Origin of the sequence: Bacteroides gallinarum DSM 18171 = JCM 13658, assembly GCF_000374365.1 — a bacterium.
GTDB lineage: Bacteria > Bacteroidota > Bacteroidia > Bacteroidales > Bacteroidaceae > Bacteroides > Bacteroides gallinarum.
In genome coordinates, this window is record NZ_KB894118.1 from 1 (window position 1) to 57,671 (window position 57,671).

The 57,671-nt window shown below is 48.8% G+C and carries 50 protein-coding genes and 2 tRNA genes (1 of these 52 running past the window's edge); 33 read left to right on the forward strand and 19 right to left on the reverse strand.

Annotated elements, in window-relative coordinates; genetic code table 11:
• Positions 1-390: 390 nt before the first annotated feature.
• Together C233_RS0103745 and C233_RS0103750 are read right to left on the reverse strand one after the other, a co-directional pair.
• Entirely contained in the window at positions 391-1,161 is a 771-nt protein-coding gene (locus C233_RS0103745) for an ABC transporter ATP-binding protein (protein ID WP_018666080.1), read from the reverse strand.
• Positions 1,162-1,193: 32 nt separating this feature from the next.
• Positions 1,194-1,937, reverse strand: a complete 744-nt coding sequence (locus C233_RS0103750; RefSeq protein WP_009122825.1) for an MlaE family ABC transporter permease — start codon at positions 1,935-1,937, stop codon at positions 1,194-1,196.
• Positions 1,938-2,150: 213 nt separating this feature from the next.
• On the opposite strand from C233_RS0103750, the gene lptB reads away from it, so the two are divergent.
• From lptB to C233_RS0103775, 5 genes are all read left to right on the forward strand, one after another.
• Positions 2,151-2,909 (forward strand): LPS export ABC transporter ATP-binding protein, encoded by a 759-nt coding sequence (gene lptB / locus C233_RS0103755; RefSeq protein WP_004288278.1) that lies wholly within the window; start codon positions 2,151-2,153, stop codon positions 2,907-2,909.
• Positions 2,910-2,925: 16 nt separating this feature from the next.
• Positions 2,926-4,698 (forward strand): tetratricopeptide repeat-containing sensor histidine kinase, encoded by a 1,773-nt coding sequence (locus C233_RS0103760; RefSeq protein WP_018666082.1) that lies wholly within the window; start codon positions 2,926-2,928, stop codon positions 4,696-4,698.
• An 85-nt stretch (positions 4,699-4,783) separates the two neighbouring features.
• On the forward strand, positions 4,784-5,431 hold the full coding sequence (locus tag C233_RS0103765) for a response regulator (protein ID WP_018666083.1): 648 nt from the start codon (positions 4,784-4,786) through the stop codon (positions 5,429-5,431).
• Positions 5,432-5,516: 85 nt separating this feature from the next.
• Positions 5,517-5,684, forward strand: a complete 168-nt coding sequence (locus tag C233_RS23995) for a hypothetical protein (protein ID WP_018666084.1) — start codon at positions 5,517-5,519, stop codon at positions 5,682-5,684.
• 31 nt (positions 5,685-5,715) lie between these two features.
• A complete protein-coding gene (locus C233_RS0103775) occupies positions 5,716-7,488 on the forward strand; it encodes a fasciclin domain-containing protein (protein WP_018666085.1) in 1,773 nt (590 codons plus the stop codon).
• 89 nt (positions 7,489-7,577) lie between these two features.
• Here C233_RS0103775 and C233_RS0103780 read toward each other — a convergent pair whose 3' ends face one another.
• Positions 7,578-7,826 (reverse strand): RNA recognition motif domain-containing protein, encoded by a 249-nt coding sequence (locus C233_RS0103780; protein ID WP_018666086.1) that lies wholly within the window; start codon positions 7,824-7,826, stop codon positions 7,578-7,580.
• Between the two features lie 455 nt (positions 7,827-8,281).
• On the opposite strand from C233_RS0103780, the gene tig reads away from it, so the two are divergent.
• The 12 genes from tig (at position 8,282) to C233_RS0103840 (ending at position 25,040) form a co-directional block, all read left to right on the forward strand.
• Positions 8,282-9,637 carry a trigger factor gene (tig, locus tag C233_RS0103785; RefSeq protein WP_018666088.1) on the forward strand — a complete coding sequence of 452 codons (1,356 nt, stop codon included), beginning with the start codon at positions 8,282-8,284 and terminating at the stop codon, positions 9,635-9,637.
• Between the two features lie 133 nt (positions 9,638-9,770).
• Complete coding sequence (clpP, locus tag C233_RS0103790; protein ID WP_018666089.1) at positions 9,771-10,433, forward strand: ATP-dependent Clp endopeptidase proteolytic subunit ClpP; 663 nt, start codon at positions 9,771-9,773, stop codon at positions 10,431-10,433.
• 2 nt (positions 10,434-10,435) lie between these two features.
• Positions 10,436-11,677: an ATP-dependent Clp protease ATP-binding subunit ClpX gene (gene clpX / locus C233_RS0103795; protein WP_018666090.1), complete on the forward strand. Its 1,242-nt coding sequence runs from the start codon at positions 10,436-10,438 to the stop codon at positions 11,675-11,677.
• Positions 11,678-11,850: 173 nt separating this feature from the next.
• Positions 11,851-14,031: a DNA helicase RecQ gene (gene recQ, locus C233_RS0103800; protein WP_018666091.1), complete on the forward strand. Its 2,181-nt coding sequence runs from the start codon at positions 11,851-11,853 to the stop codon at positions 14,029-14,031.
• A gap of 105 nt (positions 14,032-14,136) precedes the next feature.
• Entirely contained in the window at positions 14,137-15,612 is a 1,476-nt protein-coding gene (guaB, locus tag C233_RS0103805) for an IMP dehydrogenase (protein ID WP_018666092.1), read from the forward strand.
• Between the two features lie 123 nt (positions 15,613-15,735).
• A complete protein-coding gene (locus C233_RS0103810; protein ID WP_034778313.1) occupies positions 15,736-17,286 on the forward strand; it encodes a peptidylprolyl isomerase in 1,551 nt (516 codons plus the stop codon).
• 56 nt (positions 17,287-17,342) lie between these two features.
• Positions 17,343-18,185, forward strand: coding sequence for a peptidylprolyl isomerase (locus C233_RS0103815; RefSeq protein WP_025069104.1), 843 nt, complete (start codon positions 17,343-17,345; stop codon positions 18,183-18,185).
• Between the two features lie 15 nt (positions 18,186-18,200).
• Positions 18,201-19,568 carry a peptidylprolyl isomerase gene (locus tag C233_RS0103820; protein WP_018666095.1) on the forward strand — a complete coding sequence of 456 codons (1,368 nt, stop codon included), beginning with the start codon at positions 18,201-18,203 and terminating at the stop codon, positions 19,566-19,568.
• On the forward strand, positions 19,553-21,178 hold the full coding sequence (locus C233_RS0103825; RefSeq protein WP_025069103.1) for an OstA-like protein: 1,626 nt from the start codon (positions 19,553-19,555) through the stop codon (positions 21,176-21,178). Before C233_RS0103820 ends, C233_RS0103825 begins: the two co-directional genes overlap by 16 nt.
• Positions 21,179-21,182: 4 nt before the next feature.
• Complete coding sequence (locus C233_RS0103830) at positions 21,183-21,473, forward strand: hypothetical protein (RefSeq protein WP_018666097.1); 291 nt, start codon at positions 21,183-21,185, stop codon at positions 21,471-21,473.
• 44 nt (positions 21,474-21,517) lie between these two features.
• Complete coding sequence (gene mutL, locus C233_RS0103835) at positions 21,518-23,410, forward strand: DNA mismatch repair endonuclease MutL (RefSeq protein ID WP_018666098.1); 1,893 nt, start codon at positions 21,518-21,520, stop codon at positions 23,408-23,410.
• A 439-nt stretch (positions 23,411-23,849) separates the two neighbouring features.
• On the forward strand, positions 23,850-25,040 hold the full coding sequence (locus C233_RS0103840; RefSeq protein ID WP_026314714.1) for an OmpA family protein: 1,191 nt from the start codon (positions 23,850-23,852) through the stop codon (positions 25,038-25,040).
• A 199-nt stretch (positions 25,041-25,239) separates the two neighbouring features.
• On the opposite strand, the gene trpS is transcribed toward C233_RS0103840, so the two are convergent.
• Complete coding sequence (trpS, locus tag C233_RS0103845; RefSeq protein WP_018666100.1) at positions 25,240-26,334, reverse strand: tryptophan--tRNA ligase; 1,095 nt, start codon at positions 26,332-26,334, stop codon at positions 25,240-25,242.
• Between the two features lie 181 nt (positions 26,335-26,515).
• Positions 26,516-27,142: an HU family DNA-binding protein gene (locus tag C233_RS0103850; protein WP_018666101.1), complete on the reverse strand. Its 627-nt coding sequence runs from the start codon at positions 27,140-27,142 to the stop codon at positions 26,516-26,518.
• 425 nt (positions 27,143-27,567) lie between these two features.
• Between C233_RS0103850 and carB the strand changes: the two genes are divergently transcribed.
• The 13 genes from carB to tsf all read left to right on the forward strand — a co-directional run bounded on the left by carB (position 27,568) and on the right by tsf (position 41,502).
• The gene (gene carB, locus C233_RS0103855) at positions 27,568-30,795 is read left to right on the forward strand and encodes a carbamoyl-phosphate synthase (glutamine-hydrolyzing) large subunit (RefSeq protein ID WP_018666102.1); all 3,228 of its coding nucleotides are present in this window, start codon (positions 27,568-27,570) and stop codon (positions 30,793-30,795) included.
• 645 nt (positions 30,796-31,440) lie between these two features.
• On the forward strand, positions 31,441-32,073 hold the full coding sequence (locus C233_RS0103865) for an HAD family hydrolase (RefSeq protein ID WP_018666104.1): 633 nt from the start codon (positions 31,441-31,443) through the stop codon (positions 32,071-32,073).
• Between the two features lie 47 nt (positions 32,074-32,120).
• Complete coding sequence (locus C233_RS0103870) at positions 32,121-32,681, forward strand: sugar O-acetyltransferase (protein ID WP_018666105.1); 561 nt, start codon at positions 32,121-32,123, stop codon at positions 32,679-32,681.
• A 130-nt stretch (positions 32,682-32,811) separates the two neighbouring features.
• Positions 32,812-32,886: transfer RNA gene (locus tag C233_RS0103875), tRNA-Val, on the forward strand.
• A 33-nt stretch (positions 32,887-32,919) separates the two neighbouring features.
• Positions 32,920-32,994: transfer RNA gene (locus C233_RS0103880), tRNA-Val, on the forward strand.
• A 152-nt stretch (positions 32,995-33,146) separates the two neighbouring features.
• Complete coding sequence (gene purB / locus C233_RS0103885) at positions 33,147-34,493, forward strand: adenylosuccinate lyase (protein ID WP_018666106.1); 1,347 nt, start codon at positions 33,147-33,149, stop codon at positions 34,491-34,493.
• Between the two features lie 136 nt (positions 34,494-34,629).
• Entirely contained in the window at positions 34,630-36,111 is a 1,482-nt protein-coding gene (locus C233_RS0103890; RefSeq protein WP_018666107.1) for a pseudouridine synthase, read from the forward strand.
• A 27-nt stretch (positions 36,112-36,138) separates the two neighbouring features.
• Positions 36,139-37,542: an asparagine--tRNA ligase gene (asnS, locus tag C233_RS0103895; protein WP_018666108.1), complete on the forward strand. Its 1,404-nt coding sequence runs from the start codon at positions 36,139-36,141 to the stop codon at positions 37,540-37,542.
• Positions 37,543-37,691: 149 nt separating this feature from the next.
• Positions 37,692-38,183, forward strand: a complete 492-nt coding sequence (locus C233_RS0103900; RefSeq protein ID WP_018666109.1) for a DUF4488 domain-containing protein — start codon at positions 37,692-37,694, stop codon at positions 38,181-38,183.
• Positions 38,184-38,519: 336 nt separating this feature from the next.
• Positions 38,520-38,981: a 50S ribosomal protein L13 gene (gene rplM, locus C233_RS0103905; RefSeq protein ID WP_025068948.1), complete on the forward strand. Its 462-nt coding sequence runs from the start codon at positions 38,520-38,522 to the stop codon at positions 38,979-38,981.
• A gap of 6 nt (positions 38,982-38,987) precedes the next feature.
• Positions 38,988-39,374 (forward strand): 30S ribosomal protein S9, encoded by a 387-nt coding sequence (rpsI, locus tag C233_RS0103910; RefSeq protein ID WP_004288304.1) that lies wholly within the window; start codon positions 38,988-38,990, stop codon positions 39,372-39,374.
• Positions 39,375-39,551: 177 nt separating this feature from the next.
• Positions 39,552-40,388 (forward strand): 30S ribosomal protein S2, encoded by an 837-nt coding sequence (rpsB, locus tag C233_RS0103915; RefSeq protein ID WP_026314715.1) that lies wholly within the window; start codon positions 39,552-39,554, stop codon positions 40,386-40,388.
• 121 nt (positions 40,389-40,509) lie between these two features.
• Positions 40,510-41,502: a translation elongation factor Ts gene (gene tsf, locus C233_RS0103920; protein ID WP_018666112.1), complete on the forward strand. Its 993-nt coding sequence runs from the start codon at positions 40,510-40,512 to the stop codon at positions 41,500-41,502.
• A gap of 61 nt (positions 41,503-41,563) precedes the next feature.
• Here the strand turns inward: tsf and lpxZ are convergent, their stop codons facing one another.
• The 13 genes from lpxZ to C233_RS0103985 all read right to left on the reverse strand — a co-directional run bounded on the left by lpxZ (position 41,564) and on the right by C233_RS0103985 (position 54,419).
• Complete coding sequence (lpxZ, locus tag C233_RS0103925; protein WP_018666113.1) at positions 41,564-42,802, reverse strand: LpxZ family protein; 1,239 nt, start codon at positions 42,800-42,802, stop codon at positions 41,564-41,566.
• Positions 42,799-43,413 carry a DUF4254 domain-containing protein gene (locus tag C233_RS0103930; protein WP_018666114.1) on the reverse strand — a complete coding sequence of 205 codons (615 nt, stop codon included), beginning with the start codon at positions 43,411-43,413 and terminating at the stop codon, positions 42,799-42,801. Before C233_RS0103930 ends, lpxZ begins: the two co-directional genes overlap by 4 nt.
• Before the next feature lie 51 nt (positions 43,414-43,464).
• On the reverse strand, positions 43,465-44,187 hold the full coding sequence (locus tag C233_RS22260) for a hypothetical protein (protein ID WP_018666115.1): 723 nt from the start codon (positions 44,185-44,187) through the stop codon (positions 43,465-43,467).
• A 15-nt stretch (positions 44,188-44,202) separates the two neighbouring features.
• Positions 44,203-45,210 carry a hypothetical protein gene (locus tag C233_RS0103940; RefSeq protein ID WP_039747272.1) on the reverse strand — a complete coding sequence of 336 codons (1,008 nt, stop codon included), beginning with the start codon at positions 45,208-45,210 and terminating at the stop codon, positions 44,203-44,205.
• A 26-nt stretch (positions 45,211-45,236) separates the two neighbouring features.
• On the reverse strand, positions 45,237-47,060 hold the full coding sequence (locus C233_RS22265) for an LTA synthase family protein (protein ID WP_244149052.1): 1,824 nt from the start codon (positions 47,058-47,060) through the stop codon (positions 45,237-45,239).
• Complete coding sequence (locus C233_RS0103950; protein ID WP_025068946.1) at positions 47,054-48,109, reverse strand: glycosyltransferase family 9 protein; 1,056 nt, start codon at positions 48,107-48,109, stop codon at positions 47,054-47,056. Before C233_RS0103950 ends, C233_RS22265 begins: the two co-directional genes overlap by 7 nt.
• A 2-nt stretch (positions 48,110-48,111) precedes the next feature.
• Complete coding sequence (locus C233_RS0103955; protein ID WP_244149053.1) at positions 48,112-49,113, reverse strand: glycosyl transferase family 90; 1,002 nt, start codon at positions 49,111-49,113, stop codon at positions 48,112-48,114.
• Positions 49,114-49,116: 3 nt separating this feature from the next.
• Positions 49,117-50,253 carry a glycosyltransferase family 4 protein gene (locus C233_RS0103960; RefSeq protein WP_018666119.1) on the reverse strand — a complete coding sequence of 379 codons (1,137 nt, stop codon included), beginning with the start codon at positions 50,251-50,253 and terminating at the stop codon, positions 49,117-49,119.
• Positions 50,254-50,259: 6 nt separating this feature from the next.
• The gene (locus tag C233_RS0103965) at positions 50,260-50,997 is read right to left on the reverse strand and encodes a 3-deoxy-manno-octulosonate cytidylyltransferase (RefSeq protein WP_018666120.1); all 738 of its coding nucleotides are present in this window, start codon (positions 50,995-50,997) and stop codon (positions 50,260-50,262) included.
• Position 50,998: 1 nt separating this feature from the next.
• Entirely contained in the window at positions 50,999-51,907 is a 909-nt protein-coding gene (locus tag C233_RS0103970; RefSeq protein WP_018666121.1) for a lysophospholipid acyltransferase family protein, read from the reverse strand.
• Positions 51,904-53,133, reverse strand: coding sequence for a 3-deoxy-D-manno-octulosonic acid transferase (locus C233_RS0103975; protein ID WP_167321132.1), 1,230 nt, complete (start codon positions 53,131-53,133; stop codon positions 51,904-51,906). The genes C233_RS0103970 and C233_RS0103975 overlap by 4 nt, the downstream gene beginning before the upstream one ends.
• Positions 53,134-53,279: 146 nt before the next feature.
• Positions 53,280-53,612 (reverse strand): helix-turn-helix domain-containing protein, encoded by a 333-nt coding sequence (locus C233_RS23200; RefSeq protein ID WP_018666123.1) that lies wholly within the window; start codon positions 53,610-53,612, stop codon positions 53,280-53,282.
• 447 nt (positions 53,613-54,059) lie between these two features.
• Positions 54,060-54,419 carry a translation initiation factor gene (locus C233_RS0103985; protein ID WP_018666124.1) on the reverse strand — a complete coding sequence of 120 codons (360 nt, stop codon included), beginning with the start codon at positions 54,417-54,419 and terminating at the stop codon, positions 54,060-54,062.
• 169 nt (positions 54,420-54,588) lie between these two features.
• Here C233_RS0103985 and C233_RS0103990 point away from each other — a divergent pair, with 169 nt between their 5' ends.
• The 3 genes from C233_RS0103990 (at position 54,589) to ispF (ending at position 56,491) form a co-directional block, all read left to right on the forward strand.
• Positions 54,589-55,245, forward strand: coding sequence for a redox-sensing transcriptional repressor Rex (locus tag C233_RS0103990; RefSeq protein WP_018666125.1), 657 nt, complete (start codon positions 54,589-54,591; stop codon positions 55,243-55,245).
• A complete protein-coding gene (locus C233_RS0103995) occupies positions 55,245-55,862 on the forward strand; it encodes a fumarylacetoacetate hydrolase family protein (RefSeq protein WP_018666126.1) in 618 nt (205 codons plus the stop codon). The genes C233_RS0103990 and C233_RS0103995 overlap by 1 nt, the downstream gene beginning before the upstream one ends.
• A 149-nt stretch (positions 55,863-56,011) precedes the next feature.
• Entirely contained in the window at positions 56,012-56,491 is a 480-nt protein-coding gene (gene ispF / locus C233_RS0104000) for a 2-C-methyl-D-erythritol 2,4-cyclodiphosphate synthase (RefSeq protein ID WP_018666127.1), read from the forward strand.
• A gap of 40 nt (positions 56,492-56,531) precedes the next feature.
• On the opposite strand, the gene C233_RS0104005 is transcribed toward ispF, so the two are convergent.
• Positions 56,532-57,671: the 3' portion of a glycoside hydrolase family 28 protein gene (locus tag C233_RS0104005; protein ID WP_026314718.1), read on the reverse strand. Its footprint extends 219 nt past the window's final position; the window shows 1,140 of its 1,359 coding nt (coding positions 220-1,359); the start codon falls outside the window, past its right edge; its stop codon occupies positions 56,532-56,534.

Consider the following 57,671-nt stretch of genomic DNA (forward strand, 5'->3'; position numbering starts at 1 on the left):
CGTTCAAACGGGAACACTGAGTGAAGCCTGCCAAGCTCACTCTCATTAAAACTTTTGCGGTATTTTTCCAGAACATCAAATTCTGTGAAGCCCAAAGTTGGGTGAATTTCGGAAATATTTTGTATCTTAGCCATATCTTAGTCGGGGAATTTCCCCCGTTTTGGCCTTCAAACCTTATTTGCGGGGGAATACCTAAAGATACAAAAAAGCCAGCTAATTCGCAATATTTTGTGTATGAATTAGTTGGCTGATTTTATATTATTTACTGAATGTCCCTAAAATATATCGTGATGATATACGTCAATTCTATTAACTGGTTTTATGAGGATGAGCGTCCGGTACTACTGTCCCGGACGCTCTTTTATGAATAGAGGGTGTTGTTTCGCTCTTTTAGCCTTCTATGTTCTGTATCTCTACCTCTTTTACTTTGCGGAAAAGGTCGGATGCGAAGATGAAGTTGTTCAGGCGTTCGTTGGTAGAGGTAAAGATGTCGTCCTTGCTGCCTTCCCACTCTTTATGGCCTTCGTAGATGTAGATGATTTTTTCTCCGATACCCATTACGGAGTTCATGTCGTGGGTATTGATGAGTGTAGTCATATTGTATTCGCGGGTAATATCCTGTATCAGTTCATCGATGACGAGAGATGTTTTGGGGTCCAGGCCGGAGTTCGGCTCGTCGCAAAACAGATATTGCGGATTCAGGGCAATGGCGCGTGCAATGGCTACGCGCTTCTGCATACCGCCGCTGATTTCGCCGGGAAACTTGTCTTTGGCTTCACCGAGGTTTACGCGTTCGAGGCAGAACATGGCGCGGCGCGTACGGTCGCGTACAGTGTCCGAGCTGAACATGTTAAGAGGGAACATCACGTTGTCCAGCACTGTCATAGAGTCGAACAGGGCGGCGCTTTGAAATATCATTCCCATTTCACGGCGCAGGGCTTTCTTCTCTTTCTTACCCATTGTGAGGAAGTTGCGGTGGTCGTATAGCAACTCTCCCTTATCGGGTGTCAGCAGGCCTACGATACATTTCATCAGTACGGTCTTTCCCGAACCGCTTTGGCCGATGATAAGGTTGGTCTTTCCATTTTCGAAGGTGGCATTGATATCCGTCAGTACCTCTTTCTCTTCAAACGACTTGCAAAGTCCTTTCAGTTCAATCATTCTTACTTAATTTTGAATTCGGAATCAACTTATTATCCCATTAGTAACTGCGTCAATATGAGGTCGGCAAATAAAATCAGTACGCTGCTGCATACCACCGAATCCGTAGATGCTTTACCCACCTCGATAGAACCGCCTTCTACCGTATAACCGAAGAAAGCCGATACGCTGGCAATGATGAAGGCAAAGAACAGCGACTTGATGATACCGCACCAGATGAACCATTCTACGAACATGTACTGCAAGCCGTATTCCAAATCGACGGCCGACATGATACCGCCGAACCAGCAGGTACAAAACGCACCTATAATTCCTGCGAATATACTGAACGTCACCATTAAAGGAATGGTTGATACCATTGCTGCGATTTTGGGTAATATCAGGTAATTGGCGGAGTTGACTCCCATGATTTCGAGAGCGTCTATCTGTTGGGTAACCCGCATCGTACCCAACTCGGAAGCGATGTTCGACCCCACTTTGCCCGCCAGTATCAGGCACATAATGGAAGATGAAAATTCCAGCAACATGATTTCACGAGTGACGTATCCTACCGTCCAGCGCGGCATGAAGGGGCTTTCTATGTTCAGCTTGATTTGTATGGTAATAACGGCTCCGATAAAGAATGATATCAGCAATACGATGCCGATGGAATTTACACCAAGCTGTTCGATTTCATTGATGTATTGCCGAAAGAACATACGCATACGTTCAGGGCGGGCAAAAACACGTCCCATTAGCATGATGTATCTTCCGACTGTTCTAAGTGCTTTAATCATGACTCGTAAGTATTTGTCTGCAAATGTACACTATTTCGGCTTATTTTTGCTACATTTGCGCCAGTTTCACCACAGATTACGCCGATTGGCACAGAAATTTTTCATAAAATGCAATAAGATTTGTGTACGGGTATCGTAATCTGCAGGAGAAATGATAAACTTGCAGATTGATATTAATCTGTGCAAACCTGTATAACGTGGTGATATAGCCTTATGGAAGAAGAAAGCAAAATGGTGCTCCGGACGGAAGATTTGGTAAAAAAGTACGGTAAACGTACAGTAGTGAGCCATGTTTCTATCAACGTAAAGCAAGGGGAAATCGTTGGATTGCTGGGGCCGAACGGAGCCGGTAAGACTACTTCATTCTATATGACCGTAGGATTGATTACTCCCAATGAGGGACGTATCTTTCTGGATGATTTGGATATTACGAAATATCCCGTGTATAAGCGTGCGCAGACTGGTATCGGTTATTTGGCGCAGGAGGCATCCGTATTCCGCCAGATGAGTGTGGAGGACAATATCGCCGCTGTACTGGAGATGACGGATAAACCTCTGGACTACCAGAAGGATAAGCTGGAGAGCTTGATTGCCGAGTTTCGCTTGCAGAAAGTCCGTAAAAACAAAGGTAATCAGTTGTCCGGTGGCGAGCGTCGCCGTACGGAGATTGCCCGCTGCCTTGCTATCGACCCGAAGTTCATCATGCTCGATGAGCCGTTTGCCGGAGTAGACCCCATTGCGGTGGAGGATATTCAGCAGATTGTGTGGAAACTGAAAGACAGGAATATCGGTATCCTGATTACCGACCACAATGTGCAGGAAACGTTGAGTATTACCGACCGGGCTTATCTTTTGTTTGAAGGGAAAATCTTGTTTCAAGGTACGCCGGAGGAACTTGCGGAGAACAAGATTGTACGTGAAAAGTATTTGAGTAACAGTTTCGTGCTTCGTCGCAAGGACTTTATGGTATAGGTAAAAAGTGAAAAGAGTGCTGTTGTTTATAGGAGCGGTATTTCTTTTTGTTTCGGTTTCAGGACAGAATACTGCGGAAATCAATCGCATCCTTGAAGTTACGGATTCGCTGTATTCGCTCGGTAAGGCAGATTCCGCATTGGTCGTTTGCCGGAAAGCGGCTCCGTTGATTCGGCAGGAAAAGAATCCCGGTGTTATCGTTTCGTTCTATACTTCGCAGGGGGTATATCTGCGGTCGTCCGGTTTGTTGCCGGATGCGGTGAAGTCTTACGATACGGCACTGGAATATGTGAACCGGCTGGATATGTCGTCGGAGGACGACAGGCAGAGTGCTGTAGTATTGTACAATAATCTTTCTACTTTGCATATGGATATGAAGTCGCTCGACAAGTCCGAGGAATATGCGTTACGTGCCGTTTCATTAGCTGATAAATGTACCGATAAGGCTTTTCGTGCACAGATTTACACTGTGGCCTCTTCTGTTTTTATTGTCAGGAAACTTTACGATAAAGCTAAAGAGTATTTAGAGAAAGCGGTTGAGCTGTCGCACGAAGAAGGACTGTTCGATAACGAATTGAGTGCTCTTACTTATTATATGCTGGTTTTGCAGAGAACCGATAGTCCGAAAGGCGAGATAAACAGATATGCCCGAAAAGCGGATTTTATTCTTCCCCAGGTAAGCTCGGTAATGACTTTAATAAATTATTATCAGATTTTATTTGTAATCCGGCGGGATAATAAAGAGTATCGGGAGGTTATTGCCACAGCAGATAAATTGCTAAGCTTAGACGGGATTAAAAACTATCCTTTCCTTTTATACGATATTTATAATAACCTGCATTCGGCATATAAGCATGTACATGATTATGAACGTGCTTATGCAGTTTTGAGTCAGGCGCAGGAACTGAATGATTCCTTGTTCCAGAAGGAAAAGGCAAAACAGTTGGAGGAGCTTTCCGTAAAATATGAAAGCAAGGAGAAAGAACTTGAAATACAGAAACTGAATGAGGAAAAACGCTGGGAGCGGCAACGTTTATACATCGTTATGGGTTGTTCGGGATTCGTATTGGTGATTTCGGGTTTATTTTTTGCTTATTCCGTACAGCGGCAGAGGTTGCGTGCGGAACGTCAAAAAAGGGAAATGGAAGCCCAACGGCATGAGTTCGAGCAGTTACAGCGTGCTACGGAACAGAAAATGACCCGTAACTATCTGGATAAACTGGAGAATGAGCATGCACGCCTGGCAAAAGAATTGCACGACGGTGTTTGTAACGACTTGTTCTCTATGGAGGTAAGTGCGGGTTCGGAGCCGATTGGGCAGACGAAAAACTGGATTGCAAATTTGCGGAAGATAAGGGAAAATGTCAGGCTCGTTTCTCATGAACTGCTTCCGCCGGTATTTCAGGAAGCTACAATCAACGAGGTTATATCCAACTACCTGGAGAACCTTTCCACACCGGAATGTCCGATACATTTTGAAACATTTCCCGAGGATGTGGAATGGACGGGATTACCGGAGGCAATGTCGCTGGATATCTATCGAATTATTCAGGAAGCGGTAAGTAATTCGTTGAAGCATGCCCGGGCTACCCGGATTTCAGTCGTTATGGAATGGAAACTTCCCTATCTGGAAATCAGGGTATCCGATAACGGAAGCGGCACTGCAATAGACAGACCGGGGATAGGGATGCAAACGATGAAGGAACGGGTAGCTGTCTTGAAGGGTACTTTCACGATAGAATCCACCTCATCGGGAACTGCGGTTATTGTGCTCATTCCTGTCTTTTGAAGTAAAAACTACGGTTTCCCGTAGGGTATATGTCGGCTTGTATGTCTAATTTTGTCAATGATAATAAATATAAAACAGACATCAAATGAGGTTCGACATAGTTCTTATAGATGACCATTCTTTAGTATTGGAAGGGCTGAAAACTCTATTGGGAGATATTGCCGACGTAAACAATGTTTATACGGTGACTAACGGTACTGAATTACTGAGTTTAATAAAGTCACATACTTTTCATATATACATTACCGACCTTGAATTGCCCGATATCGACGGTTTCGAGCTGATACACAGAATAAAAGAAAATAATCCTCAGGCTAAGATAATAGTTTGCACCATGCACGAGGAGATATGGATTGTAAACAAACTGAGGCATCCGGATATCAATGCTATCGTTTTTAAGTCTTCGGGAACGGAAGCGCTGCGTGAAGCGGTACGTGCCGTTATGCTGGGGGAAAACTATTACTGCCAGCGTTATCAGCAATTATATAAAGAAAAAAGCCGGACGGAAGATGAAACGGAATTGCCGGATATGTTGCCCACCTCGCGCGAGCTGGATGTCTTGAAGGCGATAGCTCAGGGTATGAATACACATGAAATTTCCCGTCATCTGTTTATCTCCGAAAATACGGTTGAATGGCATCGGAAAAATCTGATGTTGAAATTTGCTGCGCGTAATGCGACGGACTTGGTTATCAAAGCACTTACCAAAGGTTATCTGACAATTCCACTTTAGCACTACAGCCGGGATAAGCCCTGCCGTTTGTAGGTAGTTTTGAGAAACTTGGATATAGGGCTGTACTTAAAATCATTACAATACCATGAAAAAAGTTATTTTTACATTTATGGCGGAAACGGGTAAGGCCATTGACAGGGCTTGCGAAGATGCCGGTACTACTTTATCGGCTTGGGAAAAATCGTTGACCGATGATGAAAGGAAACAATACCGGGATATAACGACTGAGCTTCGGAAAACGGCAGATAAATAAATTATATACGGATTACTAAAACAAGGAGATTATGAAAAGGCTGTATTATTATGCAATGAGTTTGGCTTTCCTGCTTGCATTTCCAGGGTGTAGCGATGATGAGAATCCGCCGTCGCCCCCTCCCTCCAAAGGCGTGGAAGCAGTGAATAAGATTGTGGAAGTGCTGGAAACGAAAGAGGAGGTCAGTGTGTTTGTGGAAATCCTGAAAACGGTCGATGTAGCCGACCTCGAAGAGGATGAATTGACTGTTTTTGCGGTACGTAATGCTGTTCAATCGCGGGCTACGGCCGAAGTTTTGGACTCTGCATCTATCAAGCGCCATATCGCTGTAGGCAGTTATCAGAAAGCAGAGCTTAAGAATGGCATGGTACTGAAAAGTATAAACGGCGAAAACCTCTATGTTTCCCATTCCGGTAATGGGGAAGTGTATATAAACGGAGTGCCTATAGAGGGAGAGGCTATTGCAGCAGGTAATAGCTATGTGTATGTCATTCCGGAAGTTTTGGCAGAGCAGGTAGAAAAGAAACATACCACTACAATCGAAGTGAAAGAGCTTATTGCCGGTTCGATGACCCCGGGACCGTTGGCAGGAGTTGCCGTGACGGTGCAGGACGGAGCTGGCAGTCTGTTGGGTGAATGGACTACCGATGAAGCCGGACTTGCTGTGATAAAGCACGACGGAGATACTATTGTATACCAAGTAAAAAAGGAGGGATACTCCGAACTCTACAACGGTTATTTATTGAACGGCATTTCGGCTGACGGCGGCTTTGCTTATGTAGACTTGAACGGTGATGGTAAATGTGATGAAAACGACAAGGTTACCTCTTCTTCCTATTCGTTTTTCCTGAGTTATAAAGATATGGCGGATGCGGAAAGCACGCAAACATGCTATATGACGGCTGTAACGTCTGGAACTGACTTGGTAAAGATTGAGGCGGATTGGCATGCCGCGTTCCTGGAGTATATCGAGGAGAATCTTTCGTTGGAAATGACCTTGCTTACCGGTTACGGAGGATTTAACTATGCGGACGAAGAATTAAAAAACTGTTCGGAACGTTTATGGAAAGTAGCCTATGAAACCCTGGATAAGGGAAGGGAGTATACGGAACAGCTTGCCTCTATGGAAGACGCGCAGGATTTGTTGATGACTATCAATGTAGAAATGGCGATAATCCGTAGCCAGCTCTACGGATATTATGGTGATAATTTACTTGACGGCGAAACAAAAGTTCCTGTAGACCAATTGATTGCTGACCTCCAGCAGGCAATAGATACGTATCCTTCCGAGAGCTCACACAGAGATGCCATGAATCTCTTGCTGGCAAAGATGTATATGGGTAAAAATAGCTGGGGAGACGCGTTGGAATACTGCCGGAAAATAGAGAACAGCGGACGGTATGAGTTGACTTCGCTATATTATCCCGAAAAGGGAGAGGCGATATGGAGCGAATTTAAGTATATGGATGAAAACGGCAATGAGGTTGCGGAGTATCTGTTGCTTTACCGTGAAGTTTATTTGCTTGCTGCCGTTGCTAACTATAAACTCGGAAAAGAGAATGACAGTAACGAATATATCGACCTTTTGGAGGGGATTTTGGGCGATACATTTGCAGCTACTCCTGAAAGTTTAGCGGAAATGGCTCAAAGGCTTTTGCAAGGTAACGGAGGTCAGGTATATCCTTATTACAGATTCTTGAATACTCCTATATTGTTAGGAGGTTTTACTGCCGATAAGCATTATTATCTTCCTATCCCGGAACAGTATTTGGATAGATTATCCCAGAATCCGGGATATAATTAATTTCTCTTAATGTCTTTACAAATTAAAAGGACTGCATCGGGTAGTGTTTGCCCGATGCAGTCCTGTTTTTTCTCCCTTAATCTATATGATTAGAATTTCGGAGGTCTTGCTTCTTTTACTACCATCTGGCGGCCGAAGAATTCAGCACCATCCAGCTCGGAAATAGCTTTGGCAGCAGCTGTGCTGTCTTCCATTTCTACGAATGCAATGCCTCTGAAACGTCCGGTTGCACGGTCCATAATAAATTTAACAGAAGATACTGTGCCGTAATCTTCCATGACCTTCTGCAGGTCGCCTTCCTTAACACGGTAGTTAAGGTTTCCAACATAAATGTTCATAATGAAAAATGTAAATAAATGAAATAAATAAAACTCTCTTTAGAAAGACGGCGGAATAATAAAAAGATTACAACGACAGAGAGTTTACAAAAACGTTTTTTCAACGGAAGTAAAAACCATGTAATGGAAATCGAGAAACTAATATGCCATCATTCCGTGACAAAGGAACGCATTAATTTCGGAACTGCAATATTTTTCTTTGATTTTTTTACATAAATGCGGAAACTGCATTATTTTTCTTGCCCGGCGCTGCCGGTTAGCGGCAGAAAATGCCGGAATATCCCTCGGTTGCCTTTCTTTTTCCTACGAATGAATAGGTTGGCGTATACAGGCAAATGCACGGAAGATAAACGAAATATATTTCTTGTTTTTTTGATAATTGAAAGATTAACGCTAATTTTGCACGCTCAATTTGAGAATGGAATAAAGTATAAATCAAATAAATAATTGTCAGAATGAACGTTTCATTGCAAAACATTGACAAAGTAAGCGCCCTGCTTACTGTAAAGCTTGAGAAAGCAGACTATAAAGAAAAGGTAGACAAATCATTGAAGAACTTCCGTCAGAAAGCTCAAATTCCCGGCTTCCGCAAAGGTATGGTGCCGATGAGCCTCGTGAAGAAGATGTATGGTAAGTCGGTATTGGCTGAAGAGGTTAATAAGCTTCTTTCTGATTCCGTATATAAGTATATTCAAGACAATAAAGTGAATATCCTGGGCGAACCTCTGCCTAACGAAGACAAGCAGAAAGAAATCGACTTCGATACTATGGAAGAATTCGAATTCCTGTTCGATATCGCTTTGGCTCCGGAATTCAAGGCAGAAGTTTCCGCTGATGATAAAGTAGATTACTATACGATTGATGTAACCGAAGAAATGGTTAACAACCAGGTGAAGGCTTACACGCAACGTAACGGCAAGTACGAAAAGGTAGATGCTTATGCCGACAACGATATGCTGAAAGGCCTGCTTGCAGAACTGGATGCGGAAGGCAATACCAAAGAAGGCGGCATTCAGGTGGAAGGCGCTGTAATGATGCCGTCTTATATGAAGAATGACGGGCAGAAAGCTATCTTCGCCAATGCAAAGGTGAACGACGTACTTGTGTTCAATCCCTATACCGCATGGGACGGAAATGCTGCCGAGCTTGCTTCCCTGTTGAAAATCGACAAAGAAGCCGTTACTGAGATGAAGTCGGATTTCAGCTTCCAGGTAGAAGAAATCACCCGTTTCGTAGAAGGCGAGCTGAACCAGGAAATCTTCGACCAGGTATTCGGTAAGGATACTGTCAAGAGCGAGGAAGAATTCCGGGCTAAAGTGAAAGAGACCATTGCCAATCAGTTTGTAGCGGACAGCGATTATAAGTTCCTGCTGGATGCCCGTAAGATGCTTATGGCGAAAGTCGGCAAGCTGGAATTCCCGGATGCATTGCTGAAGCGTATCATGCGCCTGAACAATCAGGATAAGGACGAGAAGTTCGTGGAAGATAACTACGAAAAGAGCATCGAGGAACTGACCTGGCACCTGATTAAGGAACAACTGGTGAAAGCCAACGATATCAAAGTCGAGCAGGACGATATCCTCAATATGGCAAAATCGGCTACCCGTGCACAATTTGCACAGTACGGCATGCTGAATGTGCCCGATGAGGTCCTCGACAACTATGCAAAGGAAATGATGAAGAAAAAAGAAAGCATCGAAGGCTTGGTAAACCGCGTTGTCGAAACAAAATTGGCTGCTGCCTTGAAAGCTCAGGTAAAACTGGAAAACAAAAATATTTCAGCCGAGGAGTTCAATAAAATGTTCGCATAAGATTTTGCGGGGAAACCGCTGGTTTTTATAAAGAAACACAGAGTTTGACAAACTATAACTCTGTGTTTTTTTGTGTCTCTGTGTTCTTTTTCGTTTCTTTGCATTCACATTAAAAATTAAAAACAGAAAGAAAATGGATGATTTTAGAAAATACGCTACCAAGCATTTAGGAATGAACAGCTTGGTGCTGGATGATGTGATTAAGTCACAAGCCGGGTATTTAAATCCTTATATCCTGGAAGAGCGTCAGTTGAATGTAACCCAACTGGACGTATTCTCCCGCCTGATGATGGACCGTATTATTTTCCTCGGTACACAGATAGACGATTATACAGCCAATACTTTGCAGGCGCAGTTGCTATACCTGGATTCCGTAGATTCGGGCAAGGACATCTCTATTTATATCAATTCGCCGGGCGGTTCGGTATATGCCGGGCTGGGTATTTACGATACCATGCAATTCATCAGCAGCGATGTGGCTACCATTTGTACCGGTATGGCTGCCAGTATGGCTGCCGTGCTGCTGGTTGCCGGAGCCGAAGGCAAGCGCTCCGCACTGACACACTCGCGCGTGATGATTCACCAGCCTATGGGTGGCGCACAAGGGCAGGCCTCGGATATCGAGATTACAGCACGCGAAATCCAGAAATTGAAGAAAGAACTTTATACTATCATAGCCGACCACTCGCATACTCCTTTCGACAAGGTATGGGCCGATTCCGACCGTGATTACTGGATGACGGCACAAGAGGCCAAAGAATACGGTATGATAGACCAAGTCTATACGAAGAAATAAATATGGCAGACTCTAAACGAAATAAAAACAGATGTAGTTTCTGCGGGCGCTCGGAAGATGAAGTCGGGTTCCTCATTACGGGGATGAACGGCTACATTTGCGACAGTTGCGCTACCCAAGCCTATGAAATTACTCAGGAAGCCTTAGGAGCTAAAAAAGACAAAGCTACCAAACTGAACCTGGAAGAACTTCCCAAACCGGTAGAGATAAAGAACTTTCTCGACCAGTACGTTATCGGGCAGGATGATGCGAAACGCTTTCTGGCGGTATCGGTATATAACCATTATAAACGCCTGTTACAGAAGTCGGGCGACGACGATGTGGAGATTGAAAAGTCCAATATCATTATGGTGGGCAGTACCGGAACCGGCAAGACTTTGCTTGCCCGTACCATAGCCAAATTGCTTCATGTGCCTTTTACCATTGTAGATGCAACCGTGCTGACGGAAGCCGGCTATGTGGGCGAGGACATCGAAAGCATCCTTACCCGCCTTTTGCAAGTGGCAGATTATAATGTAGCGGAGGCGGAGCAAGGCATCGTGTTCATAGATGAAATCGACAAGATTGCCCGCAAAGGCGACAATCCTTCCATTACCCGTGACGTAAGCGGTGAAGGCGTACAGCAGGGGCTATTAAAGTTGTTGGAAGGTTCCGTCGTGAATGTCCCGCCCCAGGGTGGGCGTAAGCATCCCGACCAGAAAATGATTCCCGTAAACACCAAGAACATCTTGTTTATTTGCGGCGGTGCGTTCGACGGTATCGAGAAGAAGATAGCGCAGCGCCTCAATACCAACGTCGTGGGATATGGCGCAGTACGCAATACGGCTGCTATCGACAAGAATAACATGATGCAGTACATCGCCCCCCAGGATTTGAAGTCGTTCGGCCTGATTCCCGAGATTATCGGCCGTCTTCCGGTATTGACCTACCTGAATCCCCTGGACCGTACGGCATTGCGGGCTATCCTGACGGAACCGAAAAATTCCATTATCAGGCAATACATCAAGCTGTTCGAAATGGACGGTGTGAAGCTGACTTTTGAAGACGCGGTATTCGAGTACATCGTAGACAAAGCTATCGAGTATAAACTGGGAGCCCGCGGATTGCGTTCCATAGTCGAAACCATTATGATGGATGTAATGTTCGAAATCCCTTCGGAGCACAAGGACAGCTTGACCGTGACCCTGGATTATGCCCGCCGTCAGTTGGAAAAAGCGAATATGGCAAGGCTTCAAAGTGTTTAAAATCAGAAGGTAATACAAATATAGTTGACTTTTTTGTGTTTTATTGAAAAATATTCGGCGGATTATGCTTGAAATTTAAGAAGTTGTTTATAACTTTGTTAGAGTTCTTAAAAACAAGAAACGTCTTAGCGGCGCTACTAATTGATTAACTCAATAAACAACCTAAATGAATCATGGCAGGGAAGATTAATTTGACAGACCAGCTGAAGAACTACTTCGGGTTCGATACTTTTAAAGGAAATCAGGAAGCAATCATACAGAATCTGTTGGAAGGTAACGATACTTTCGTGTTGATGCCTACCGGTGGGGGGAAGTCTTTGTGTTATCAGTTACCTTCTTTGTTAATGGACGGCACGGCTATCGTGATTTCCCCTTTGATTGCCTTGATGAAGAATCAGGTGGACGCGATGCGTAACTTCAGCGAGGAGGACGGGATAGCCCACTTCATTAATTCTTCCCTTAATAAAAGCGCGATAGACCAAGTGAAGTCCGACATCCTTGCCGGAAGAACGAAGCTGCTGTATGTAGCTCCGGAGTCCCTGACCAAAGAAGAAAACGTGGAGTTTCTGAAAACGGTGAAAATATCCTTCTATGCCGTAGACGAGGCCCACTGTATTTCGGAATGGGGGCATGACTTCCGTCCGGAGTATCGCCGTATCCGCCCTATTATCAATGAAATCGGAAAAGCGCCGCTCATAGCATTGACTGCGACGGCAACGCCGAAAGTGCAGCACGACATCCAGAAGAACCTGGGTATGGTAGAAGCACAGGTGTTCAAGTCGTCGTTCAATCGCCCGAACCTTTATTATGAGGTACGTCCTAAGACAGCAAACGTAGATAAGGACATCATCAAGTTCATCAGGAACAATCCGGAAAAGTCGGGTATCATCTATTGCCTGAGCCGGAAGAAAGTGGAGGAACTTGCTGAGATACTCCAGGCGAACGGCATTAATGCCCGTGCCTACCATGCCGGAATGGATTCCGCCACACGAACACAGAACCAGGACGATTTCCTTATGGAAAAAATCGATGTGATTGTGGCTACCATTGCTTTCGGTATGGGAATAGACAAGCCCGATGTGCGTTATGTGATTCACTACGATATCCCGAAAAGCCTGGAGGGATATTACCAGGAAACCGGACGTGCCGGAAGAGACGGAGGCGAAGGACAGTGTATTACTTTTTATACCAACAAAGACTTGCAGAAGCTGGAAAAGTTTATGCAAGGCAAACCTGTTGCAGAGCAGGAAATAGGCAAGCAGCTTCTGCTGGAAACCGCTGCGTATGCCGAATCGTCCGTTTGCCGCCGAAAGACGTTGCTACACTATTTCGGTGAGGAATATACGGAGGAAAATTGTGGAAATTGTGACAACTGTTTAAATCCGAAAAAACAAGTGGAAGCTCAGGAATTATTGTGTACCGTGATAGAAGCTATTCTTGCGGTAAAAGAAAATTTTAAAGCAGACTATATTATAGACATTATACAGGGAAAAGAAACCTCGGAAGTGCAGGCACACCTGCACGAAGACTTGGAGGTATTCGGTTCCGGTATGGGAGAAGAAGACAAAACTTGGAATGCCGTTATCCGCCAGGCGCTGATTGCCGGTTATCTGACGAAGGAAGTCGAGAACTACGGTTTGTTGAAAGTAACCGACGAAGGAAAGAAATTCCTGAAACATCCTAAATCTTTTAAGATAACGGAAGATAACGATTTCGAGGAAGTGGAAGAAGAAGCGCCGGCACGCGGCGGCGGAGCTTGTGCGGTAGACCCCGCGCTCTACTCCATGCTGAAGGACCTGCGCAAGAAACTCTCCAAGAAACTGGAAGTGCCGCCTTATGTCATTTTCCAAGACCCCTCCCTGGAGGCAATGGCAACTATCTATCCGGTAACCCTGGATGAATTGCAGAATATCCCGGGTGTAGGAGCCGGTAAGGCGAAACGTTACGGCGAAGAATTCTGCAAATTGATTAAGCGCCACTGCGAGGAAAACGAGATAGAGCGCCCCGAAGATTTGCGTGTACGCACCGTAGCCAATAAATCCAAGATGAAAGTGGCTATTATCCAGGCTATCGACCGTAAAGTGGCGTTGGACGACATTGCCATGTCGAAAGGAATCGAGTTCGAGGAACTGCTGGACGAGATAGAAGCTATCGTCTATTCCGGTACGAAACTGAATATCGACTATTTCCTGGAAGACATCATGGACGAAGACCATTTGTTGGATATATACGACTATTTTAAAGAATCCACCACAGACGATATCGACGACGCCCTGGACGAATTGGGAGACGATTTCACCGAAGAAGAAGTGCGTCTGGTACGCATCAAATTCATCTCCGAAATGGCAAATTAATCCCTGGGCGCTGATTTAAAAAAAAGAAAAAATATTGCGTGTAGATATACGGAATGGAATAAAAACCGTATATTTGCACGCAATAAATTTTAAACGCATAGCCCTATGTCATTTATTGCTGATAAGATTGTAATGGACGGATTGACCTACGACGACGTTTTGTTAATCCCTGCTTACTCTGAGGTACTTCCTAAAACAGTCGAGCTCTCGACTAAGTTTTCACGCAACATCGAGTTAAAAATACCGTTTGTAACAGCCGCCATGGACACTGTTACCGAGGCGAAAATGGCTATTGCCATTGCCCGTGAAGGCGGAATCGGTGTCATCCATAAAAACATGTCTATCGAGGAACAAGCCCGTCAGGTTGCTATCGTAAAGCGTGCCGAAAACGGCATGATTTATGACCCGGTAACCATAAAGAGAGGCTCTTCGGTTGCCGATGCCTTGGGGTTGATGTCCGAGTACAAGATTGGCGGTATCCCGGTAGTAGATGATGAAGGATGCCTGGTGGGTATCGTTACCAACCGCGACCTCCGCTTCGAGAAAGACCATAACAAGCGTATCGATGAAGTAATGACGAAAAAGAATATCGTTACTACCAATCAGACGACCGACCTGGAAGCTGCCGCCCAAATCTTGCAAGAATACAAGATTGAGAAGCTACCAGTAGTCGATAAAGACAATAAGCTGGTAGGCTTGATTACCTATAAAGACATAACCAAGGCCAAGGACAAACCTATGGCATGCAAGGACAGCAAAGGACGCCTCCGCGTAGCTGCCGGCGTAGGCGTAACTGCCGATACGCTGGAACGCATGCAGGCACTGGTCGATGCCGGGGCGGATGCTATCGTTATTGACACAGCCCACGGACACTCCATGTATGTGATTGAGAAGCTGAAAGAAGCCAAGAAACGCTTCCCGGACATCGACATCGTGGTAGGTAATATCGCTACCGGAGAAGCAGCGAAGGCATTGGTGGAGGCCGGTGCCGACGGCGTAAAGGTAGGTATCGGTCCGGGTTCTATTTGTACCACCCGTGTGGTGGCCGGTGTAGGCGTTCCCCAGTTATCTGCCGTGTACGATGTGGCGAAAGCCTTGAAAGGCACAGGTATTCCTTTGATTGCCGACGGCGGTTTGCGTTATTCCGGTGACGTCGTGAAAGCATTGGCTGCCGGCGGTTACTCTGTAATGATTGGCTCGCTGGTTGCCGGTACGGAAGAATCTCCGGGCGAGACGATTATTTTCAACGGACGAAAATTCAAGTCCTACCGTGGCATGGGCTCCCTGGAAGCTATGGAGCACGGTTCCAAAGACCGTTACTTCCAGAGCGGAACGAACGATGTAAAAAAACTCGTGCCGGAAGGTATTGCAGCCCGTGTTCCTTATAAGGGAACCTTATATGAGGTAATCTACCAGTTGACAGGCGGCTTGCGTGCAGGTATGGGCTATTGCGGCGCTGCCAATATAGAAAAGCTGCACGATGCTAAATTCACCCGCATCACCAATGCCGGCGTGCTGGAAAGCCACCCGCACGATGTGGCAATCACCAGCGAGGCTCCGAATTACAGCCGTCCCGAATAAAGAATTCGACTATGAACATAGGTGCCCGGAGAGTAAATTATGCTTTTCGGGCATTATTTGTTTATGATGTTGTATCTTTGTGACGTGCCTGCTATCTTGATTTGGCTTATTTAATAGACGATTATGGTAAGAATTTGTTTGGCGATGCTTTTTCTTTGGTCGGGTTGGAACGCTTTCTCCCAACAAGACCCGGTGTTGATGCGTATCGGCGGGAAGGAGATACTGCGTTCCGAGTTTGAGTACAGCTACCGTAAGAACAAAGCCACGCTTGCCCCCGGACAGGCTACGCCGGAAAAGTACGTGGAGTCTTTCGTAAACTTCAAGCTCAAAGTCGCTGCCGCCGAAGCAGCCGGGTTGGACACGCTTCCCGTTTTCCGCGAGAAGGTGGAGGCATACCGCAACCGGCTGATAAAATCATACTTGGTCGATGAAGCCGCAACGGAAGATGCAGCCCGGCAGATATACGATAAAATGAGAACCTCCCGCCTGGCCGGGCAAGTACGCGTAAGCCATATCTTTAAATACCTCCCTCAGAATATCTCCGGCCATATGCTTCGTAGCGAAGTTGCCCGCATGGACTCCATTTATGAAACCCTCCGGAAAAATCCTGCGGATGAGGTTTTCGATACCTGCGTAAACCGCTTCTCCGACGAGAAACAGACATTCTGGGTAGACCGGCTGCAAATGCCGGTAGAGTTCGAGGACATAGTATTCGGATTGCCGGTAGGAGAGGTGTCGCAACCCTTTTTTACCCCGCAGGGCATTCACATCGTAAAAGTGCTCGAACGGAAAGAAATGCCGCCCTTTGAGTATGTGAAAGATGAAATAACGACCAGCCGGATGCGCCGCCACGGAATAGCCCCGGAGGTGGGGGCACAGGTGGAGAAACTGAAGAAAGAGTACCGCTATACCCCCGACAAGAAAGGCATGGATGAACTGCTGGCTTCGGGGCATACGCGCCGTACCCTGTTTACCTTGGCGGACATAGCCTATACGGGAAACGATTTTGCCCGTTTTGCAGCGGCATATCCGGCAGGCGTACGCAGGCAGTTGGATGCTTTTATCACGAAAACCGTGCTCGATTATGAAAATACACGTCTGGAGCAGAAACATCCCGATTTGCGTTGCCTGGTGCGGGACTACCGGGAACAGCTTTTATGGAATGAAATCACGGGCAAAGAACTCGGCGGGCAGGTAGTTACGGATGATGCCGGGCTGAAAGCCTATTTTGAAAAACACCGTTCCCGTTATCAGTGGAAAGAACGGCGGTATAAAGGCATCGTGCTGCACGGCGTAAGCAAACGCATCGTCAGGCGAGCCCGCAAATTCCTGAAAAGCCTGCCGGAGGAAGAATGGAAAGATGCAATCCGCCTGACCTTCAATGCCGGTGCACAACCCCAGATACTGGCGGAACAGGGTACATTCGCCCCCGGCGACAATGCCTATGTGGACGATTTGGTGTTCAAAGGCGGGGACGCCGTACCTATGGCGTCATTTCCTTTTACCGTCGTACTGGGCAAAAAGGTGAAAGGGCCGGAAGACTACCGGGAAATAAAAGACAAGCTCGCCGCAGATTACCGCAGCTATCTGGATAACCGGTGGATAGCCCGTTTACGCGCTTCCGCTAAGGTTGAAATAAACCAAGAGGTTTTAAAAACCGTTAATAATCACTGATGCAACCGATTAAAGCAGTATCTTCGTACCTTAAATATAGTAAATATCGATTGGTAATGCGAACAACCTGTTTGGGGCTTTTGATTCTTCTTTTCTGCGGGTCGTGCAAGGAACAACACGACCACGGAGGGCGAACGCCGCTGGTGGAGCTGGATGGCAACTTCCTTTACCATGAAGACCTGCAGTCGGTGCTTCCCGCGGGCTTGTCCGCAGATGACAGCCTGCTATTTGCAGAGCATTATATTCGTAACTGGGCGGAAGACGTGCTGCTGTACGAGAAGGCGCAGAGCAATATCCCCAACAGCGGCGAGATTGACCGGCTGGTGGAGAACTACCGGAAAGCATTGATTATGCACACCTACCAGCAGGCGTTGATAAACCAGACCCTCTCCGAAGAAATCTCGGAAACAGACCTGGCGGATTATTATGAGAAACACCGGGAACTTTTCAAGGTAGAGCGCCCTTTGATGAAAGGACTGTTTATCAAAGTCCCCCTTACGGCTCCCCAGTTGTCCAATGTCCGCCGCTGGTATAAGTCGGAAGCCCGCGAAGCCGTGGAGCATCTGGAAAAGTACAGCCTGCAGAATGCCGTGAAGTACGAGTACTTCCATGACAAGTGGGTGCCGATAGCGGAAGTAATGGATTTGATGCCGCTCAAAGTGCCCGATGCCGGAGAATACCTGGACAAAAACCGCCATGTGGAATTGAAAGACACCGCATTTTATTACTTCCTGCACGTAAGCGACTACCGTGCGGTGGGAGAGCAGGAACCGTACGAGTTTGCCCGTACCCAGGTAAAGGACATGATGCTGAACATGAAGCAGGTGGAGTTTATGAAGCAAGTGAAAGACGACCTGTACCGGCGTGCGGAGAAAAGAGACAGAATTAAATATTATTAGTATAAGACACCAAGAATGAAAAAGTGTATGAACTTTAAGTTTGTAGTTTTATTTGCCTTGACACTGTTAGCCGGTTCTGCCGTTTATGGACAAGACAATGTGATTGACGAGGTAGTGTGGGTAGTAGGCGACGAGGCTATATTGAAGTCCGAAGTAGAGGAGGCGCGTATGAGTGCCCTGTACGAAGGACGCAAGTTCGACCGCGACCCCTATTGTGTGATACCGGAGGAAATAGCCGTGCAAAAGCTGTTCCTGCACCAGGCGGCACTCGACAGTATCGAGGTTTCCGAGGCCGAGGTAATCCAGCGTGTGGACTATATGACGAATATGTACATCACCAACATCGGTTCCCGCGAGAAAATGGAGGAATACTTCAATAAGACCTCCAGCCAGATTCGCGAGACGCTGCGCGAAAACGCCCGCGAAGGCTTGAAGGTACAGAAGATGCAGCAGCAACTGGTCGGCGAAATCAAGGTAACGCCTGCCGAGGTACGCCGCTACTTCAAAGACCTGCCCCAAGACAGCATCCCCTATATCCCCACGCAGGTGGAAGTGCAGATTATCACCCAGCAGCCCAGGGTTCCTTTGGAAGAAATAGAAAGCGTAAAGAAACGCCTGCGCGACTTTACCGACCGCATCACGAAAGGCGAAACCAGCTTCTCCACGCTGGCGCGCATGTACTCGGAAGACCGCGGTACGGCTATCAACGGCGGCGAAATGCCGTTTACGGGACGCGGTTACCTGGACCCCGCCTTTGCCAATGTAGCGTTCAACCTGCAAGACCCCAATAAAGTATCGAAGATTGTAGAGTCCGAGTTCGGCTTCCATATCATCCAGCTCATGGAGAAACGCGGCGACCGTATCAAGGTACGCCATATCCTGCTGAAACCCCACGTGCCGGAAGAAGCGCTGATTTCGGGCATGGCACGCCTGGATTCCATTGCCGACGACATCCGTAATGGAAAATTCACCTTCGAGGAAGCGGCATCCGTACTTTCGCAGGACAAGGACACCCGCAACAACCACGGCCTGCTGCCCAATCCCAACACCAATACTTCCAAGTTCGAGATGCAGGAGCTGCCGCCTGAGATTGCCAAGGTGGTAGACAAGATGAAAGTAGGAGAGATTTCCGAGGCATTCACTATGATTCCGCAGAAAACCGGCAAGGAAGAATGCGTTATCGTGAAGCTGAAAAGCCGTACCAACGGCCATAAGGCAACTGTTGCCGACGATTATCAGAACCTGAAAGAGATTGTATTGGAGAAACGCCGTGCCGAGATGCTCGACAAATGGATTCGCGAGAAGCAGAAACGCACGTACGTCCGCATCAACGAAAATTGGAGAAACTGTACATTCAAGTATCCGGGATGGATAAAAGACTGATAATTGGTTTGATATGCCTGTTCGGCATTTGTGTATTGAGTGCGCAGGACAAGAAAAGCGAGCCTGACAAGAAAAAGAAGCGTGTAGATTTGCTCTATGCCGATGAAGCGCAGGCAGACAAGCAGTCGCGTCCCGATGTGCAGGTGCTGATAGGCTCTGTCAGGATGAAGCACGACAGCATGTACATGTTCTGCGACAGCGCCCTGATTTACGAAAAAATCAATTCCGTGGAAGCCTTCGGCAACGTCCGTATGGAGCAGGGCGACACCCTGTTCATATACGGCGACTACCTGTACTACGATGGGATGTCGCAGCTTGCCATGCTGCGCGAAAACGTCCGCATGATTAACCGCAATACGGAACTCACTACGGACAGCCTGAACTACGACCGCCTTTACAACCTGGGATACTACTTTGACGGCGGCACGCTGACCGACGAGGAAAATGTGCTGACATCCGAATGGGGAGAATACAGCCCGGCAACCAAACTGGCGGTGTTCAACCACGACGTGGAGCTGGTAAACCCGAAGTTCGTCCTCACTTCCGATACGCTGAAATACAGCACGGAGTCCAAAATCGCCACAATCCTGGGACCTTCCGACATTGTCAGCGACAATAACCACATCTATTCGGAGCGCGGAATCTATAACACCGTATCCGAGCAGGCAGAGCTGCTGGACCGTTCGATATTGACGAACGAAGGCAAGAAGCTCACCGGTGACAGCCTTTTCTACGACCGCAAGTTAGGATATGGCGAAGCCTTCGACAACGTGCAGATGAACGATACGGTGAACAGGAATATGCTTACCGGCAATTACTGCTTTTACAATGAGCTCACGGGCAATGCCATTGCCACCCGGCGCGCCGTCGCTATCGACTATTCCCAGGGCGACAGCCTTTTCATGCACGGCGACACCCTGCGGCTGGTTACTTATAACCTGAATACCGACTCCGCCTACCGCGAGATGCGCGTCTATCACAAAGTGCGCGCCTACCGCACGGATGTGCAGGCGGTATGCGACTCCCTGGTCTACAACTCCAAAGACTCCTGCATGACGATGTACACCGACCCGGTGTTGTGGCACGGTGCGCAGCAACTGCTGGGCGAGGAGATAAAGGTGTACATGAACGACAGCACTATCGACTGGGCGCACATCATCAATCAGGCATTGGCAATAGAGCAGAAAGACTCCGTACATTACAACCAGGTTACGGGCAAGGAGATGAAAGCCTACTTCATCGGCGGAGAGATGCGCCGCGTAGATGTGAACGGCAACGTACTGATAATCTTCTATCCGGAAGAAAAAGACAGCACGATGATAGGCATGAACTATGCCGAAGGCAGCTTCCTGCGTATTTTCTTAAAAGACCGCCGCATGGAAGAAGCCGCCCTGATAGGCAAATCCAACGGCATACTGTACCCGATGGACCAGATACCGGCGGACAAGATGCGGCTGCCTTCATTCGTATGGTTCGACTACATCCGTCCGCTGAACAAATACGACATCTTTGAGTGGCGGGGTAAAAAAGCGGGTGAAACATTGCAGAAAATCGACCGGAAACCTTTAACTTCGCCAAGAGACATGCATATAAAACGAACTAAAAAATAACGCTATGGGAATGTTTACAATGCGCAAGCCGCGGAGGTTCCACCATTCGTACATCTACGTGGACGAGCGGAAAGAGAAACTGGCAAAAATGGAAGAAAATGCCAAGCGCGAGTTGGGCATGCTGCCGGAAAAAGAGTTCTCGCCCGAGGATATCCGGGGGAAATTCGTCGAAGGAACCACCCATTTGAAGCGCCGCAAGGAGAGCGGGCGCAAGCCTGTGCACCTGGGAGTCCTGCTGATAGTCATAGCCGTACTGCTATATCTGTGGTATGCCATTACCAACGGCATTATCTGACCTCCCTATATCTTAACCTCGTACTTTATAATTTTATACTAATCATGAGCGATATCATTCATTTGCTGCCCGATTCGGTCGCGAACCAGATTGCTGCCGGAGAGGTGATACAGCGTCCGGCATCCGTCGTCAAGGAACTGGTGGAAAATGCAATTGATGCCGAAGCCGGAGAAATACATGTTTTGATAACAGATGCCGGAAAAACCTGCATCCAGGTTATCGACGACGGAAAAGGCATGTCCGAAACCGATGCCCGCCTCTCTTTCGAGCGCCATGCCACATCCAAGATACGCGAAGCTTCCGACCTGTTCGCCTTGCGCACCATGGGATTCCGCGGAGAAGCGCTGGCATCCATTGCTGCGGTGGCGGAGGTAGAGCTGAAAACCCGTCCGGCGGGAGAAGAACTCGGCACGCGCCTGGTGATTGCCGGTTCCAAGGTCGAGAGCCAGGAAGCCGTTTCCTGTCCTAAGGGAAGCAATTTTTCCGTAAAGAACCTGTTCTTCAATGTACCGGCACGCCGTAAGTTCCTGAAAGCCAATTCAACGGAACTAAGCAACATCCTGGCAGAGTTCGAGCGCATTGCCCTGGTACACCCGGAAGTTGCCTTCTACCTGTATAGCAATGACACGGAACTGTTCAACCTGCCCGTCATGCCGCTACGCCAGCGCATCCTTGCCGTGTTCGGCAAGAAGCTGAACCAGCAACTGCTGTCGGTAGACGTGGATACGACGATGATAAAGATATCCGGTTTCGTGTCGAAGCCGGAAACCTCCCGCAAGAAAGGTGCCCACCAGTACTTTTTCGTAAACGGGCGCTACATGCGCCACCCCTATTTCCATAAAGCGGCAATGGACGCCTACGAGCAACTGATTCCCGCCGGAGAGCAGATATCCTATTTCATATATTTCGACGTTGCCCCCGCCAATATAGACGTGAATATTCATCCCACAAAGACGGAAATCAAGTTCGAGAACGAGCAGGCTATCTGGCAGATACTCTCGGCAGCCGTTAAGGAGTCGCTCGGGAAGTTCAACGCCGTACCCTCTATCGATTTCGATACGGAAGGCATGCCCGACATTCCGGCATTCGAGCAGAGCCGTCCCGTACAGCCGCCGAAAGTCCATTATAACGCAGACTTCAACCCTTTCAAAACCTCCTCCGCATCCTCCTATGGCGGCGGGGGAAGCTATTCGCGCAAGAGCGTGGAGTGGGAGGGGCTGTATTCCGGTCTGGCAAAAGCGAGCAAGATGAACGCGCCCGCCGAGGAAGAACCGCTCGATTACGGAGAAATCTCCTCTACCGTATCGGAGCCGGAAACGGACATTTCGCAACCCTCCCCCCTGTATGCCGGTACGCCGTCTGCGGTAGAGAAAGGAGCGCAGCACCTGCAATTCAAGGGGCGCTTTATCCTTACCTCCGTAAAGTCCGGCCTGATGCTGATAGACCAGCACCGTGCGCATATACGGGTATTGTTCGACCGCTATATGAGCCAGATTTGCCAGAAGCAGGGCGTATCGCAGGGAATGCTATTTCCCGAGATAATCCAGTTGCCGGCTTCCGAGGCGGCTGTCCTGGAGAGCCTGTCGGACGATTTGGCGGCAGTAGGTTTCGACCTCAGCCCTTTGGGAGGAGGCAGCTATGCTATCAACGGCATTCCCTCCGGTATCGAGGGGCTGAACCCGGTGGAGCTGGTGCGCAACATGGTACACACCTCTATGGAGAAAGGCAGCGACGTGAAGGAAGAAGTCCGCACAATCCTTGCATTGACGCTGGCGCGTGCGGCAGCCATAGTATACGGGCAGGTGCTGGGCAATGACGAAATGTCCAACCTGGTAGACAGCCTGTTTGCCTGCTCCACACCCAACTATACGCCCGACGGGCATACAGTCCTTGCCACTATCAGGGAAGAGGAGATAGAAAAGCTGTTCCTGAAGTAAGGAACACAGAGGTGCGTGAGGGCATGAAGGTGCGAATACAGAGGCACGGAGATGCGTGAATGTAGGGGCATGAAGGTATGCGAATACAGAGGCGCAGAGATGCGTGAATGTAGGGGCATGAAGGTATACGAGTACAGAGGCACGGAGATACGTGAATGCAGAGTCATGAAGGTATGCAAATACAGAGGCACGGAGATGCGTGAATGCTGAGTTATGAAAGTATACGAACACAGAGGCACAGAGACACAGAGGGGAAAGTAAAAGCATAAGAGAAAATATATTTTCGATGAATTTTCCTCTGTGTCTCTGTGCCTCTGTGTTCGTCCTAATGCGATTATTTAAAAAAATCTTCTTTTTCAGAACCTTTTAGTCTTGTCGGTGTTAATTAATCAGTTTGAATAATAAAGAATTTAATTAACCAACTTAACTATTAAGGTATATGAAAAAGATTCTAATGTTGCTGGCATTGGCCGGCGTATCTTCTGCTGTCATGGCGCAGCAAAAGACTGAAGTTGTAGAACAAGTTGACATCATCCAGGTACAGGACAAGTACCAGGTAATAACGAATCCGTTCTGGAGTAACTGGTTTTTCTCTATCGGAGGCGGTGCTTCGGTGATGTACGGAGATAACGACCAGCAGTTGGGCGATTTCGGCAAACGTATCAGCCCTACAATGAATATCTCCGTCGGCAAGTGGTTCACCCCCGGGCTCGGATTGCGTTTACAATATAGCGGTCTCCAGGCAAAAGGTTTCACAATGGACCCGTTTGCCGATTATGTAAAGGGAACCCAGCGCGGAAACGGCTCGTATAAGCAGCGCTTCGAATATATGAACTTCCACGGCGACGTGATGTTCAACCTGAATGCCCTGTTCGGCGGATACAATCCCGACCGTGTGTACGAAATCATCCCCTATCTGGGAGCCGGTATCACTCATAACTATACGAAACCGCATCGCCAGGCGCTGGCTATGAATGCCGGTATTATCAACCGCTTCCGTATTTCGGATGCGATAGACATTAACCTGGAGCTGAGTGCTATGGGCGCCGAGGATAAGTTCGACGGAACCGTTGCCGGCAAGGGATATGACGGCGTGTTCAGCGCTACGCTGGGGCTGACGTACCACTTCCCCAAACGCGGGTTCAACCGTCCGGTTCCGCAGTTGATTTCCGCTCTCGAACTCTCTGCCATGCAGCAACAGATTGCTGAAATGGCGGCTGCCAACCAGCAGTTGGAGTCGGCGCTGACCGCTGCACAGAACAGACCGGTAGAAGTTACCGAAACCGAAGTAATCGTAGCCGACCCGAATATCGCGCCGCGTACCGTATTCTTCAAAATCGGTTCTGCCGAGGTATCTCCGCGTGAGGTGATGAACATCTCCTACCTGGCAAAACAAATGCAGGAATTCCCCAACGCTACTTATACCGTCAACGGCTATGCCGACTCTGCAACCGGTACTCCCGAATTCAACAAGCAGTTGAGTCTGAAACGTGCGCAAGCCGTGGTAGATGTTCTGGTAAAGGATTACGGTATCTCTGCCGACCGCCTGAAGATTTCCGCCGACGGTGGTGTGGATAAGTTCGGACAGCCGATTCTGAACCGCGTGGTATTGGTAAAATCTGCCGACTGACAGATAACCGGACAAGAATGATAAAGGCCGTATCCTGCAAAAGGGGTACGGCCTTTTCTATGTTTTTTCACCACAGAGTTGGGGTTCCGCCGAGTTGACGTTTCACGAGTTGAGGTTCCACAAAATAGAAGTTCCACAGAGTTGAAAATTAAAAACTCTGTGGAACTCTGTGTATTCTGTGGTGAACGTGCCCCCTGCTTTATTCTCCGCTGAATTTCTTCACCTGCTCTGCAATCAGTTCCGCATCGTCGAAATAGTTGATTTTCATGGCGCGGCGTACATCGTCCAGCGTTGCCGCTGCGGTTTCGCGGGCGGTTTCGCAGCCTTTTTTCAGCATCTCGTAGATAGCGGGGATATCTTTTTCGAACTCCTTGCGGCGGTTGCGGATAGGCTCCAGCGTTTCCTGCATGATGTTGTTGAGGAAACCCTTCACTTTCATGTCGCCCAAACCGCCGCGCCGATAATGCGCCTTCAGCTCCTCCAGCGAAGGATAGTCGGGCAGGTAACGCTCGAAGTGCTCGGGACGGCAGAAGGCATCCAGGTAGGTGAATACGGTGTTGCCCTCTATCTTGCCCGGGTCTTGCACACGCAGGTGGTCGGGGTCGGTGTACATGCTTCTCACCTTCTTCTGAATCTCATCGGCGGGGTCGGAAAGGTAGATGCAGTTGCCCAAAGACTTGCTCATCTTGGCTTTGCCGTCAGTTCCCGGCAGGCGCAGGCAGGCAGCATTCTCCGGCAGCAGGATTTCCGGCTCCACCAGTGTGTCGCCGTAGATGAAGTTGAAACGGCGGACGATTTCGCGCGCCTGCTCAATCATCGGTTCCTGGTCTTCGCCTACGGGAACGGTGGTGGCGCGGAAAGCGGTGATGTCGGCAGCCTGGCTGATAGGGTAGGTGAAGAAACCCACCGGGATGCTCGTCTCGAAGTTACGCATCTGGATTTCCGTCTTTACCGTGGGATTGCGTTGCAGGCGCGATACGGTGACGAGGTCCATATAATAGAATGTAAGCTCGCACAGCTCCGGTATCTGCGACTGGATGAAGATAGTACTTTTTGCCGGGTCTAACCCGCAGGCCAAGTAGTCGAGAGCTACCTCGATAACGTTCTGGCGTACCTTTTCCGGGTTCTCCATGTTGTCCGTCAATGCTTGCGCATCGGCTATGAACACGAATGTCTTGTCGTACAGTCCGGAGTCCTGCAACTCCACCCTGCGTCTCAATGAGCCTACATAATGTCCAATGTGCAGGCGTCCTGTGGGGCGGTCGCCCGTGAGGATGATTTTCTCTTTTGCCATATCTGTATTTATTGTTTTTCCTTATAAATCCTGTTCATTGTAACGGAATGCAAAGATACCATTATTTTCAACGAATGCAGTGCATTGCCATAAAAAATGCGCGGCAAGAGTCCCGTCCCGCTCCCGAAGCCCTGCTGAAATGCCGGGCGGAGGGCGGCTGTCCCTTCTTCTGCCCCGTCCTTTATTCCTTAGTATATAGGCGGTGGCTTCCGTAGCCGCTTATGCCGATTCCGCTTCCGGGCGTATGCGCCCATTTGCGCAGTTCCGTGGTGGCGGTACTTTTCAGCAGCCCGGTCAGTTGGCAGTAGATGCGCACGGTGAGGTGGGGATTTTCTTCCAGGAATTTCCGGGCGATGTCCAGGCGCTGTTCCGGGGTGTATTTCTGCGAGGAGCTGCGGGGACGCCAGTGGGCACGTTCCAGGCGGCATTTCTGGCGGGTTTCCCCAATCAGCTCCTTGTCGGCGCGGAAGTTGATGTTGCTCACAGCGATGCTCTGGGCGTTGCGGTGCGTGGCTTCCTCGCCGGTCTTTTCGCGCTCTTTGTCCTCGCGCAGGGCAAGCGCAGGCGAAAATACGCCTATCCCTTCTATTTTCACCGAGCGCCCCATAGCCATTTCGTGCGCCAGCGCTTCGCCCAGCTCCAGTATCACCCCCTCGGTCACTCCTTTGGGGAAGGCGCATTTCAGGGATATGTACTCCGCCAGTTCGCGAGTGCCCGTCTGCCCCGTCATAACCATTTGCGGATAGGTAATTTCCTCGCCCGTTCCGTGGATATCGGGCATTCTTTTCATTATGTACTGTGCAGACATCTTTTCCTCGTATTATAAAGTTCGTACCGTTGCAATGCAATCTCGGAATCGAAGTTCAGTTCTTAAGAATCGAACTTCGGTTCTTATAAATTAAACTTTAGTTCCTGTAAATTAAGGTTTAATTCCAAGATTGCATTGCGACAAAAGTAACTATTCTTTTCGGATAAGAAATTTATTACGTTGATTAATTTGCTCAAATCGTAAATAAGTCGTTACTTTGCAAAAATTTTAGAGATAACTATGCAATCGCGGAAAATGAGAAGTACATACAACCTACGCTCGAATGAATTCCATTCGATAGCCGTCGGTTTTTCCTTTTCCGGAAACGATATTTTCAGTTCTTTGGTGATGCGTTAACCCTTATTCGGGTAACGCATTTTTTTTGCCGGAACGCGAAGGATGAACTTAACAGACAACAAGAGAATATGGAAAAGAATTTGAAGAAAGTGCTTGTCTTGGGCTCAGGTGCGCTCAAGATTGGTCAGGCCGGTGAGTTTGACTATTCCGGTTCGCAGGCTTTGAAGGCTTTGCGCGAGGAGGGTGTGAGTTCGGTATTGGTGAACCCGAATATTGCTACGATTCAGACGTCGGAGGGTATTGCCGATAAAGTTTACTTCTTGCCGGTAACTCCTTATTTCGTAGAGGAAATCATCAAGAAAGAGCAGCCCGACGGCATCCTGCTGGCTTTCGGCGGACAGACTGCGCTGAACTGCGGTACGGAGCTTTACCTGAACGGTACTTTGCAGAAGTATGGCGTGCGCGTGCTGGGTACTTCGGTAGAGGCTATCATGTACACCGAAGACCGCGACCTCTTTGTGAAGAAGCTGGACGAGATTCCGATGAAGACTCCCAAAAGCCACGCTGTGGAGAGCATGGAAGATGCGCTGAAGGCAGCCCGCGAAATAGGCTACCCGGTAATGGTGCGTTCGGCGTATGCCCTGGGCGGCTTGGGTAGCGGTATCTGCCCGGATGAGGAAGCGTTCGTCAAGCTTGCCGAAAGCTCCTTCACTTTCTCCAAACAAATCCTGGTGGAAGAATCCCTGAAAGGCTGGAAAGAAATCGAATTCGAGGTAATCCGCGATGCCAACGACCACTGTTTCACCGTGGCGAGCATGGAGAACTTCGACCCGCTGGGCATCCATACCGGCGAATCTATCGTGGTGGCTCCTACCTGCTCGCTCACCGACGGGCAAGTGAAGATGTTGCAGGAACTTTCCACGAAGTGCATCCGTCACCTGGGTATCGTGGGCGAGTGTAACATCCAGTACGCGTTCAATGCCGAAACCAACGACTACCGTGTAATCGAGGTGAACGCCCGTCTGTCGCGTTCTTCCGCACTGGCATCCAAAGCCACCGGTTATCCGCTCGCTTTCGTTGCCGCCAAGATTGCGCTGGGCTATACGCTCGACCAAATCGGCGAAATGGGAACGCCCAATTCCGCTTACGAGGCTCCGCAGTTGGACTACCTGATTTGTAAAATTCCACGCTGGGACTTGACGAAATTCGCGGGCGTGTCCCGTGAAATCGGTTCGAGCATGAAGTCCGTAGGCGAAATCATGTCTATCGGCCGTTCTTTCGAGGAAATCATCCAGAAAGGACTGCGTATGATAGGGCAGGGCATGCACGGCTTCGTGGGCAATGACGACGTGGAATTCGATGATTTGGAGCATGAGTTGTCGCATCCTACCGACCTGCGCGTGTTCGCTATCGCCCAGGCGCTGGAGAAGGGTTATTCTATCGACCGTATTTTCGAACTGACAAAAATAGACCCCTGGTTCCTCGGCAAGCTGAAGAACATCGTGGATTATAAGAATAAGCTGTCGCAATATAATAAGGTGGAGGATATTCCTGCCGATGTATTGCGCGAGGCAAAGGTGCTGGGCTTCTCCGACTTCCAGATTGCGCGCTTCGTGCTGAGCCCGGAAGGCAATATGGAGAAGGAGAACCTCATGGTGCGTGCCCGCCGCAAGGAGCTGGGCATTCTTCCGGCTGTGAAGCGTATCAATACCGTAGCTTCCGAGCATCCGGAGCTGACGAACTACCTCTATATGACGTATGCCGTGCAGGGGTATGATGTGAACTATTATAAGAATGAGAAATCGGTAGTGGTGCTGGGTTCGGGCGCTTACCGCATCGGTTCGTCCGTAGAGTTCGACTGGTGTTCGGTGAATGCTATCCAGACTGCACGTAAGTTAGGGTACAAATCTATCATGATTAACTACAACCCCGAAACCGTGTCTACCGACTATGATATGTGCGACCGTCTGTACTTCGACGAGCTTTCCTTCGAGCGTGTGCTCGACGTTATCGACCTGGAACAGCCGCGCGGCGTAATCGTGTCCGTAGGCGGGCAGATTCCGAACAACCTGGCTATGAAGCTTCACCGCCAGTCCGTTCCCGTGCTGGGCACTTCGCCTATCTCTATCGACCGTGCGGAGAACCGTAACAAGTTTTCTGCCATGCTCGACCAGTTGGGTATCGACCAACCGGCGTGGCAGGAGCTTACCAGCCTGGAAGATGTGAAGGGCTTCGTTGCGAAGGTGGGTTATCCCGTGCTGGTACGTCCGTCGTACGTGCTCTCCGGCGCTGCGATGAACGTATGCTACGACGAGGAGGAGTTGGAGAACTTCCTGAAAATGGCTGCCGAGGTTTCCAAGGAGTATCCGGTGGTGGTTTCCCAGTTCCTGCAGAATACGAAGGAAATCGAGTTCGATGCGGTGGCGCAGAACGGCGAGGTGGTGGAGTATGCTATCTCCGAGCACGTAGAGTTTGCCGGTGTGCACTCCGGCGACGCCACGTTGGTGTTCCCGGCGCAGAAGATTTACTTCGCTACGGCGCGCCGTATCAAGAAAATCAGCCGTCAGATTGCAAGGGAACTCAATATCTCCGGTCCGTTCAATATCCAGTTCCTGGCACGTAACAACGAGGTGAAGGTTATCGAGTGCAACCTGCGTGCTTCACGTAGTTTCCCGTTCGTTTCCAAGGTGCTGAAACGCAACTTTATCGAAACGGCCACTAAGATTATGCTGGACGCTCCTTATGCCCGTCCGGACAAGTCGGCGTTCGATATCGACTGGATTGGCGTCAAGGCTTCTCAGTTCTCGTTCTCCCGTTTGCACAAGGCAGACCCGGTATTGGGCGTGGATATGTCCTCTACGGGCGAGGTGGGCTGTATCGGCGACGACTTCTCCGAAGCGCTGCTGAATGCCATGATTGCCACCGGCTTTAAGATTCCGCGTCCGGAGAAGGGAGTGATGTTCTCCTCCGGCGCCATGAAGTCGAAGGTGGATTTGTTGGATGCCAGCCGTATGCTTTTTGCCAAGGGGTATAAGATTTATGCCACGGCGGGTACTGCCGCATTCCTCAATGCGCATGGGGTGAGCACCGAAGCGGTGTTCTGGCCGGACGAGCGTGCCGATGCCGAGAACAATGTGATGAAAATGATTGCCGAGCATAAGTTCGACCTGATTGTGAATATCCCGAAGAACCACTCCAAGCGCGAGCTGACCAATGGATATAAGATTCGCCGCGGTGCTATCGACCATAACATCCCGTTGATTACGAACGCCCGCCTGGCAAGTGCTTTCATCGAGGCTTTCTGTGAAATGAAAATGGAAGATATCCAGATTAAGAGCTGGCAGGAGTATAAATAATCCGACCGGTATAATCTGTTGCGATATAAAGCGGGCATCCGATTGCGGGCGTCCGCTTTTGTCGTTGTACAGGAGGGGGAGGAAGGGAAGGTTGTAATCTTGCGTCGGTAGTTTTGAGGCGGTTGCGGCTTTATGTCAGTTGTTGTTTTGTGTCGGTTACGGCTTCGCGCCGATTGTGGGTTTGCGACGGTTACGGTTTCATGCCGATTGTCGCTTCGTGACAGTTGTGGTTTCACGTTGATTGTCGCTTCGTGACAGTTGCGGTTTCACGTTGATTGTCGCTTCGTGGTGGTTGCGGTTTCACGTCGATTGTCGCTTCATGGCGGTTACGGCTTTACGCTGATTGTGGTTTCGTGGTGGTTACGGTTTCATGCCTATTGTCGCTTCACGGTGGTTGTCATTCCGGGGGAGGAGCTTGGGACGGTAGGGAAAAAGAAAAAAAGTGAAAGTTTTCATTTCATTCGAATAATCCTTATTTTTGCGGGTATAATGAGTACGGATATAGCGGGTGCGGATATAACGGGCATAGATATAGCAGGCGTAGATTAACGGGTACGGATATAACGGGTACGTTACACGGGAAGTCGTACCGGCAAACTGCATCGGTAAGGATGTGGGAGGTTTTACGTTTAAAAATGGATATATATGGTGAAGAATATACTGTTTGATATGGGCGGAGTGGTATTCCGCCAGAATTCGGAGGAGGCTTACCGCCGCTTCCGGGAGGCGGGCATCGACCCGGACGATTATATGGGCGAATACGGGCAGAAGGGGTTCTTCCTCGATGTGGAAACGGGTAAAATCGGTGCGGATGAATTTTGCCGGAGAATGGCGGAGGCTGCCGGACGCGAATCCGTCAGTTGGGACGAGGCGCAGCATTGCTGGCTGGGCTTTATACGCGATGTTCCGTTGGAGCGGCTCCATAACCTGTCGAAGCTGAGGGAGAAATACCATGTGTGCCTGCTCAGCAATACCAACCCGTTTATCATGGCTTTTACCCGCAGCGACCGGTTCAGTGCCGAGGGCAGGCCGATAAGCGATTATTTCGACACGCTGTTTTGTAGTTATGAAATGCAGGCGTACAAGCCCAATCCGGATATATTCCTCAAAGCGCTTGCCGCCGACGGCATGAAGGCGGAGGAAACGGTGTTCGTAGACGACAGCCTGAAAAATGTCAGGGCGGCGGAAGCGCTCGGCATACGCGGGTTGCATGTGGCTCCCGATGAGGACTGGATGAAGAACCTGACAGCGCTGTTGCGCGGGTGCGGGAGTTTGTAACGGTTTTCCGGTAAAAGTTGAAGTGTAGAACATAATTTGAATGACATATGAATGAAGTGGACAAAATGAGGAGTTCGCAACTGGCGAACACTGCCTCGCCCGAAATCCAGGCGAGATTCAAGCGTGCCAAGCAACTGCTGTTGAAGCTGAACGGTATGAGCGGCTACGATGAGGGGTATCGGGCGGTGTTGGAAGAACTGATACCCGGCATTCCCGCTTCGGCTACCGTCTGGCCGCCTTTCTGCTGCGACCACGGCGACGGCGTGCGCCTGGGCGAGCATGTGTTTATCAATTCCAACTGTACCTTCCTGGACGGTGGCTATATCACGATTGGAGCCTATACGCTGATAGGCCCTTGCGTGCAGATTTACACCCCTCAGCATCCGTTGGATTACCTGGAACGGCGTGTGGAGCAGGAGCATGCTTATCCGGTGACGATAGGCGAGGATTGCTGGATTGGCGGCGGTACTGTTATCTGTCCCGGCGTTACTATCGGCGACCGTTGCATTATCGGTGCGGGGAGCGTGGTAACCAAGGATATTCCGTCCGATTGCGTGGCGGTAGGCAATCCGGCAAGGGTAATCCGCAAAAATGAGGTGAAAAAGTAGCGCGGCTAATTGCTTGAATTTCAATGAGGGTTGGTACGGTACGAAAAAAAACTTGCAAAATAGATTGCTAAAGTTTTGGTAGTTTCAAAATAAGCTGTACCTTTGCATCGCTTTTGAAACGAAAGTGTACGGGCGTTTAGCTCAGCTGGTTCAGAGCATCTGCCTTACAAGCAGAGGGTCGGCGGTTCGAATCCGTCAACGCCCACACAAAATTCCGAAACACTTTCGTTCCTCAAAAGGGCGTTTAGCTCAGCTGGTTCAGAGCATCTGCCTTACAAGCAGAGGGTCGGCGGTTCGAATCCGTCAACGCCCACGTTTGTTTTTAGTTTTTCTATTAGCTTTGCAGCAATGCAAGGCTTTTTTTGTCCCCGTTAACTTCCTTTTTTAATTTATTTTCTCTTTATATCTTATTACTCGGAAAAAAGCCGTAATTTTGCAGCCCGATAATTATCATAAATACGACGTATGAAACTTGATTTACTTACCGCAATCTCTCCGGTTGACGGTCGTTATAGGGGCAAGACGGATGCGCTGGCTGCCTATTTCTCGGAATTTGCACTGATAAAATACCGTGTACAGGTTGAAGTGGAATATTTTATAGCCTTGTGCGAACTGCCTTTGCCCCAGTTGAAAGGGGTGGATAAGGGTGTGTTCGAAACCTTGAGAAACATTTACCGCAACTTCTCCGAAGCCGATGCAGGACGCATCAAGGACATCGAAAGCGTAACCAACCACGATGTAAAGGCGGTGGAGTATTTCCTGAAAGAAGAATTCGATAAGTTGGGCGGAATGGACGATTACAAAGAGTTCATCCACTTCGGGCTGACTTCGCAAGATATCAACAACACTTCTATTCCGTTGTCCGTAAAGGAGGCTCTGGAACAGGTGTATTATCCCCAGGTAGAAGAGCTGATAGCCCAGCTCCGCACGTATGCGGAAGAATGGGCGGGTATTCCGATGCTTGCCAAGACGCACGGGCAACCGGCCTCACCCACTCGTCTGGGAAAAGAGGTAATGGTGTTCGCGTATCGTCTGGAACGCCAGTTGGCCGCCTTGAAGGCGTGTCCGGTCACTGCCAAGTTCGGCGGCGCTACGGGCAATTACAACGCGCATCATGTGGCTTATCCGGAATACGACTGGAAGGCTTTCGGCAGTAAGTTCGTTGCCGGGAAGCTGGGGTTGGAGCGCGAGGAGTATACGACACAGATTTCCAATTACGACAATTTGGCGGCTATCTTCGATGCGATGAAGCGTATTAATACGGTGATGATTGATATGAACCGCGACTTCTGGCAGTACATCTCCATGGAGTACTTCAAGCAAAAGATTAAGGCGGGTGAGGTAGGTTCGAGCGCCATGCCGCACAAGGTAAATCCTATCGACTTCGAAAATGCCGAAGGTAACCTGGGCATAGCCAATGCTATCCTCGAGCACCTGGCGGTGAAGCTGCCGGTATCGCGCCTGCAACGCGACCTGACCGACTCTACCGTATTGCGTAACGTGGGTGTTCCGTTCGGGCATATCGTAATCGCTATCCAGAGTTCGTTGAAGGGATTGCGCAAGCTGCTGCTGAACGAGCCGGCTATCTACCGCGATTTGGATAATTGCTGGAGTGTGGTGGCGGAGGCTATACAGACCATTTTGCGCCGCGAGGCATACCCGCATCCTTATGAGGCGCTGAAAGCGCTGACGCGTACCAACCAGGCAATTACGGAGGCTTCTATCAAGGAATTCATAGAAGGGCTGGATGTGAGCGAGGACATAAAGAAGGAATTGCGTGCGATTACTCCCCATACCTATACGGGGCTTTAAACCGCGGCGGGAGAAGTCCGGAGGGGTTTCAACTTTTTAATCCGGAATTTGTTTATAAAGCTAAAATAAAAGTTATCAGAGATATAAAAGAATGGCCGTGAGGCCAGCAGGTTTAATTTTATTCGAATAAAAAACAATGAGTACAGAAAACGAAACTTGGCGCGAGGCTTCTTCCTCAGAGGAGAGCTCGGATGCCGGCCGTGATGGTAACCAATTTAACAGGGAGGGAAGCTATAGCCGCCCGTCTTACAACCGTGAAAATGGGGACCGCCCTTATCGTCCGCGATTTAATAGTGAAAATGGAGAACGTCCGCAACGTTCTTACAACAGCGACCGTCCTTACCGTCCGCGTTTTAACCCGAATGCGGAGAATGGCGACCGCCCGCAACGTTCTTACGGCAATAGTGCCGGTGGCGACCGTCCTTACCGTCCGCGCTACAACAGTGAAGGCGGCGAGCGTCCGCAGCGTTCTTACGGCAATAATTCCGGTGGCGACCGTCCTTACCGTCCGCGCTACAACAGCGAAGGCGGGGAGCGTCCGCAGCGTCCTTACGGCAATAGTGCCGGTGGGGACCGCCCTTACCGTCCGCGCTATAACAGCGAAGGCGGGGAGCGTCCGCAGCGTTCTTACGGCAATAATTCCGGTGGCGACCGTCCATTCCGTCCGCGCTACAACAGTGAAGGCGGTGACCGTCCGCAGCGTCCTTACGGCAATAGTGCCGGTGGCGACCGCCCTTTCCGTCCGCGTTATAACCCGAACGGCGGCGAGCGTCCGCAACGTCCTTACGGCAACAGAGACAGCTACAGCCGTCCGATTCGCCGTACGGGAGATTACGACCCCAATGCCAAGTACAGCAAGAAGAAACAGATAGAGTATAAGGAACAGTTCGTAGACCCGAACGAGCCGATTCGCCTGAATAAGTTCCTTGCCAACGCAGGTGTATGTTCCCGTCGTGAAGCCGACGAGTTTATCACGGCCGGCGTGGTGTCCGTAAACGGAGAAGTGGTTACGGAGTTGGGAACTAAGATTAAGCGTGGCGACGAGGTGAAGTTCCACGACCAGACGGTGAGCATCGAGCGTAAGATATATGTTTTGCTGAACAAGCCGAAGGATACGGTAACGACTTCCGATGACCCGCAGGCACGCCGTACGGTAATGGATTTGGTGAAGGGCGCCTGTACCGAGCGTATCTATCCGGTGGGACGTCTGGACCGTAATACCACCGGTGTGTTGTTGCTGACAAACGACGGCGACCTGGCTTCCAAGCTGACTCATCCCAAGTACCTGAAGAAGAAAATATATCATGTGCACCTGGATAAGAACTTGACGAAGGCGGACATGGAGCAGATTGCAGCGGGTATCCAACTGGACGACGGCGAAATCCAGGCGGACGCTATCAGCTATACGGACGATTTCAAGAAAGACGAAGTGGGTATCGAGATACACTCCGGCAAGAACCGTATCGTGCGCCGTATTTTTGAATCGCTGGGATACAAGGTGGTGAAGCTGGACCGCGTATTCTTCGCCGGTTTAACCAAGAAAGGCCTGCGCCGCGGCGAATGGCGTTACCTCACGGAACAGGAGGTGAACTTCCTGCGCATGGGGTCTTTCGAGTAATATATAATAAGGTATAATAACTGTTTTATGGAAAAGATTAGTAGAACAAAGATTGTCGACCTGTTGAAGCGCGAGGATTTTGGCGCTATGGTCAACGTGAAAGGCTGGGTTCGCACCCGCAGAGGTAGTAAGCAAGTCAATTTTATCGCGCTGAACGACGGTTCTACAATAAATAATGTGCAGGTTGTAGTGGATTTGGCAAACTTCGATGAGGCGATGCTGAAAAACATCACTACGGGGGCTTGCCTGAGTGTGAACGGTGTGCTGGCGGAATCGGTAGGTTCCGGTCAGAGAGCCGAAATCCAGGCACGTGAAATCGAGGTGCTGGGTACTTGCGACAATACGTATCCTTTGCAGAAGAAGGGGCATTCCATGGAGTTCCTCCGCGAGATAGCCCACCTGCGTCCGCGTACGAATACCTTCGGTGCCGTGTTCCGCATCCGTCACAATATGGCTATCGCCATTCATGAGTTCTTCCATAAGAAGGGGTTCTTCTATTTCCATACGCCTATCATCACGGGTTCCGACTGCGAGGGGGCGGGACAGATGTTCCAGGTAACTACGATGAACCTGTACGACCTGAAGAAAGATGAGAACGGCTCCATTATCTACGACGACGACTTTTTCGGAAAGCAGGCGAGCCTGACGGTTTCCGGACAGTTGGAAGGCGAGCTTGCTGCTACGGCACTGGGTGCTATCTATACGTTCGGACCTACGTTCCGCGCCGAAAATTCCAATACTCCCCGCCACCTGGCGGAGTTCTGGATGGTTGAGCCGGAAGTTGCGTTCAATGATATTACCGACAATATGGACTTGGCGGAGGAATTCATCAAGTTCTGCGTGCAATGGGCGTTGGATAACTGCGCCGACGATGTGAAGTTCCTGAACGATATGTTCGACAAGGGTCTGATAGAGCGTTTGCAGGGTGTCCTGAAAGAGAGCTTCGTACGCTTGTCTTATACGGAGGGTGTCAGGATTCTGGAGGATGCCGTTGCCAAGGGGCATAAGTTCGAATTCCCCGTATATTGGGGTGTCGACCTGGCTTCCGAGCACGAGCGTTACTTGGTGGAGGAACACTTCAAGCGTCCGGTTATCCTGACGGATTATCCGAAGGAAATCAAGGCGTTCTATATGAAGCAGAACGAGGACGGTAAGACTGTACGCGCCATGGATGTGCTTTTCCCGAAAATCGGCGAGATTATCGGCGGCTCCGAGCGTGAGGCCGATTACGACAGGCTGATGAGCCGTATCGAGGAGCTCCATATCCCGATGAAAGACATGTGGTGGTATCTGGATACCCGTAAGTTCGGCTCATGCCCGCACTCCGGTTTCGGATTGGGATTCGAGCGCCTGCTGCTGTTCGTAACCGGTATGACCAATATCCGCGACGTGATACCGTTCCCGCGTACTCCGCGCAATGCAGAGTTCTGATTGCAGGAAACAGACCGGAATAAAGAAAGTCCCGTATAAATTTTTGTTTATACGGGCTTTTTTTATGCGGTAAATTGTTATTTTCTCGAAAGAAATCTTTATATTTGTGTCAGTAGGAATGACATGACGTTAACCAATATCATACGAATATGAAAAAGAATTATTTCTTTACCATGCTGGCGGCGGTGCTGCTTGCGGTAACAGGAGCCCGGGCGCAGGAGAAGGCCGCTTTCGAGCCTGCACATCTGGAAGGTATTTGGCAGTTGTGTCATTATGTGTCTGAAAATCCGGATGTTCCCGGAATATTGAAACCGAGCAATACATTCAAGGTGCTGAGCGACGACGGCCGTATCGTCAACTTTACGATACGTCCTGGTACGGATGCCATTATAACGGGCTACGGCACGTATCGGCAGGTGTCGCCGAACGCGTATAAGGAGAGTATCGAGAAGAACATCCATTTGCCCATGCTGGACAATAAGGATAATATCCTCGAGTTCGAAATGGGCGAGGGCGGCGTGATGTACCTGAAGTATTTCATTGCAAAAGATTTAAACGGAAACGAACTGAATACCTGGTTCCACGAAACATGGAAACGGGTGAATATGCCTCCCGTTTTTCCGGAGGACATCGTTCGCTGACCGAAACCGAATTCCGTTTCATGCCTCCTGCACGTCTCTTGAAATCCTTTGTACGTAAGTGTTTGCGTGTGCAGGCAGGAGTTTTTAGGGTTATCTTCCGGGGATGTCTTCGTTTCCCCGGAAGATAATTTCTTTTTGTTGTATATCAGCCAAGTGCAACTTAAAAAAAAGAAGAAAACGTTTGCCAGTTCTAAGAAAATCCGTACCTTTGCAAGCCGATTATTATCTCATAAGGATAAGCATTTCATTCATAGCGAGTTAATCTCCCTTTGTCCGAGGCGGTTGATTCGTGGTGAAGCAAAACATTTAGTAGTAACATTTAAAAAACAATTAAGAGTGGATACTTTAAGTTACAAGACCATTTCTGCAAACAAGGCGACGGTGACTAAAGAATGGGTCATTGTCGACGCTACAGACCAGGTATTGGGCCGTCTGGGCGCAAAAGTTGCGAAACTGTTGAGAGGGAAGTATAAACCAAACTTTACCCCTCACGTAGATTGCGGCGATAATGTAATCATTATCAATGCCGACAAGGTAAAATTAACCGGTAACAAATGGAATGACAAGGTATATCTGTCATATACAGGCTATCCCGGCGGTCAGCGAGAAATCACTCCTGCTCGTTTGCAGGCAAAACCGAACGGTGATGACAAGTTGCTGAGAAAAGTTGTAAAGGGTATGCTGCCTAAGAACAAACTGGGTGCTCAATTGCTGGGCAATATGTACGTTTATGCAGGCAGCGAGCACAAACATGAAGCTCAAAGCCCGAAATTGATTGATATTAACGCACTTAAATAAGAGATAATGGAAGTAGTAAATGCATTAGGCAGACGTAAAAGTGCAATTGCACGTATTTTCGTAAGCGAAGGTACTGGAAAGATTACTATTAACAAGAGAGACCTCGCAGAGTACTTTCCATCAAGCATTCTTCAGTATGTAGTTAAACAACCGTTGAACAAATTGGGTGTTGCTGAAAAGTACGACATCAAGGTAAACCTCTGCGGTGGCGGTTTTACCGGCCAGTCTCAGGCATTGCGCCTGGCGATTGCCCGTGCACTGGTGAAAATCAATGCTGAAGACAAGGCTGCTCTCCGTGCCGAAGGCTTCATGACCCGTGACCCCCGTTCTGTTGAACGTAAGAAACCGGGACAGCCGAAAGCCCGTCGTAGATTCCAGTTCAGTAAACGTTAAGAGTTGGAGAACGGTTGGGGCGGACAAGTTGCTTAATTCTCGACTTTCACCTCTCAACTCTCAACTGAAAAAGCGTTTAGTATCTAAACTACCGGGACTCTTCATTTGGATAGGCTACCCGGCGGTTGGTTTAGAAAAAACAAAAAAGAAAGTAAACGATTTAAAGATTAAAACAAAATGTCAAGAACAAATTTCGATACATTATTGGAAGCCGGTTGCCACTTCGGCCACTTGAAAAGAAAGTGGAACCCTGCAATGGCTCCTTATATCTTCATGGAACGCAATGGTATTCATATCATTGACCTCAACAAGACGGTTGCTAAAATAGACGAAGCTGCGGAAGCTTTGAAGCAAATCGCTAAGTCAGGAAAGAAAGTCCTGTTTGTTGCTACTAAAAAACAAGCTAAGCAGGTGGTTGCCGACAAGGCTGCATCTGTAAATATGCCTTATGTAATCGAGCGCTGGCCGGGTGGTATGTTGACCAACTTCCCGACAATCCGTAAAGCCGTGAAGAAAATGGCTACTATCGACAAGTTGACTAACGACGGTACTTATTCCAACCTCTCCAAGAGAGAAATCCTGCAAATCTCCCGTCAACGTGCCAAGTTGGACAAGACCTTGGGCTCTATCGCCGACCTGACCCGTCTGCCGTCCGCTTTGTTTGTTGTCGATGTAATGAAAGAGAACATTGCAGTTCGCGAAGCTAACCGTTTGGGTATTCCGGTATTCGGTATCGTTGATACCAACTCCGACCCTACGAGCATCGACTTCGTTATTCCGGCAAACGATGACGCTACCAAGTCGGTAGAAGTTATCCTGGATGCTTGCTGCGCCGCTATGCAGGAAGGTCTGGAAGAGCGTAAGGCTGAAAAGGTAGATATGGAAGCTGCCGGCGAAGCTCCTGCCAACAAGGGCAAGAAGAAAGCTACGAAAGCAAGACTCGACAAATCCGATGAGGAAGCAATCAATGCTGCTAAGGCTGCTGCTTTCATCAAGGAAGACGAAGAAGCTTAATCATAGAACCGAGAGTTGAGAATTGAAAGTTGAGAGTTACTTTACGGCAATTCTCTATTCTCAGCTCTTTTTTGCTTTTTAGAACGATATTTATTAACTAAAAATATAAAGGAAAGATATTATGGCTGTAAGTATGGCTGATATAACCAAGCTCCGCAAAATGACCGGTGCTGGTATGATGGATTGCAAGAACGCATTGAACGATGCTGAAGGCGATTTCGACAAGGCAATGGAAATTATCCGTAAGAAGGGACAGGCTGTTGCCGCCAAGCGTTCAGACCGTGAGGCTTCTGAAGGTTGTGTCTTGGCTAAGACTACCGGTGACTTTGCCGTTATCATCGCTTTGAAGTGCGAAACGGACTTCGTTGCCCAGAATGCTGATTTCGTGAAACTGACTCAGGATATTCTCGACCTCGCTGTTGCCAACAAATGCAAGACTTTGGATGAAGTGAAGGCATTGCCGATGGGTAATGGTACGGTACAGGATGCTGTAACAGACCGTAGCGGTATCACCGGCGAGAAAATGGAACTCGACGGCTATATGACCGTAGAAGGTGCAAGCACTGTCGTTTATAATCATATGAACAGAAACGGCCTCTGTACTATCGTTGCCTTCAACAAGGAGGTAGACGGACAGTTGGCTAAGCAAGTGGCTATGCAGATTGCTGCCATGAATCCGCTGGCTATCGACGAGGACGGCGTTTCCGAAGAAGTGAAGCAGAAGGAAATCGAAGTCGCTATCGAGAAGACGAAAGCCGAGCAGGTACAGAAGGCTGTGGAAGCTGCCTTGAAGAAAGCAGGTATCAACCCGGCTCACGTGGATAGCGAAGACCATATGGAAAGCAATATGGCTAAAGGCTGGATTACGGCCGAGGATGTAGCGAAGGCAAAAGAAATCATTGCCAGCGTTTCTGCAGAAAAGGCTGCACATCTGCCCGAACAGATGATTCAGAATATCGCTAAGGGACGTCTGGGCAAATTCCTGAAGGAAGTTTGCCTGCTGAACCAGGAAGATATCATGGATGCCAAGAAAACGGTAAGAGAAGTACTGAAAGAAGCCGATGCCGAATTGAAGATTGTAGATTTCAAGCGTTTCACTTTGCGCGCTGAATAATTCTTATACGAATAAGAATATAAGAGAACGGCCGTACGGATTATCCGTAGCGGCCGTTTTTTTATTTCTTTGAACGGATTAGGAAAACCGGATTGATCCGTAAGTAAATTCCTACGGAAAAATTGGCGGTATTTGCAGCGTCTGCAATTCCTGCTGCGGGATGCTTGCTCTTGCCGGGGCATGAGTAATATAAATCGGCCTTGATTCCCATTGCATAGTGTTGCTTGAACTTGCGCGAATATTCTACCGAGGCGTACCATGTCTGCATCTTGTCGAATGCTACATCCTTGTTGCTGGTAGAAATCGTGCCGAAATAGGGTATTCCGAATAAAGAGATAAAATCTTTACCGAAAAAATATCCGCCTTCTATTCCGAAATCCTCGGTGATGCCGGCGCTCGCTTTCATGTAGAGAGCATATCCTTTATTCAAAGGCCACAATTCTCCATTCTGTTGATAATATCCTAAAACATCGGTTTCCAGGTTGATTTGGTTGAGGTACCTGCGGTTAAGGTTCCAGGTTACTCCTGCCCCTATCGAGCCGTTCATCAGGGTGTGTACCGAGTTGGTGTATAAAGTATCTATTTCTCCGCCGCGGTGTTGGATAGTCATCTGGACAGGTAGGTAGAAATGAGTGCGGGACGCGGGTGCGTTGAACTTTACCTGCGAGGACAATCCTATGGTAAACGCCTCCTGGTGCGTGTCTTGCCGGAAGATGAAGCTTTGCCAGTTTATCCATGCATCTATATGCAGGGGACGTATGTCGTAGAGGAGCTGGAAACCTGTTTCCGGGTCTGCCGTCAGGTTCAGCTCCGGATTATAAAGAGGCGAAATCAGGTTGTGATTGCTCCCGCCGTATAAGTTTCCCCAAACGAGGTTGATGTTAGACAGCTTCAACTGCGCCCGGAAATAGGGCAGGATATGGCTGCCCCGTTGAAACTGGTTGCCTTTCCACTGTGCGATATCCTGGTAGCTGTAATTGGGATATTTATAAGCGCCGCTGTAAACCAGAGCATGGAGCCCTAATTCCAGCTTGATGTTTTTTAGCGGAAAGAATACCCCTTTAGGCTGTAGCCAGAAGCCCGGCAATGTATAGCCTTTCATCACCGGGCCTGTAAATTCATTGTCCTTGAAGAAGCAGATGTTATCCACCTCTATGGATAATCTGCCGGCTTTAGCCGGGTCGATTTGGTAGTCGTTATAACAAATCCGTTCTATCAGTTGCGCCTGCAGCGGGGGCGTTGCCAGGCAGATAACGAGCCAGATGATTACGGACTTCCTTCCGGTTTGTACTCTTTTCATCGTTGGCTATTCTTGGAATACAGTACCGGGTTTAAAGCGGGGTCGTTGTACATTTTCATTTGTTTGTAGGTTTTCATGTATTTCTTTCCTGTGCTGATGTCTTCTATCAGTCGGTCTATCGCTGTTGACAGGTCTTTTTGCTGTTCGAGCAGGATATCTAGCTTTGTCCGGCATTGCTCCCTATGCATTTCGTCCACATCCGTGCGTTCGGTCTCTTGCCGCATATGGTAGATTTTCAGTTGCAGGATAGAAAGGCGGTCGATAGCCCATGCCGGGCTCTCGGTGTTGATAGTTGCATCCGGCCGTATCTCGGTATCTTTATAAGTATCCAGGAAGTAACTGTCTATTAGCTCTACGAGGTCGGTGCGGTCTTGGTTGGAACGGTCTATGCGGCGTTTCAGTGCCAATGCTTCTGTAGGGTCGATGTTCGGGTCTCTGATAAGGTCTTCGAGATGCCATTGTACGGTGTCAATCCAGTTTTTGGTATATAGATAGTATTCTATGCAGGGCGCCTGATAGGGGTTCTTCATAGGAGTATCCACATGATTGGCCTGGTGATAATCGGCAATGGCCTCATTGAAAACGCGGTTGTACAAGTTGCTGTATTCCATATTCTTTTGATTGATTAAGTGATGATATTCTTTTTAAGAAGGCTCGGGCGGTCAAGTCCTGCCCCATATGCCTATTTTGTGCAAGATGTATTTGAGTTTCCTCTCGATTCTACTGTGATTTCTGATAGGAAGATTGTTCGTTCCCGAAATTCTGGTATAAATAGGGTAGGTTGCAAAGAGGGTGTGGCTTCCTCGATGTTTTTTCATCTCTTTGATAGCGGCAGCCAATGCTTTTTCGAACGTAAAATGGGCAGAATCATTTATCCTCTCTGCTTTAGCGAAGAAAAAGTCGGGATAAAAATCTTTGTAAGCGATGATTAGCTTTGACGGAGCGGCAGTGAGCTTACAGTTCGCATCGCAAATTATGAATCTCGTTCTTTTTATATAACCGAGCTGTTTGAGCACATCGCCGAGGTTATCGACGATTATTCTACCTGTAATCTTTATCGTATAGTCGCACTCTTTCAAGAGTAGGGAATGCGTGTATATGTGTTTTAAAATAATCGCTTCTCCATACCCTTTCCCCAAGTTCCTGTCGAAACAATTTCCGTTGAATGCCAGATACTCCAATCTGCCTTCCCTGATATAGCCGGAAAATTCGTTGCTGAAGTCGGTGTTGCTATTCTCGCAGAAGATAATCTTGAAACGAGTGTGCGTAAGGTAGTACTTTAAAGCGGCTTTATATTGTTTCAGCCTTTCTGCCGTATCTTGCAGTTCGGTATAAACCATTTGACCGGGGTTTACACATGCCGTTAATATGATGATTCCTTTCATGGCTGCTGATGCGGGTTAAAAACGTATGATTTCGAAAGGGTGGTTATACACCTGGGCTGCCCGCATGGAGAAAGAACTTTTATACATCTTGTCCGTTATGAGCAGGTAGGATTTCTGTGCATGGGCTATGGCAAAGAAGTCGACGAAAGTCTTTTGGTGTTTGTCCGCTTTGGACTTATCCGGTATGTCTACGTGTAAAATCTCTCCGGGAATTATATAGGCATATTCCAACTGCCGGCAGGCTTCCAAAAAGCGGTTACTGTCGGATGTTATTAGAATCCGGGAAATATCGGGATGTTTGCTTTTGATGATTTCTATCTGTTTCAGACAAGCTTGTATCAATGCCGTTTGTTTGGAAGCGGGTATGTGCGGAGATGTTCCGGGCTCTTTGAAGTCGCCCAGCAATTCCAGGAAACGGGTTGAAACCGAAATATAATTTCCGGCTCCGCCTAAAATCCTTAATTGCTCGTCTATTTCCTTCTGTATCGGCACGGCCGGTTTGAACAGGCGGGTGAATAACTCGCCGAAATATCGTTCTTCATAATAGAAAGTGCTGTAAACATGTATTTGCTTATAGGGTGCGGATAGGAATTCTTCTGTTATGCTACGTTGGAATTTCCTTTCACGCTCTCCGGAATTACCGGAGGTATCCATGAAAACAGCTTTAGAATCTTCGGAATTGAAAGAAAGTTCGGAAGAACCGATTCTCCAGTCATAGAGGTTGGGAACCAAGTAATCCTCTAATCGGAAAGGCGTAGTAAAATAAATCCGGAAATCCACCTTGTGTTCCAGGCAGTATTTAAAAATAGTAATTATGTTTCTCAATCTGTCTACCAGCCCGCCATGCGGATATTTTCCGTCGGCCATACAGATAATCTGCTTTTGCGTATTGGCCGCATGCGGGTTGTCCGGAGAGTAATATTTCCGGAAATGTCTTCTTATCGTTCGTTTAAAACGGTATCTCCTGAAGAACAGGTAGTTGATTTCGGATTTGATGCGGAACCGTATTTCTTTTAAAGCCATATTCTTTCGTTTAACGTTTGCCAAGGTCATTGTACAATGTTTGCAGGATTGCTTTCCCTCTTTCTTCGCGGGCTTTGTCCTCTCCGTATAATGCTTTCCCGGCAGTATTGTCGTACACGGTGCAGCCTGTGGAATCCCTGAAAATAAAACCGTTGTTGAAAGTATTGAAAGCAAACGGGTATGTGTAACTGTTCGACATCACATCCCGGCTGAAAGTAAATTCTTCGTAAGGAATGTTTAGCTGGGCAAGAACGGTTGCCGCCAAGTCTGTCTGGCTGATGAGCCTGTCGATTCTCCGTGTATCTTTGATAGCTCCGCCGAGTAACAGTAACGGTATATGGGGAAAATCGGGCGAGGCAATCTCCTGATGATTGAAGCCGTGGTCGGCAGTACAGACAAATCAATAGGTTATCCCATGCGGGAGTGTTTTTTAACCGGTCTATGAAATCTCCGAAACAACTGTCTGTGTATGCAAATGCGTTGAACTTTTTGTCCGCTAACCGGTAATAAGGAACATCGAACGGGGCATGCGAGCTGATAGTCAGGAAAGTAGTGTACCATGGCTCCTTGCCTTGCCCGTATTTCTGCTGTATGTCCCGGTAGAGCCAGTTGAATGCAATATGGTCGGGTACACCCCATTTGCAGGTACGGTCGGATGCCGGAAAACTGTCCTGGCTTATCAGCTTGTCGTGCCCGGCACTGATAAAATAATCGGCCATATTGAAGAAAGTCATGTCGCTGGCATATAAGGCTTGTGTCCGGTAGCCGTAGGATTTTAAGGTTTTGGGTAGCCCGGGAAGCGATTGTATCTTGTGCGAATATCTCATAATGCTTGTCGTGGGTTGCGCCGGATAACCGCTGAGAATGGATACTATGCCCCGGTCTGTCCTGAAACTGTTGCAGTAGCACCGGGTAAAGGAGATTGCCTCCTCGGATATCCTATCGATATTGGGGGCTATTCCTTTCATTCCGCCTAAGTTCTCGATGAATACAGCTCCGAAACCTTCCAAAACGATGAACAGGATATTGGGGCGTGTGGTTTTAAGCAGGCATTCTGTGGTATCGGTAGGAAAGGCGTTCCCTTTCCGGGGAAGTATGGAGTCGTAAATATCGGCACGTTCTTCTTCGGTGAAGAACCTGAACTGTTTACTGAAGTTTTCGGCCTTGAGAGAGGTATAGGCTATATTGAATAAAGGATTCAATGCGCTATGGTTATGGAATGCTGTCTTTGAGTAAAACGCCCTTCCGGGAGTGTTAGGCCAGATTCTCAGCCCGCGTATCATACAGAAAAGGCATCCGCCGAATACTGCGAGGCATATCAGGGCAGGAAACCGCTTGCTCTTGTCGGCATGGCCGAATTTAATCTTGTACACAGGCATTGCCAGGATGAAGAAATAGGCGGCGGCCAGTACGATGATTGCCGTAACCCTCAATAATATATATGAAAACGAGACGCTGGCAAATGCATTCTTAGGGTCGTTCAGGTACATGAAAACCGTGGCGTCGAGCTTGAACTCCCAGAATTCGTAGAGCGAAGCGTCTGCCAAGGTTACTGCAGAAAGCAGGAAGGCTATCGCGATATTATAACCGATGAGCGGTTTGCGGGGAGAGAACCGGGGAAGAAACAGATAGAGGCCGATAATGAGGAAAGGGATGACTGTCAGGTATCCGGCTGTTGCAACATCCAGTGGAAGGCCATGACGATAGATTGCCGCCCAGTCCGTAAGCGTGCATGATGAACCTCCGCACCCCCAGTTGTATAATAGGAATATGGGCTTCTGTATAAACAGGAATATACCGATGCAGAGCATCAGGTGGGAGAGCAGGTAGATAATGGACTTCTTTAGCATAATGTTCGTTTTTCGTTGAGCAATGTTTTTTCTATTTGCCGGAGAATCCTTTCCGGTGTAATCCTGTTCATGCAGTCGAAATGGCGTAGCGGGCACTTTTCCGCTCCGCTGATACTACATGGCTGGCAGTCTGTGCCGGCTACTATGGCATTGTCCTCCCGTTGCCCCCAACCGCCGAAACCGCATAACGGGGTAGTGCTGCCCCATATGGAGATTACCGGAGTACCGGTTAGCGATGCCAAGTGCATATTGGCGGAATCCATAGACACCATGACCTCCAGGCGGGACATCAGCGAGAGTTCCTGCTCGAGGGATAACCTGCCGGGCAGGGCTATGGTAGCGGGATATGCAGCCTCCCATTTTTTCAGGACAGCCGTTTCTTTCTCTCCACCGCCGAAAAGGAAAATGGTGTACCCCTTTTGAGCGGTTAATAGTTTTACGACTTCCTGCATCTGTTCCAGCGGGTAAGTCTTGTTCGCATAACGTGCGAAGGGAGCTATACCTATCCCTTTCGTACCGCTTGGGACGGGTATATCCAAAGTAAAAGGTATGGGAGGGATGTCCTGGAAAATACTCCGGAAGGTAGGGGTTACAGGAAGTCCCAACCGCTCCAGCACATCGAAATAGCGTAGGATATAATTCCGTTGGGCTATCGGGCTTTTGTTGTGACGCCGTGTCAGCGCCTTTCTTTTGCTTCTTTGCTTCCGTACTATGCTTACCGGTTTTCCGGTTATACGGAAGTAGCAATCTATGCACCACGAACGTAGTACATTGTGAAAGTCGGCTACCTTGTCTATCTTCTCCTTGCCCAGTATCCCTATCAGTTTTAGTACACCCCTTATCCCCCGGTGGATATCCCTGTCGGTTGTAATGAATGAGATATTGCCGGGCGCATTGACAAACAGCCGGGTGAAGAAAGGACGCGTCAGTACTTTTATCCGGTATTGCGGATACTGCACGGCAAGGGAGTAGATTGCGGGAATCGTCATCGCTACATCTCCCAATGCCGACATGCGGATAATCAATAGTACCGGTTCTTTTTTCTTCATAGTCATTGGCAATAAGGGATTTGCCCGCTTCTCTGCAGATACTTTTGTATGACAAGCAGGGATATGGCTCTTTCTACTTTCTTGTTCTTGAACCGGCGGATGTACTCGTGGGCATGTTCGATGATAAGCTCCGCTTCGTCCGGATGCGAGATATAATACTCTATCTTCTCTATCAAGTCCGAATAGTCGGGCTTGATTTCTATGTAATGGTAGCCGGGAACGAGTTTCCCTTCCATGAACCACGTCTCGTACCGCGGGCGCGGCATTACGGGTACGGAGTTGGAGGACATTACCCATTTCAGGTTGCTTGCCACATCGTTACCCTCGATGCAACAGATGAATTTGTACTGTAATTGCTCCTCGAGGGTGAGGTAACCTTTCACCCATTCCGGATGCTCCCGGGCGGTATCCGTATTGATTTGCCCGATGTCGCATAAGGGATGTCCGTAATACATCTCGAGCAGTTTCCGGCGATGCGGCTGCCTTACGACGTTGCGGCTGACCAGCATATCCTTTTTCTCACGGAAATTCCTGCTGTCCCTGATAAAGTGGAAATGCCGTACCCGGTTCAGCTTTAGCAGGACGGCGTTGGAAGTTGCACCGCCAATGGGACGGCTTTTGACGAAAGCCGGCACGGACGGTTCACGGGTAACATCGCCGAACTCATACCTGAACCTGGAATGCGGGCTGAAAAAGCGGATGTTACTGTATAGGTCGAAAAAATACATGGAGAACTTCTCTTTCTTGCCGAATGGATACCTGAAAGAGCGGATTGCAGTCCACTCCTCCGAAGTGCGGCATTCCGGCATCCGGTTGTAATAGGCTACGCGTTCCTCAATTTCCCGCTTTCTGTTTTGGGGAAGGGATGCAAGAATACCCCGGAGTTGCCGCCTGTACAGGTAGTTCGGCAGGAAGTAGGTGCTGAAATTGCAGATATAGAAATAGATTCTCCTGAATCCTTTCTGGAATTGCAGATAATACCGGGCATTCATGTTACAACTCATTAATCAGGATTGTAGTACTTGCCGATAGACGTTCAGCAGGCTTTGCATAATTCTCTTTTCGGAGAAATCCCGGGCATGCTCTTTTCCCTGCTCTGCCATGTACGTAGTCCGTTCGGGGCTCTCCAATATGCTGTCTGTCAGTTCCGCTATCTTTTGGTAATCGAACGGATTGCAGTATAAAGAGGCGTCGCCACCGGCTTCTTCCAGGCAGGAACCTGTGGCTGCAACGACCGGTACGCCCGAAGTGAGCGCCTCCAGTACGGGAATGCCGAATCCCTCGAAATAGGACATGTAGAGAAATACGGAACAGCCCTGATAGAGTGCGGGCAAGTCGGCATTAGGGACGTTGTTCAAGATATGCACCCTGCCTTGCAGCCCGAGATTGCGTACCCTTTCCTCTATGCTGCTTTGAAACTTGGTATGTTTGCCCACCAGTACCAGGTGTATGTCCTCATCATGCATAAGCGGCAGCGCCTGCAGGATAGAACGGTGGTTTTTTCTGTGCTCGAAAGTCCCTACGCTGAGCAGGTAGCGGTCGGGAATGCCGTATCTTTTTCGTATGGCCTGCTTTTCTTCAATGGAAACGGTGCGGCTGAATATCCTGTCGCATCCCTGGTATACGATTTCTATCTTACTCTCCGGTATATGGTAAAAGTCGATGATATCCCGCTTGGTTTGCCGGCTGATAGCTATAATCTTATCGGCGTGCCGGCAGGCATAAAGCGTTTTCCATTTCAATATCAGCCGGCTGAACAAATCGTAAGTCTCGGGAAAACGCAGGAAAATCAAGTCGTGAATGGTTACTACGGAAGGTATTCCCGTTTTCTGTATGCCCCATGGCAACTCGTTGGTCAGTCCGTGGAACAGGTCGATTCTTTCGGATTTCAGTACCCCGGCGATGTTGCGGCACTTGCGGTATTCCTGCAGGAAAACCGGCTTTTTCGAGGGATACAGGCTGTAGTGCAACGCGGGCGAGTTGACAATCCGTTTCATCGCTTTGTCGTTTACCGGTTCTGTGGCAAATAGGAAGTACTGGTGTTCGGGAGCGTACGAGCAAAGGCCGTTGATTAGACCTCTGCTGTAATTCCCGATTCCCGTTAGGTTCTTGACCGCCTTTTTGGCATCGAATCCGATACGCATAGTGAATTATAGTTTAGCTTTGTTCTCGTTTAAGTATTTCTCTACGCCCTCGATGTCTTTCCGGTTGTCTACCGATAAAGATTTGCAATGGCAGTTGTAGTAATAGATAGGCATATGGTTTTCGAGAAAGCGGAAAGAATCGTTTTCTTCAATCTTCTCGATAGGACCCCGGGGAGTATTGTGATAGAATTCCAATGCTTTCCGGTTGAAAGCACCTACCCCTACGAACTTATGATATACGTAGTCCATATTTCCTTTGGGATAAGGAATGGGGCTGCGCGAAATGAAAAGACAACGGTTGTCTGCGGCGGTAACGATTTTCAGGTTCGTGGCATCGATTACTTCTACGGGGTTGCTGAAGTCCGTCATCAGGTTCGATACGTAGATGTCGTTTTCCGGCAACTTGTCGGGAATACATTGAACGATGTATTCCTTGGTCAGTAACGGCTCGTCGCCGTTGACCATGACGTACAGGTCTGCCGGTATCCGGGTGGAAACTTCATAGAGACGTTCGGTGGCAGTGTCGTGGTCGGAAGAAGTCATCACGACCCGGGCTCCGAAAGCTTCGCAGGCATTTTTTATCTTTTCGCTGTCGGTGGCTACGTAAACCTCCTCGAAGCATTCCACTTCCTTGCAATGGGTATATACCCATTGTATCATCGGCTTGCCGCAAATCAGGGCAAGAGGTTTTTCGAAAAAACGGGTCGATTCGGCACGTGCCGGTATTACACAAACAATTTTCATTTCAATTCTTTTTTAGATTGGTATTTGAATTATCTTGTTTAGAAAATCTCCATCTCTTATGCGACCATAGCCAGTATTCCGGCGAGCGGCATATCGTGGCTTCCAACATTTGCAGGAACCGGAGGGTATAGGGATACTCCGTCTCCGTACAGCCGGGCTGTATTTGCTTGAAAGTCATCCTGTAATGCCCTCTCCCGGTCTTTTCTATATCGAGATATACATAATTCGCACCGGTTCTTTGCCCTATTGCTTCGCCGCCGGTACTGTATGCCGTTTCCTGGTGGAGGAATGTAGTCCAGTAATACAGGTTCGAGCTGTTGGGGCGTTGGTCGGCTATAAACCCTATGATGCTCTGTTGCCCTTCCTTATTCATGCGGAGCAGCGTACGGAAAGCCTGTTTTTGCGGAATGCTGGTCGTAGGGAAGCGGGAGCGTATCCTCAACATGATATTGTCCATGACCTTACTGCGTACCGGGCGATATATCTGCCCGCTGATTACGGAGCGGGTGTAATGCCGTGTAATCGCCTGCGCCCATTCCCAGTTTCCGTAATGGCCTAAGAACAGGATAATAGGCCGTTTGCTTTCCAGCAGCTTGTCTACCAGCTCACCGTTGGTAACTTCTATGCGCCGGTCTATCTCCTTGTCGGAGATGTGCAGCAGCTTGACAGTCTCTACGATGCAGTCGCAAAGGTGGTGGTAGAACTTGCGTTCGATGTCTTTTATCTCACCGCTGCTCTTGGCGGGGAACGAGCGCTGCAAGTTCCGCCTTACCGTTTGCAGCCTGTAATGGAGGCAGTGGTAGAGCAATACATAGATGCCGTCGCTGAATATATAGAGCACCCTTAACGGCAAAAGAGCCGTCAGATGCAATAAGCCGATAGCCAATCCGTATAGAAGCCTGCTTTTCATGATTTGCCCAATAATCGGATGATATGTGAGGTAGCCCCGCTGTTCCGGTCGGTATAGGCTTGCGCTGTTTTTTTGATACGGGCCAGCTCCGCCCCGTTTGCATGTAGTTTGACAAACCACTCGTCCAAATCCTTTCCGGAACGCACAATACTGCCTATGTGCAGCTCAATCAGTTCGTTCGGGGTGGCTTTCCTATGTATGAGCGGGCCGAAAGCTACCGGTAAACCGTAAACGGTAGCTTCGATGATGCTGTGCAGATAGGGGGTGAAACCGCCTCCCACGTACGCCCATTTCCCATAACGGTATAAGTAGGCCAGGTCGCCCAGGTAGTCTATAATCAACGCCTGCGTATCGGAGAAATCCGTGTTTTCATCGCATTCGGAATAACAGAGGGCATATCCGTCCAGGCAGAACTTTATTTCGTTAAGTATTTCTTCGCTTATCTCATGAGGCACTATGATGAAGTGTACATCCCTATGATTGTTGGCAAGGCTGCTGACGAGCGCCATGTCCTTCCTGTCGCTGATGCTTCCGGCTATGAAAAGGTCGCCTTGCCGTGCGAACCGCTCGATAACGGGATTATGCCACGGGGTGGTGCTTACGGCGATTGCATTGTCGAACAACGGGTCGCCGGTTATACTTATATTCTCGAAACCCAACGCCCTGAGATTGGCTTTGGACTGTTCGTTCAACACCATGAAGTGGGTGAATGCCTCCAGCGATTTCCGGTATATCCCGCCATACCATTTGAAAAAAGGAGCGTTCCGGCTGATTACTGCCGAAATGAGATAGGTGGGGATGTTCCGCCTTTTCAGCTCCGATAAATAGTTAAGCCAATATTCGGAGATGATGAATATCGCCTTCCGAGGCTGTACGGTATCGAGAAAGCGGCGTACATTTCTCCGTGTATCCAGCGGAAGGTAGAAAACGTGGTCGGCATCCGGGTGATGCCACTTGAGTGCCTCATAACCGGTAGGCGAGAAGAATGTAAGGATGATGCGGTACTTCCCCTCCCTTTTTAGCTGCCTGATGATAGGGCGTGCCACTCCGTATTCGCCTAAAGAGGAGGCATGTATCCATAAAGCCGGCAGGTTGCCGGTATCGCCGGTTTCTTTTTGTATGGTTTCGATTAACCCCTGCTGTCCTGCTGCGAACTTCCGGAATTTCCCGCTGCCCGGAACCATAACCTGTATGCGGGCAATTAACGTGAGGATTAACCCAGCCAAAGTAAGTATTGCGTTATATATGGAGCTCATTGTGCCGATAGTATAATAATCGGCGCAAAGGTACGGTGAAGGCAGAAGGCGGACGGTATGCAAGCCGTCGGTATTCTGTACGGAAACGTTCTGATTTGATACGGTCTTTCCGCTGCTTACAATAGCTGTTGTTTCAGCAGTTCAAGCAGCTCCTGCGGAAGGTGGGAGAGGTCTAACTCCCTGTTCTTGAAAGGGAGTACGATGCAGGGGGAGTCTTTGCCCGCCTGTTCTTTCCGGTTGAGGTAAACTTCGCCGATGAAGTCGTATTGAAGCACTTCGGAGATAAGCAGGAGTCTTTCCACATCGATGTTCTTGCTGTTGAATATGTGATAAAGCGAGGTACGGGCACAATGTATCTGGCGCGCAAATTCTGCATAACTGATATGGCGTTCGTCTACCTTCTGCTGGATGATTTTCCCGATGTAGATGTCTTTGAATTTAGGTTCCACAGATTCGTTTCCTGTACACTCACCATCTGTTCCCCTGGTGTCCGGCGATTTTTGTTCAACAAAAAAGCGTGAGGAACTATACTGTTCATCAAAAACGTGGTATCGCCAAACACCAGACCTACGAATGAACCGAATAAACACCCCACGCTGGTGCTATATGTATGCGACACACACGGTCGCAAGAATACATACAACCAACGGAAGCATCATACTGTTCCATCCTCGTAGGTCGAAATTTTGGCGATTTTCGTTTTTGGATGAAGCTTATAACGCTTTCTTTCTATATATAATGTATATATATGTCCGCTATGGATAGTCACCTACCCCCTCGGACATTGCAAAGATACAAAGAAAGTTGAACAGTGTGACGCAGGAGAGGTGTTTATTCATACGAAAGATATGAAAATAATGTAATACAAAAGGAGACGCCCGGCGAAGAATGTGGGGTTATCCTACGGGCTTGGTCTGCGTATATCCTTCTTTCTTCAATAATTCCAGCACCTTCTGCTTGAAATCTCCCTGTACGATGATTTCCCCGTCTTTGGCACTGCCTCCTACGCCGCATTTGCTTTTCAGGAACTTGCCCAGCTCCTTCAAGTCCTCCTCCGTGCCGACGAAGCCGGTAACGAGAGTTACTACCTTGCCACCGCGGTTTTTGCGGTCTAACTGCACGCGCAGACGCTGTTGGGAGGGTTGGAGAGTGGCCGGTTCGTCGTCCTTCTCCGTTTCGTACTTAAAGTCGGGATTGGTAGAGTACACTACGTTCAACCGCTCTTTCCAGTCATTATCTTTTAAATTCTTAGCCATATTCACCTGTATTTACTTATTATGAAAAGATGCTCAAAAGTACGGCTTTGCAGGAAACTTTGCAATCGTAGGTAGAAATAATGTTAACCTTTTGTGATAGATATGTTAGAGATTAGAAAAAAAACAGTACTTTTGTCGGTCATAATATTGAGAACTTAAAGAGAAAGCTATGAACAATCAGTTACAAAAGAAAGACTCCATGAAGGTTCCGGAACCTACCTTGCGCCGGCTTCCGTGGTACCTTTCCAATGTAAAGTTGCTTAGAAAGAAAGGCGAACGCTTCGTTTCCTCCACTCAAATCTCCAAAGAAATCAATATTGATGCTTCCCAGATAGCGAAAGACCTGTCGTATGTCAATATCTCCGGTCGTACACGCGTAGGCTACGAGATAGACACGCTGATTGCCGTGCTGGAAGACTTCCTGGGCTTTACCAATATACACAAAGCTTTTCTTTTCGGTGTCGGAAGCCTGGGAGGCGCTTTGCTGCGCGATTCCGGCCTGAACCATTTCGGCCTGGAGATTGTGGCGGCATTCGATGTAAACCCCGACCTGGTGGGTACGTCGCTGAACGGTATTCCTATTTATCATTCCGACGATTTTCAGGAGAAGATGCGCGAATACGATGTCAACATCGGCGTGCTGACAGTCCCTATCGAGATTGCGCAGGAAATTACGGATACCATGGTGGCGGGCGGCATCAAGGCGGTATGGAACTTTACCCCGTTCCGTATCCGCGTGCCCGAAGACATCGTAGTGCAGAACACCTCGCTGTACGCTCACCTGGCAGTGATGTTCAACCGTTTGAACTTTAACGAAATCAGGTAATGAAAATCATTGCAGTAGGAATGAACTATGCCCGGCACAACGAGGAGCTGGGGCATACCCAGGCAAATCGGGAACCGGTGATTTTCATGAAGCCCGACTCGGCTATCCTCAAAGACGGCAAACCTTTCTTTGTGCCCGATTTCTCCGATGAAGTCCATTACGAAACGGAAGTCGTGGTACGCATTTGCAGGCTGGGTAAGCATATCGCACCCCGTTTTGCGCATCGCTATTACGATGCGGTGACGGTAGGCATCGACTTCACGGCACGCGATTTGCAGCGGAAATTCCGCGAAACGGGCAACCCGTGGGAGCTGTGCAAAGGGTTCGACAGTTCGGCGGCTATCGGAACGTTCGTCTCTACGGAGCAGGCGGGAGGCGATTTGCAGCAACTGGATTTCCACCTGGATATAGACGGCAAGGAAGTGCAACGCGGTAATACGGCGGATATGCTTTTCAAGATAGACGATATCATAGCCTACGTAAGCCGATTCATGACCCTGAAAATCGGCGACTTGCTGTTTACGGGTACGCCGGCGGGCGTGGGTCCCGTCAGTATCGGGCAACATCTGCAAGGTTACCTGGGAAACGAGAAATTGCTCGATTTCTATATCCGCTGATTCCGGCAATCCGTCCGGGACGCATCCGCGCCGGCCTTTCCCTCCTCTTACGCCGCTTCTCCTTCCATTAAGGAAAAATAGCAGAATATCTTTGAGTCAATAACGGATAATGCCTACTTTAGCGCGTGCTAATATATAATCGAGGAAATATGAAAATACGCGTAGGTTTTGGTTTCGATGTCCACCGCTTGGTGGCAGGTAGGGAACTCTGGTTGGGCGGTGTACGCCTGGAACATGAGAAAGGCTTGTTGGGGCATTCGGATGCCGATGTGCTTATACACGCCATTTGCGATGCGCTGTTAGGAGCGGCGAATATGCGCGATATAGGTTATCATTTTCCCGACACGGCAGGCGAGTTCGAGAACATAGACAGTAAAATCCTGTTGAAGAAAACGGTGGAGCTGATAGGGAGCAAAGGCTACTCGGTCGGTAACATCGACGCGACCGTCTGTGCCGAACGTCCTAAGCTGAAAGCCCATATACCCGCCATGCAGCAAACTCTTGCCGCCGTAATGGGAATCGACGTGGAAGACATCTCCATAAAAGCCACCACCACAGAAAAGCTGGGCTTTACCGGACGTGAGGAAGGAATGTCGGCTTATGCAACCGTGTTGATAACGAAAGCATAGCCGACCTTTCCATTTATCCCGCAAAGCGGATTGTCCCGTATCAGGGAGCGGTAACCTTTTCCCCGTTCACCACAACGTTGTCCAGCGTCAGGTTTACGACATTCTCCATTTGTATGGCTTTGGGAGCTTTCTTTACGTCGATGTTACGCAGGGTGATATTGTACAGCTTGGCTTCGGGCAGACCGTTTGCCATGAGTGCCACACTGTCCACGCGGTTGCACGTTACATCCTCTATACAGATGTTGCGGAACAGCGTAGGATGATTTCCGCCCCGGTATCCGTGATAGTTCGTGCGGAAGTTGACCACACCCCACAGGCATACATCCGCCTGGATGCGCCGCATATTCAGGTTCTCGAAGTACCCGCCCCGGTCTAAGTTGGACTTGAAATAGATACCGTTACGGCAACTGTCTATCTTGCAGTCCTCTATGTAGATATTGCGTACTCCGCCCGACATCTCGCTCCCGATAGTGATAGCCCAGCGCGAGAAGTGGCAGTTGCGGATAATGACATTCTCCGTAGCCTGGCCGATGCGCCAGCCGTCCTGGTCGCGTCCCGACTTGATAGCGATGCCGTCGTCGCCCACGTTGAAGTCCATACCCTCTATCAGCACGTTGGTGCAGGATTCCGGGTCGCAGCCGTCATTGTTGTAGTTGTTGCTGTCGATATATACGTTGCGCACCGTTACGTTGTCGCAGAATACCGGGTGGATAATCCAGAAAGGAGAGTCGTATATCTTTAAATCCTCCACCAACACATTCTTGCAGCCGTAAAACTGTATCATGCAGGGGCGCAGGTAATGTCCCTCTCCGAACACCCGCTCGTACACCGGAATGGAGTCGATGCCCATTTGACGCAGGCGGTCTACCGCCGCCCCTTGCATGGCATGCCAACCGTTGAAAGTTACCGAACCGTTTCCGTCGATAGTGCCTTTACCCGTCAGCGCAACGTTCGTACACTGGTATGCGTAGATGAAAGGGGAGTAATTGAAACACTCCGTCCCTTCCCATTTGGTAAGTACCATAGGCAGGTAGTCGGAAGCCTCGGTAGAGAATTCCAGCCGTGCACCTTCGGCAATGTGCAGGTTGACGTTGCTTTTCAGTGTAATGGCTCCTTTGACGAAATAGTTCCCTGCGGGTACGAGCACAGTGCCGCCGCCGTTCGTGTTACATCGGTTGAT

What these genes read in the sequence shown, in the direction of transcription:
- C233_RS0103745 (WP_018666080.1), bottom strand. Translation starts at nt 1,161, where the DNA reads ATGATTGAACTGAAAGGACTTTGCAAGTCGTTTGAAGAGAAAGAGGTA.
- C233_RS0103750 (WP_009122825.1), bottom strand. Translation starts at nt 1,937, where the DNA reads ATGATTAAAGCACTTAGAACAGTCGGAAGATACATCATGCTAATGGGA.
- lptB (WP_004288278.1), top strand. Translation starts at nt 2,151, where the DNA reads ATGGAAGAAGAAAGCAAAATGGTGCTCCGGACGGAAGATTTGGTAAAA.
- C233_RS0103765 (WP_018666083.1), top strand. Translation starts at nt 4,784, where the DNA reads ATGAGGTTCGACATAGTTCTTATAGATGACCATTCTTTAGTATTGGAA.
- C233_RS23995 (WP_018666084.1), top strand. Translation starts at nt 5,517, where the DNA reads ATGAAAAAAGTTATTTTTACATTTATGGCGGAAACGGGTAAGGCCATT.
- C233_RS0103775 (WP_018666085.1), top strand. Translation starts at nt 5,716, where the DNA reads ATGAAAAGGCTGTATTATTATGCAATGAGTTTGGCTTTCCTGCTTGCA.
- C233_RS0103780 (WP_018666086.1), bottom strand. Translation starts at nt 7,826, where the DNA reads ATGAACATTTATGTTGGAAACCTTAACTACCGTGTTAAGGAAGGCGAC.
- tig (WP_018666088.1), top strand. Translation starts at nt 8,282, where the DNA reads ATGAACGTTTCATTGCAAAACATTGACAAAGTAAGCGCCCTGCTTACT.
- clpP (WP_018666089.1), top strand. Translation starts at nt 9,771, where the DNA reads ATGGATGATTTTAGAAAATACGCTACCAAGCATTTAGGAATGAACAGC.
- clpX (WP_018666090.1), top strand. Translation starts at nt 10,436, where the DNA reads ATGGCAGACTCTAAACGAAATAAAAACAGATGTAGTTTCTGCGGGCGC.
- recQ (WP_018666091.1), top strand. Translation starts at nt 11,851, where the DNA reads ATGGCAGGGAAGATTAATTTGACAGACCAGCTGAAGAACTACTTCGGG.
- guaB (WP_018666092.1), top strand. Translation starts at nt 14,137, where the DNA reads ATGTCATTTATTGCTGATAAGATTGTAATGGACGGATTGACCTACGAC.
- C233_RS0103810 (WP_034778313.1), top strand. Translation starts at nt 15,736, where the DNA reads ATGGTAAGAATTTGTTTGGCGATGCTTTTTCTTTGGTCGGGTTGGAAC.
- C233_RS0103815 (WP_025069104.1), top strand. Translation starts at nt 17,343, where the DNA reads ATGCGAACAACCTGTTTGGGGCTTTTGATTCTTCTTTTCTGCGGGTCG.
- C233_RS0103820 (WP_018666095.1), top strand. Translation starts at nt 18,201, where the DNA reads ATGAAAAAGTGTATGAACTTTAAGTTTGTAGTTTTATTTGCCTTGACA.
- C233_RS0103825 (WP_025069103.1), top strand. Translation starts at nt 19,553, where the DNA reads ATGGATAAAAGACTGATAATTGGTTTGATATGCCTGTTCGGCATTTGT.
- C233_RS0103830 (WP_018666097.1), top strand. Translation starts at nt 21,183, where the DNA reads ATGGGAATGTTTACAATGCGCAAGCCGCGGAGGTTCCACCATTCGTAC.
- mutL (WP_018666098.1), top strand. Translation starts at nt 21,518, where the DNA reads ATGAGCGATATCATTCATTTGCTGCCCGATTCGGTCGCGAACCAGATT.
- C233_RS0103840 (WP_026314714.1), top strand. Translation starts at nt 23,850, where the DNA reads ATGAAAAAGATTCTAATGTTGCTGGCATTGGCCGGCGTATCTTCTGCT.
- trpS (WP_018666100.1), bottom strand. Translation starts at nt 26,334, where the DNA reads ATGGCAAAAGAGAAAATCATCCTCACGGGCGACCGCCCCACAGGACGC.
- C233_RS0103850 (WP_018666101.1), bottom strand. Translation starts at nt 27,142, where the DNA reads ATGTCTGCACAGTACATAATGAAAAGAATGCCCGATATCCACGGAACG.
- carB (WP_018666102.1), top strand. Translation starts at nt 27,568, where the DNA reads ATGGAAAAGAATTTGAAGAAAGTGCTTGTCTTGGGCTCAGGTGCGCTC.
- C233_RS0103865 (WP_018666104.1), top strand. Translation starts at nt 31,441, where the DNA reads ATGGTGAAGAATATACTGTTTGATATGGGCGGAGTGGTATTCCGCCAG.
- C233_RS0103870 (WP_018666105.1), top strand. Translation starts at nt 32,121, where the DNA reads ATGAATGAAGTGGACAAAATGAGGAGTTCGCAACTGGCGAACACTGCC.
- purB (WP_018666106.1), top strand. Translation starts at nt 33,147, where the DNA reads ATGAAACTTGATTTACTTACCGCAATCTCTCCGGTTGACGGTCGTTAT.
- C233_RS0103890 (WP_018666107.1), top strand. Translation starts at nt 34,630, where the DNA reads ATGAGTACAGAAAACGAAACTTGGCGCGAGGCTTCTTCCTCAGAGGAG.
- asnS (WP_018666108.1), top strand. Translation starts at nt 36,139, where the DNA reads ATGGAAAAGATTAGTAGAACAAAGATTGTCGACCTGTTGAAGCGCGAG.
- C233_RS0103900 (WP_018666109.1), top strand. Translation starts at nt 37,692, where the DNA reads ATGAAAAAGAATTATTTCTTTACCATGCTGGCGGCGGTGCTGCTTGCG.
- rpsI (WP_004288304.1), top strand. Translation starts at nt 38,988, where the DNA reads ATGGAAGTAGTAAATGCATTAGGCAGACGTAAAAGTGCAATTGCACGT.
- rpsB (WP_026314715.1), top strand. Translation starts at nt 39,552, where the DNA reads ATGTCAAGAACAAATTTCGATACATTATTGGAAGCCGGTTGCCACTTC.
- tsf (WP_018666112.1), top strand. Translation starts at nt 40,510, where the DNA reads ATGGCTGTAAGTATGGCTGATATAACCAAGCTCCGCAAAATGACCGGT.
- lpxZ (WP_018666113.1), bottom strand. Translation starts at nt 42,802, where the DNA reads ATGAAAAGAGTACAAACCGGAAGGAAGTCCGTAATCATCTGGCTCGTT.
- C233_RS0103930 (WP_018666114.1), bottom strand. Translation starts at nt 43,413, where the DNA reads ATGGAATACAGCAACTTGTACAACCGCGTTTTCAATGAGGCCATTGCC.
- C233_RS22260 (WP_018666115.1), bottom strand. Translation starts at nt 44,187, where the DNA reads ATGAAAGGAATCATCATATTAACGGCATGTGTAAACCCCGGTCAAATG.
- C233_RS0103940 (WP_039747272.1), bottom strand. Translation starts at nt 45,210, where the DNA reads ATGGCTTTAAAAGAAATACGGTTCCGCATCAAATCCGAAATCAACTAC.
- C233_RS22265 (WP_244149052.1), bottom strand. Translation starts at nt 47,060, where the DNA reads ATGCTAAAGAAGTCCATTATCTACCTGCTCTCCCACCTGATGCTCTGC.
- C233_RS0103950 (WP_025068946.1), bottom strand. Translation starts at nt 48,109, where the DNA reads ATGAAGAAAAAAGAACCGGTACTATTGATTATCCGCATGTCGGCATTG.
- C233_RS0103955 (WP_244149053.1), bottom strand. Translation starts at nt 49,113, where the DNA reads ATGAGTTGTAACATGAATGCCCGGTATTATCTGCAATTCCAGAAAGGA.
- C233_RS0103960 (WP_018666119.1), bottom strand. Translation starts at nt 50,253, where the DNA reads ATGCGTATCGGATTCGATGCCAAAAAGGCGGTCAAGAACCTAACGGGA.
- C233_RS0103965 (WP_018666120.1), bottom strand. Translation starts at nt 50,997, where the DNA reads ATGAAAATTGTTTGTGTAATACCGGCACGTGCCGAATCGACCCGTTTT.
- C233_RS0103970 (WP_018666121.1), bottom strand. Translation starts at nt 51,907, where the DNA reads ATGAAAAGCAGGCTTCTATACGGATTGGCTATCGGCTTATTGCATCTG.
- C233_RS0103985 (WP_018666124.1), bottom strand. Translation starts at nt 54,419, where the DNA reads ATGGCTAAGAATTTAAAAGATAATGACTGGAAAGAGCGGTTGAACGTA.
- C233_RS0103990 (WP_018666125.1), top strand. Translation starts at nt 54,589, where the DNA reads ATGAACAATCAGTTACAAAAGAAAGACTCCATGAAGGTTCCGGAACCT.
- C233_RS0103995 (WP_018666126.1), top strand. Translation starts at nt 55,245, where the DNA reads ATGAAAATCATTGCAGTAGGAATGAACTATGCCCGGCACAACGAGGAG.
- ispF (WP_018666127.1), top strand. Translation starts at nt 56,012, where the DNA reads ATGAAAATACGCGTAGGTTTTGGTTTCGATGTCCACCGCTTGGTGGCA.